General features: G+C 70.5%; 53 protein-coding genes, 5 tRNA genes, 1 other RNA gene and 1 pseudogene (2 of these 60 running past the window's edge). 23 read left to right on the top strand and 37 right to left on the bottom strand.

The window, feature by feature from the left end; translation table 11 throughout:
• The 3 genes in view from ABT025_RS00520 to ABT025_RS00510 are tightly spaced (at most 26 nt apart) and all read left to right on the top strand, a layout consistent with a single transcriptional unit that may run on beyond the window.
• A protein-coding gene (locus ABT025_RS00520; RefSeq protein ID WP_350988487.1) for a HAMP domain-containing sensor histidine kinase crosses the window boundary here: on the top strand, window positions 1–465 show its 3' end. 1,077 nt of this gene lie to the left of the window's left edge; only the last 465 of its 1,542 coding nucleotides appear in the window; its start codon lies beyond the left edge, outside the window; its stop codon occupies window positions 463–465.
• Window positions 466–491: 26 nt separating this feature from the next.
• Complete coding sequence (locus tag ABT025_RS00515; protein WP_350988193.1) at window positions 492–1,835, top strand: bifunctional glycosyltransferase family 2/GtrA family protein; 1,344 nt, start codon at window positions 492–494, stop codon at window positions 1,833–1,835.
• Window positions 1,832–3,976, top strand: coding sequence for an ArnT family glycosyltransferase (locus ABT025_RS00510; protein ID WP_350988191.1), 2,145 nt, complete (start codon window positions 1,832–1,834; stop codon window positions 3,974–3,976). Before ABT025_RS00515 ends, ABT025_RS00510 begins: the two co-directional genes overlap by 4 nt.
• A 46-nt stretch (window positions 3,977–4,022) precedes the next feature.
• On the opposite strand, the gene ABT025_RS00505 is transcribed toward ABT025_RS00510, so the two are convergent.
• Window positions 4,023–4,886, bottom strand: coding sequence for an endonuclease/exonuclease/phosphatase family protein (locus ABT025_RS00505; RefSeq protein WP_350988189.1), 864 nt, complete (start codon window positions 4,884–4,886; stop codon window positions 4,023–4,025).
• Window positions 4,887–5,027: 141 nt separating this feature from the next.
• Between ABT025_RS00505 and ABT025_RS00500 the strand changes: the two genes are divergently transcribed.
• On the top strand, window positions 5,028–6,551 hold the full coding sequence (locus ABT025_RS00500; RefSeq protein ID WP_350988187.1) for an MFS transporter: 1,524 nt from the start codon (window positions 5,028–5,030) through the stop codon (window positions 6,549–6,551).
• Window positions 6,552–6,644: 93 nt separating this feature from the next.
• Complete coding sequence (locus ABT025_RS00495; RefSeq protein ID WP_350988185.1) at window positions 6,645–7,457, top strand: TetR/AcrR family transcriptional regulator; 813 nt, start codon at window positions 6,645–6,647, stop codon at window positions 7,455–7,457.
• A gap of 154 nt (window positions 7,458–7,611) precedes the next feature.
• Here the strand turns inward: ABT025_RS00495 and ABT025_RS00490 are convergent, their stop codons facing one another.
• The 4 genes from ABT025_RS00490 to ABT025_RS00475 all read right to left on the bottom strand — a co-directional run bounded on the left by ABT025_RS00490 (window position 7,612) and on the right by ABT025_RS00475 (window position 12,160).
• Window positions 7,612–8,082 carry a PPOX class F420-dependent oxidoreductase gene (locus ABT025_RS00490; protein ID WP_350988183.1) on the bottom strand — a complete coding sequence of 157 codons (471 nt, stop codon included), beginning with the start codon at window positions 8,080–8,082 and terminating at the stop codon, window positions 7,612–7,614.
• A 24-nt stretch (window positions 8,083–8,106) separates the two neighbouring features.
• Window positions 8,107–8,925: a YceI family protein gene (locus ABT025_RS00485; protein WP_350988181.1), complete on the bottom strand. Its 819-nt coding sequence runs from the start codon at window positions 8,923–8,925 to the stop codon at window positions 8,107–8,109.
• 209 nt (window positions 8,926–9,134) lie between these two features.
• Window positions 9,135–11,537: an MFS transporter gene (locus ABT025_RS00480; RefSeq protein ID WP_502971868.1), complete on the bottom strand. Its 2,403-nt coding sequence runs from the start codon at window positions 11,535–11,537 to the stop codon at window positions 9,135–9,137.
• Window positions 11,538–11,638: 101 nt separating this feature from the next.
• Window positions 11,639–12,160 (bottom strand): MarR family winged helix-turn-helix transcriptional regulator, encoded by a 522-nt coding sequence (locus ABT025_RS00475; RefSeq protein ID WP_350988178.1) that lies wholly within the window; start codon window positions 12,158–12,160, stop codon window positions 11,639–11,641.
• Between the two features lie 778 nt (window positions 12,161–12,938).
• Between ABT025_RS00475 and ABT025_RS00470 the strand changes: the two genes are divergently transcribed.
• On the top strand, window positions 12,939–13,151 hold the full coding sequence (locus ABT025_RS00470; protein ID WP_350988176.1) for a hypothetical protein: 213 nt from the start codon (window positions 12,939–12,941) through the stop codon (window positions 13,149–13,151).
• 52 nt (window positions 13,152–13,203) lie between these two features.
• Here ABT025_RS00470 and ABT025_RS00465 read toward each other — a convergent pair whose 3' ends face one another.
• The 9 genes from ABT025_RS00465 to ABT025_RS00425 all read right to left on the bottom strand — a co-directional run bounded on the left by ABT025_RS00465 (window position 13,204) and on the right by ABT025_RS00425 (window position 19,152).
• Window positions 13,204–14,052, bottom strand: a complete 849-nt coding sequence (locus ABT025_RS00465; protein WP_350988174.1) for a hypothetical protein — start codon at window positions 14,050–14,052, stop codon at window positions 13,204–13,206.
• A 57-nt stretch (window positions 14,053–14,109) separates the two neighbouring features.
• Window positions 14,110–14,976, bottom strand: coding sequence for an RNA polymerase sigma factor SigF (locus tag ABT025_RS00460; protein ID WP_350988172.1), 867 nt, complete (start codon window positions 14,974–14,976; stop codon window positions 14,110–14,112).
• 234 nt (window positions 14,977–15,210) lie between these two features.
• Window positions 15,211–16,017, bottom strand: coding sequence for an RNA polymerase sigma factor SigF (locus ABT025_RS00455; protein WP_350988485.1), 807 nt, complete (start codon window positions 16,015–16,017; stop codon window positions 15,211–15,213).
• 424 nt (window positions 16,018–16,441) lie between these two features.
• Window positions 16,442–16,735 carry a Dabb family protein gene (locus ABT025_RS00450; protein WP_326737522.1) on the bottom strand — a complete coding sequence of 98 codons (294 nt, stop codon included), beginning with the start codon at window positions 16,733–16,735 and terminating at the stop codon, window positions 16,442–16,444.
• A gap of 11 nt (window positions 16,736–16,746) precedes the next feature.
• Window positions 16,747–16,911, bottom strand: a complete 165-nt coding sequence (locus ABT025_RS00445) for a hypothetical protein (protein ID WP_187285206.1) — start codon at window positions 16,909–16,911, stop codon at window positions 16,747–16,749.
• A gap of 532 nt (window positions 16,912–17,443) precedes the next feature.
• Window positions 17,444–17,528, bottom strand: a tRNA-Ser gene (locus ABT025_RS00440).
• Window positions 17,529–17,606: 78 nt separating this feature from the next.
• Complete coding sequence (tadA, locus tag ABT025_RS00435) at window positions 17,607–18,119, bottom strand: tRNA adenosine(34) deaminase TadA (RefSeq protein ID WP_502971866.1); 513 nt, start codon at window positions 18,117–18,119, stop codon at window positions 17,607–17,609.
• Between the two features lie 9 nt (window positions 18,120–18,128).
• Window positions 18,129–18,692 (bottom strand): tRNA adenosine deaminase-associated protein, encoded by a 564-nt coding sequence (locus tag ABT025_RS00430; protein WP_350988169.1) that lies wholly within the window; start codon window positions 18,690–18,692, stop codon window positions 18,129–18,131.
• 250 nt (window positions 18,693–18,942) lie between these two features.
• Window positions 18,943–19,152, bottom strand: coding sequence for a hypothetical protein (locus tag ABT025_RS00425; protein WP_350988167.1), 210 nt, complete (start codon window positions 19,150–19,152; stop codon window positions 18,943–18,945).
• A gap of 102 nt (window positions 19,153–19,254) precedes the next feature.
• Between ABT025_RS00425 and upp the strand changes: the two genes are divergently transcribed.
• The gene (upp, locus tag ABT025_RS00420; protein WP_350988165.1) at window positions 19,255–19,890 is read left to right on the top strand and encodes a uracil phosphoribosyltransferase; all 636 of its coding nucleotides are present in this window, start codon (window positions 19,255–19,257) and stop codon (window positions 19,888–19,890) included.
• 109 nt (window positions 19,891–19,999) lie between these two features.
• On the opposite strand, the gene ABT025_RS00415 is transcribed toward upp, so the two are convergent.
• Both ABT025_RS00415 and ABT025_RS00410 read right to left on the bottom strand, forming a co-directional pair.
• On the bottom strand, window positions 20,000–20,596 hold the full coding sequence (locus ABT025_RS00415) for a LytR C-terminal domain-containing protein (protein WP_350988480.1): 597 nt from the start codon (window positions 20,594–20,596) through the stop codon (window positions 20,000–20,002).
• A gap of 145 nt (window positions 20,597–20,741) precedes the next feature.
• Window positions 20,742–21,038 (bottom strand): type II toxin-antitoxin system VapB family antitoxin, encoded by a 297-nt coding sequence (locus tag ABT025_RS00410; protein WP_073736427.1) that lies wholly within the window; start codon window positions 21,036–21,038, stop codon window positions 20,742–20,744.
• A 103-nt stretch (window positions 21,039–21,141) separates the two neighbouring features.
• On the opposite strand from ABT025_RS00410, the gene ABT025_RS00405 reads away from it, so the two are divergent.
• Window positions 21,142–22,797: a helicase HerA-like domain-containing protein gene (locus tag ABT025_RS00405; RefSeq protein WP_350988162.1), complete on the top strand. Its 1,656-nt coding sequence runs from the start codon at window positions 21,142–21,144 to the stop codon at window positions 22,795–22,797.
• A gap of 26 nt (window positions 22,798–22,823) precedes the next feature.
• Here ABT025_RS00405 and ABT025_RS00400 read toward each other — a convergent pair whose 3' ends face one another.
• The 4 genes and pseudogenes from ABT025_RS00400 to ABT025_RS00385 all read right to left on the bottom strand — a co-directional run bounded on the left by ABT025_RS00400 (window position 22,824) and on the right by ABT025_RS00385 (window position 25,367).
• Window positions 22,824–23,444, bottom strand: a complete 621-nt coding sequence (locus ABT025_RS00400; RefSeq protein WP_350988160.1) for an HhH-GPD-type base excision DNA repair protein — start codon at window positions 23,442–23,444, stop codon at window positions 22,824–22,826.
• A 202-nt stretch (window positions 23,445–23,646) separates the two neighbouring features.
• Window positions 23,647–24,147, bottom strand: a pseudogene (locus tag ABT025_RS00395) (DUF6596 domain-containing protein); the annotation flags it as partial.
• 91 nt (window positions 24,148–24,238) lie between these two features.
• Window positions 24,239–24,652 carry a YciI family protein gene (locus ABT025_RS00390; protein ID WP_350988158.1) on the bottom strand — a complete coding sequence of 138 codons (414 nt, stop codon included), beginning with the start codon at window positions 24,650–24,652 and terminating at the stop codon, window positions 24,239–24,241.
• 427 nt (window positions 24,653–25,079) lie between these two features.
• Window positions 25,080–25,367 carry a DUF3303 family protein gene (locus tag ABT025_RS00385; RefSeq protein WP_502971865.1) on the bottom strand — a complete coding sequence of 96 codons (288 nt, stop codon included), beginning with the start codon at window positions 25,365–25,367 and terminating at the stop codon, window positions 25,080–25,082.
• Between the two features lie 95 nt (window positions 25,368–25,462).
• Here ABT025_RS00385 and ABT025_RS00380 point away from each other — a divergent pair, with 95 nt between their 5' ends.
• Window positions 25,463–25,978, top strand: coding sequence for a hypothetical protein (locus tag ABT025_RS00380; protein WP_502971864.1), 516 nt, complete (start codon window positions 25,463–25,465; stop codon window positions 25,976–25,978).
• A gap of 204 nt (window positions 25,979–26,182) precedes the next feature.
• Here the strand turns inward: ABT025_RS00380 and ABT025_RS00375 are convergent, their stop codons facing one another.
• The 7 genes from ABT025_RS00375 to ABT025_RS00345 form a co-directional block, all read right to left on the bottom strand.
• Window positions 26,183–26,959 carry an SDR family NAD(P)-dependent oxidoreductase gene (locus tag ABT025_RS00375; protein WP_350988154.1) on the bottom strand — a complete coding sequence of 259 codons (777 nt, stop codon included), beginning with the start codon at window positions 26,957–26,959 and terminating at the stop codon, window positions 26,183–26,185.
• 827 nt (window positions 26,960–27,786) lie between these two features.
• Window positions 27,787–28,992: an ABC transporter permease gene (locus ABT025_RS00370; protein WP_350988149.1), complete on the bottom strand. Its 1,206-nt coding sequence runs from the start codon at window positions 28,990–28,992 to the stop codon at window positions 27,787–27,789.
• A gap of 65 nt (window positions 28,993–29,057) precedes the next feature.
• Window positions 29,058–29,759 (bottom strand): ABC transporter ATP-binding protein, encoded by a 702-nt coding sequence (locus tag ABT025_RS00365; protein ID WP_350988147.1) that lies wholly within the window; start codon window positions 29,757–29,759, stop codon window positions 29,058–29,060.
• The gene (locus ABT025_RS00360; RefSeq protein ID WP_350988145.1) at window positions 29,756–31,201 is read right to left on the bottom strand and encodes a peptidoglycan-binding protein; all 1,446 of its coding nucleotides are present in this window, start codon (window positions 31,199–31,201) and stop codon (window positions 29,756–29,758) included. Before ABT025_RS00360 ends, ABT025_RS00365 begins: the two co-directional genes overlap by 4 nt.
• The gene (locus tag ABT025_RS00355) at window positions 31,198–32,151 is read right to left on the bottom strand and encodes a hypothetical protein (RefSeq protein ID WP_350988143.1); all 954 of its coding nucleotides are present in this window, start codon (window positions 32,149–32,151) and stop codon (window positions 31,198–31,200) included. The genes ABT025_RS00360 and ABT025_RS00355 overlap by 4 nt, the downstream gene beginning before the upstream one ends.
• Window positions 32,152–32,204: 53 nt before the next feature.
• On the bottom strand, window positions 32,205–32,996 hold the full coding sequence (locus ABT025_RS00350; RefSeq protein WP_350988141.1) for a hypothetical protein: 792 nt from the start codon (window positions 32,994–32,996) through the stop codon (window positions 32,205–32,207).
• Window positions 32,997–32,998: 2 nt separating this feature from the next.
• Window positions 32,999–33,598 (bottom strand): SigE family RNA polymerase sigma factor, encoded by a 600-nt coding sequence (locus ABT025_RS00345; protein WP_350988476.1) that lies wholly within the window; start codon window positions 33,596–33,598, stop codon window positions 32,999–33,001.
• 885 nt (window positions 33,599–34,483) lie between these two features.
• On the opposite strand from ABT025_RS00345, the gene ABT025_RS00340 reads away from it, so the two are divergent.
• Both ABT025_RS00340 and ABT025_RS00335 read left to right on the top strand, forming a co-directional pair.
• Window positions 34,484–34,765 carry a type II toxin-antitoxin system Phd/YefM family antitoxin gene (locus tag ABT025_RS00340; RefSeq protein ID WP_350988139.1) on the top strand — a complete coding sequence of 94 codons (282 nt, stop codon included), beginning with the start codon at window positions 34,484–34,486 and terminating at the stop codon, window positions 34,763–34,765.
• A gap of 4 nt (window positions 34,766–34,769) precedes the next feature.
• On the top strand, window positions 34,770–35,051 hold the full coding sequence (locus tag ABT025_RS00335) for a type II toxin-antitoxin system RelE family toxin (RefSeq protein ID WP_350988137.1): 282 nt from the start codon (window positions 34,770–34,772) through the stop codon (window positions 35,049–35,051).
• 68 nt (window positions 35,052–35,119) lie between these two features.
• Here ABT025_RS00335 and ABT025_RS00330 read toward each other — a convergent pair.
• Window positions 35,120–35,207, bottom strand: a tRNA-Ser gene (locus ABT025_RS00330).
• A gap of 133 nt (window positions 35,208–35,340) precedes the next feature.
• On the opposite strand from ABT025_RS00330, the gene ffs reads away from it, so the two are divergent.
• From ffs to ABT025_RS00300, 6 genes are all read left to right on the top strand, one after another.
• Window positions 35,341–35,435: signal recognition particle sRNA small type (gene ffs, locus ABT025_RS00325), an RNA gene on the top strand.
• A 123-nt stretch (window positions 35,436–35,558) separates the two neighbouring features.
• A complete protein-coding gene (locus ABT025_RS00320) occupies window positions 35,559–37,742 on the top strand; it encodes a DNA polymerase III subunit gamma and tau (protein WP_350988135.1) in 2,184 nt (727 codons plus the stop codon).
• Window positions 37,743–37,938: 196 nt separating this feature from the next.
• Window positions 37,939–39,189, top strand: coding sequence for a phosphoribosylamine--glycine ligase (purD, locus tag ABT025_RS00315; protein ID WP_350988133.1), 1,251 nt, complete (start codon window positions 37,939–37,941; stop codon window positions 39,187–39,189).
• 303 nt (window positions 39,190–39,492) lie between these two features.
• On the top strand, window positions 39,493–41,226 hold the full coding sequence (locus tag ABT025_RS00310) for a hypothetical protein (RefSeq protein ID WP_350988131.1): 1,734 nt from the start codon (window positions 39,493–39,495) through the stop codon (window positions 41,224–41,226).
• Window positions 41,227–41,407: 181 nt separating this feature from the next.
• Window positions 41,408–42,871 (top strand): N,N-dimethylformamidase beta subunit family domain-containing protein, encoded by a 1,464-nt coding sequence (locus ABT025_RS00305; protein WP_350988129.1) that lies wholly within the window; start codon window positions 41,408–41,410, stop codon window positions 42,869–42,871.
• A gap of 126 nt (window positions 42,872–42,997) precedes the next feature.
• Window positions 42,998–43,912 (top strand): phosphoribosylaminoimidazolesuccinocarboxamide synthase, encoded by a 915-nt coding sequence (locus ABT025_RS00300; protein ID WP_350988127.1) that lies wholly within the window; start codon window positions 42,998–43,000, stop codon window positions 43,910–43,912.
• A 59-nt stretch (window positions 43,913–43,971) separates the two neighbouring features.
• Here ABT025_RS00300 and ABT025_RS00295 read toward each other — a convergent pair.
• The 8 genes from ABT025_RS00295 to ABT025_RS00260 form a co-directional block, all read right to left on the bottom strand.
• Window positions 43,972–44,044: transfer RNA gene (locus ABT025_RS00295), tRNA-Gly, on the bottom strand.
• A gap of 22 nt (window positions 44,045–44,066) precedes the next feature.
• A complete protein-coding gene (locus ABT025_RS00290; RefSeq protein ID WP_350988125.1) occupies window positions 44,067–44,678 on the bottom strand; it encodes a response regulator in 612 nt (203 codons plus the stop codon).
• Window positions 44,675–45,973, bottom strand: coding sequence for a sensor histidine kinase (locus tag ABT025_RS00285; RefSeq protein ID WP_350988123.1), 1,299 nt, complete (start codon window positions 45,971–45,973; stop codon window positions 44,675–44,677). The genes ABT025_RS00290 and ABT025_RS00285 overlap by 4 nt, the downstream gene beginning before the upstream one ends.
• Before the next feature lie 12 nt (window positions 45,974–45,985).
• Complete coding sequence (locus ABT025_RS00280; RefSeq protein WP_502971863.1) at window positions 45,986–46,795, bottom strand: ABC transporter permease; 810 nt, start codon at window positions 46,793–46,795, stop codon at window positions 45,986–45,988.
• Window positions 46,792–47,736, bottom strand: coding sequence for an ABC transporter ATP-binding protein (locus tag ABT025_RS00275; protein ID WP_350988121.1), 945 nt, complete (start codon window positions 47,734–47,736; stop codon window positions 46,792–46,794). The genes ABT025_RS00280 and ABT025_RS00275 overlap by 4 nt, the downstream gene beginning before the upstream one ends.
• Window positions 47,737–47,982: 246 nt before the next feature.
• A tRNA-Gly gene (locus ABT025_RS00270) sits at window positions 47,983–48,055 on the bottom strand.
• A gap of 79 nt (window positions 48,056–48,134) precedes the next feature.
• Window positions 48,135–48,206, bottom strand: a tRNA-Gly gene (locus ABT025_RS00265).
• A gap of 165 nt (window positions 48,207–48,371) precedes the next feature.
• Window positions 48,372–48,707 carry a histone-like nucleoid-structuring protein Lsr2 gene (locus ABT025_RS00260; RefSeq protein WP_350988119.1) on the bottom strand — a complete coding sequence of 112 codons (336 nt, stop codon included), beginning with the start codon at window positions 48,705–48,707 and terminating at the stop codon, window positions 48,372–48,374.
• Between the two features lie 384 nt (window positions 48,708–49,091).
• On the opposite strand from ABT025_RS00260, the gene purS reads away from it, so the two are divergent.
• From purS to ABT025_RS00230, 6 genes are all read left to right on the top strand, one after another.
• A complete protein-coding gene (gene purS / locus ABT025_RS00255) occupies window positions 49,092–49,352 on the top strand; it encodes a phosphoribosylformylglycinamidine synthase subunit PurS (protein WP_030929711.1) in 261 nt (86 codons plus the stop codon).
• Window positions 49,349–50,029 (top strand): phosphoribosylformylglycinamidine synthase subunit PurQ, encoded by a 681-nt coding sequence (purQ, locus tag ABT025_RS00250; RefSeq protein WP_350988116.1) that lies wholly within the window; start codon window positions 49,349–49,351, stop codon window positions 50,027–50,029. Before purS ends, purQ begins: the two co-directional genes overlap by 4 nt.
• A complete protein-coding gene (purL, locus tag ABT025_RS00245; protein ID WP_350988114.1) occupies window positions 50,026–52,275 on the top strand; it encodes a phosphoribosylformylglycinamidine synthase subunit PurL in 2,250 nt (749 codons plus the stop codon). Before purQ ends, purL begins: the two co-directional genes overlap by 4 nt.
• A gap of 455 nt (window positions 52,276–52,730) precedes the next feature.
• Window positions 52,731–53,369: a TetR/AcrR family transcriptional regulator gene (locus tag ABT025_RS00240; RefSeq protein ID WP_350988472.1), complete on the top strand. Its 639-nt coding sequence runs from the start codon at window positions 52,731–52,733 to the stop codon at window positions 53,367–53,369.
• A 244-nt stretch (window positions 53,370–53,613) separates the two neighbouring features.
• Window positions 53,614–54,414: a maleylpyruvate isomerase family mycothiol-dependent enzyme gene (locus ABT025_RS00235; RefSeq protein WP_350988112.1), complete on the top strand. Its 801-nt coding sequence runs from the start codon at window positions 53,614–53,616 to the stop codon at window positions 54,412–54,414.
• 37 nt (window positions 54,415–54,451) lie between these two features.
• Window positions 54,452–55,324, top strand: a complete 873-nt coding sequence (locus ABT025_RS00230; protein WP_350988110.1) for an META domain-containing protein — start codon at window positions 54,452–54,454, stop codon at window positions 55,322–55,324.
• Between the two features lie 5 nt (window positions 55,325–55,329).
• On the opposite strand, the gene ABT025_RS00225 is transcribed toward ABT025_RS00230, so the two are convergent.
• A protein-coding gene (locus tag ABT025_RS00225; RefSeq protein ID WP_350988105.1) for a sulfatase family protein crosses the window boundary here: on the bottom strand, window positions 55,330–55,485 show its final stretch. 1,299 nt of this gene lie beyond the right edge of the window; the window shows 156 of its 1,455 coding nt (coding positions 1,300–1,455); its start codon lies beyond the right edge, outside the window; it ends in the stop codon at window positions 55,330–55,332.

Raw genomic sequence — 55,485 nt, 5'->3', positions numbered from 1 at the left:
CTTCCCGAGATTCCGGCGACCGTACGCGCCGACCCGACCAGGATCCAGCAGGTGCTGGTCAACCTGCTGGCCAACGCCCGTACGCACACCCCGCCCGGGACCACGGTCACGGCCCGGGTGCTCGCGGAGGCCGGGAACCCCTGGGTGACCCTGGAGGTCCAGGACAACGGGCCCGGCATCCCGCCCGAGCTGCTGCCGCACGTCTTCGAGCGGTTCGCTCGCGGGGATGCCTCGCGGTCCCGGCACGCCGGGTCGACGGGGCTCGGGCTCGCCATCGTGCAGGCCGTTGTCACCGCGCACGGTGGGCTTGCCGACGTGCGTTCCGTGCCGGGGAACACCGTGTTCGCCGTCCATCTGCCGGCGGGCTCCGGGTACTCCGGGTACGCAGGGGGTCCGGCCGTGGGCTCCGCGGGCCGTGCACCGGAGCACTCACAGTCCGGCCACAGGCTCAGCACACGGGCGTGACAGCGCGGTTGGCGAGTGTCGTTGTCATGCAAACCGACACTCCTTGGAGCACCTTGCCGGCCCGGGACCACCTCCTGGCCGGCGTGGACGCGGCAGGTGCCCCCGTACTCGATGTGGTGGTACCCGTCTACAACGAGGAGAAGGACCTGGAGCCGTGTGTGCTGCGGCTGCACGACCATCTGGCGCGCACCTTCCCGTACGCCTTCCGGATCACCGTCGCGGACAACGCGAGCACCGACCGGACCCCCGAGGTGGCGCAGCGGCTGGCTCGCTCGCTGCCCGGGGTGCGCTCGTACCGGCTGGAGGAGAAGGGCCGCGGACGGGCGCTGCGCACCGTCTGGTCGCACTCGGACGCCCCGGTCCTCGCCTACATGGACGTGGACCTGTCCACCGACCTCAACGCGCTGCTCCCGCTGGTCGCACCGCTGATCTCCGGGCATTCGGACCTGGCCATCGGCTCGCGTCTCGCGCGCAGTTCGCGGGTGGTGCGGGGGACGAAGCGGGAGTTCATCTCGCGGGCCTACAACATCATTCTGCGCTCGTCGCTGGCCGCCCGGTTCAGCGACGCGCAGTGCGGGTTCAAGGCGATCCGGCGGGAGGTCGCGCAGCGGCTGCTGCCGATGGTCGAGGACACCGGCTGGTTCTTCGACACCGAGATGCTGGTGCTCGCCGAGCGGGCCGGTCTGCGCATCCACGAGGTGCCCGTCGACTGGGTCGACGACCCGGACTCGACGGTCCACATCGTGCGGACCGCCACCGAGGACCTGAAGGGCGTGTGGCGGGTGGGGCGGGCGCTGGCCGTCGGTGCACTGCCGCTGGACCGCCTGGCACGCCCCTTCGGCGACGACCCGCGCGACCGCGGGATCGGTGGGGTGCCGGGCGGACTGGCCCGGCAGCTGGTCGGGTTCTGCGTCGTGGGCGCCCTGTCCACGCTCTTCTATCTGGCCCTGTACTCGCTGTTCCGGCTGGGCGTCGGCCCGCAGATCGCCAACGGCGGCGCCCTGCTGGTGTCGGCCGTCGCGAACACGGCAGCGAACCGGAGGCTCACCTTCGGGGTACGCGGCCGGGGCAGCGCCGTACGCCACCAGGCACAGGGGCTCGTGGTGTTCGCCATCGGCCTCGCGCTGACCGCCGGTTCGCTGGCCGCGTTGGGCGCGGCCTCCGGGTCGCCCTCGCACGGCACCGAACTCGCCGTACTGATCGCGGCCAACCTCGCGGCGACGGTGCTGCGGTTCCTGCTCTTCCGCGCCTGGGTCTTCCCGGACCGCGACCGGGGCGGTGACACGGCCCGCCCCGCGGACGCCCCTGCGCACCGCCAGGACGCCGCGCCGGCCGACGACACCCACCACGAACTGAGGAACGTCCGATGACCACGCTCGACCACCTCCCGGCCCCGCCCCAGGCGGCGGGCTCGCCGAGCCACGGACGGACCGGCGGCTCGCTGCCGCACCGCGTGTGGCGCGGCCGGCCCGAGGACCCCCGCTGGACGCGCCCGGCCTTCCTCGCCATGCTGCTCGTCATCACGCTGGCGTACCTCTGGAACCTCAGCGCGTCCGGCTACGCCAACTCCTTCTACTCCGCGGCCGTTCAGGCCGGCAGCCAGAGCTGGAAGGCCTTCTTCTTCGGTTCGCTGGACTCGGCGAACGCCATCACCGTCGACAAGCCCCCGGCCACCCTGTGGCCGATGGCGTTGTCGGTGCGGATCTTCGGCCTGAGCTCGTGGGCGATCCTGGCGCCGCAGGTGCTGATGGCCGCGGCGACGGCCGGGGTGCTCTACGCCTCCGTGCGCCGCCGGTTCAGCGCCGCGGCCGGGCTGATCACCATGGCGGTGTTCGCGCTCACGCCCGTCGCCGCGCTGATGTTCCGGTTCAACAACCCGGACGCGCTGCTCGCGCTCCTGATGACCGTCACGGTCTACTGCGTGCTGCGCGCGATGGAGAACGGCCGCACCAAGTGGCTGGTGTGGGCGGGCGTCGCGGTCGGTCTGGCGTTCCTGTCCAAGACCTTGCAGGCGTTCCTGATCCTGCCGCCGCTCGCGGTGCTGTACGCGGTGTTCGCGCCGGTCTCCGTGCGCAGGAGGTTCGGCCAGCTGGGCCTCTCGGCGCTGGCGATGGTCGTCGCGGGCGGCTGGTGGGTGGCGATCGTCGAGCTGTGGCCCGCCTCCTCGCGCCCGTACATCGGCGGCTCGCAGAACAACTCGTTCCTGGAGCTGACCTTCGGCTACAACGGGCTCGGCCGGATCAACGGCGAGGAGACCGGCAGTGTCGGCGGTGGCGGGGGCGGCGCCGGTGGGGGCGGCCAGTGGGGCGAGACCGGCATCGGCCGGATGTTCAACTCGGAGATCGGCAGCCAGATCTCGTGGCTGCTGCCGGCCGCGCTGATTCTCCTGGCCGCCGGTGTCTGGCTGACCTGGCGGGCGAAGCGGACGGACACGGCGCGGGCGGCCTTCCTGGCCTGGGGCAGCTCGCTGCTGATGACCGCGGTCGTGTTCAGCTTCATGGCCGGCATCTTCCACCAGTACTACACGGTGGCTCTGGCCCCCTACATCGCGGCGCTGATCGGCATGGGTGCCACGGTTCTGTGGGAGGAGCGCTCCCGCTGGTGGGCGGGTGCCGCGCTCGCGGGCACGGTGGCCGTGACGGCGTACTGGGCGTACGTGCTGCTGGGGCGGACCCCGGACTACCAGCCGTGGCTGCGGCCGACCGTGCTCGTCGTCGGGCTCGTGGCCGCAGTCGGCCTGCTGTTCGCGTCCCGGCTGGGTCGTCAACTGGCCCTCGCCGCCGTGGGGCTGGGCTTCGCCGCGTCGCTGGCCGGGCCGACCGCGTACACCGTGAGCACGCTGAACACCGGCCACCAGGGCTCGATCGTCACCGCGGGCCCGTCCTCCGGCGGGATGGGCGGCCCCGGTGGCGGTGGCGGCGATGGTGGCGGCCGCGGCATGCAGCCGCCCGGGCAGGGCAACCAGCAGGGCAACCAGCAGGGTGGCGGCACGGGCCGGCCCCCGACCGGCACCCCGCCCGGCCAGGGCCAGGGGCAGGGACAGACGCAGGGCGGTCCCGGTACGGCGCAGAACGGGCAACAGCCCGGCGCCATGCCCGGCATGGGCGAGGCCGGTGGCGGAGGGGGCGGCATGGGCGGGCTGCTCAACGGCGCGTCCGTCGGTGCCGAGGCCAAGAAGCTCCTGGAGGAGAACGCCGACGACTACACCTGGGCCGCGGCGGCCATCGGCTCGCAGAACGCCGCCAGTTACCAGCTCGCCACCGGTGACCCGGTGATGGCGATCGGCGGCTTCAACGGAAGCGACCCGTCCCCGACGCTCTCCCAGTTCAAGAAGTACGTCGAGGACGGCCGGATCCACTACTTCATCTCGAGTGGCACGGGCGGTGGTGGCGGCATGGGCGGCAGCAGCGGCACCTCGTCGCAGATCTCCGCCTGGGTGGAGAAGAGCTTCAAGGAGGTAACCGTCGGCAGCGCGACCTTCTACGACCTGACCCAGCCGACGAGCAGCTGAGGCCCGAGGCCCGAGGCCCGAGCCCGGGCGGCCCGGGGCTGACGGCTCAGCGCTTCAGCAACAAGTCCGCGACAACGGGGCGGTGGTCCGAGGCAAGCGTCTCGGCCACCGCCGCGTCGCGTGCCCGCACGGTGTTCTTCGAGACCGCCACGTAGTCGATCCGCTGCACCGGGTTCAGCGCCGGGTAGGTGGGGCCGCCCGGCTCCACGTCGGTGAGCGTCTCCCACAACGGGGCCAGTTCCGGCGCCGCCGGGGCCGCGTTGAAGTCGCCGAGCAGGATCTGGTGCACCGGCCGGCGCTCCGACTCCTGGTCCTCCGCCATGATCCGGCGGGTGTCGGCCACCTGGGCGATCCGGACGGACGGGTCGCCGCGGTAGTCGAGGTGCGTCGCGTACACGTGCACGGGCATCCCCTTCACCCGCAGCACGACCTCGCCGAAGCCTGGCGCGGGCGCCGGGACCGGGTTCGGGTCCTGGGTGGAGAGCCGGGTGATGTCGTGGTTCTCGGCGCTCACGATCCGGTACCGGGACAGCACCGCGACGCCGAACTCGCGTCTCGGGGCACCCGCCGTCACCGGATCGAGGCTGTAGATCGGGGCGAACGACACCTGCATGCCGAGCCGTTCGGCCAGTTCGGCCGCCAGGTCCCGCCCCTGACTGCGGTCGCCCCAGTGGACGTCGACCTCCTGGAGCCCGATCACATCCGCGTCCAGTGAGCGGAGCTCGGCCACCTGCCGGTCGAGATCGAAGACGTTGTCCATGCCGGAACCCGCATGGATGTTGTACGTGGCGACACGAAGGGGCACCAGCCGGCCCGGACCGTGCCCCGCGGCCATCGCGGGAGGCGCGAGCGCCGTCCCCAACAGGCCTGCGGTCAGCAGGACTTCCACCGTACGACGACGCAGTGACATACCACTCCAGCCCTTGTCGGATCAGCGACCGGCACCGTACCGCGGGAAAGTCGGTTGAACGCCGCGCAGGAGTGGCTATACGGTGTACAACCGCTCCCCTGTACACCGTATAGGGATCTGACCGAACGCCCGGGAGTCCGAATGACGGCGACCGCCGCCGAGCAGAACCACCTCTCACCACCGAGCCACCCGCAGCGCTGGCTGATCCTCGGCGTCATCTGCCTCGCCCAGCTCACCGTGCTGCTCGACAACACCGTCCTCAACGTCGCGATCCCCTCCCTCACCCGGGAGCTGGACGCGTCCACCGCCGATGTGCAGTGGATGATCAACGCCTATTCGCTCGTGCAGTCGGGTCTGCTGCTTACCGCCGGCAGCTCGGCCGACCGCTACGGCCGCAAGAAGATGCTGATCGCGGGGCTCGCCCTGTTCGGCATCGGTTCACTGGTGGCGGGGCTCGCCCAGTCCTCCGGGCAACTGATCGCCGCGCGGGCGGGCATGGGCATCGGCGGGGCCCTGCTGATGACCACGACCCTCGCCGTCGTCGTGCAGATCTTCGACGAGTCCGAGCGGGTGAAGGCGATCGGCATCTGGTCGACCGTCAGCTCGCTCGGCTTCGCCGTGGGACCGCTGATCGGCGGGGTGATGCTCGACCACTTCTGGTGGGGCGCGATCTTCCTGATCAACATCCCGGTCGCCGTGATCGGCCTGGTGGCCGTGGCGCGCCTGGTGCCGGAGTCGAAGAACCCGAGCGGGGACCGCCCCGACCTGCTCGGCGCGCTGCTCTCCACCATAGGTATGGCCGCGGTCGTGTACGCGATCATCTCCGGCCCCGGACACGGCTGGACCTCCGGCCAGGTGCTGCTGACCGCCTTCATCGGGGTCGCCGTCCTCACCGGATTCGTGCTGTGGGAACTGCACATCCCGTATCCGATGCTGGACATGCACTTCTTCCGGAACCAGAAGTTCATCGGTGCGGTGGCGGGCGCGATCCTGGTGGCGTTCGGGATGGGCGGCTCGCTGTTCCTGCTCACCCAGCAGCTCCAGTTCGTCCTCGGTTACGGTCCGCTGGAGGCGGGCCTGCGCACGGCTCCGCTCGCGCTGAGCGTCGTCGCGCTCAACCTCACCGGGCTGGGCGCACGGCTGGTGCCCAAGCTCGGTACGCCCGTCACCATCGCCTCCGGGATGGGACTGCTCGCCGCGGGTCTGGGCGCGATCGCGCTGCTGGGCGGGGACGGTTACGGCGGGACGCTGCTCGGTCTGCTCGTGATGGGCGCGGGCATCGCGCTCGCCATGCCGGCCATGGCCAACGCGATCATGAGCGCGATCCCGCCCGAGAAGGCGGGCGTCGGCGCCGGGGTCAACGGAACCCTCGCCGAATGCGGCAACGGCCTCGGGGTCGCCGTGCTCGGCGCGGTGCTGAACTCCCGGTTCGCGGCGCTCGTGCCGTCGGCCGTCGGGGCGGCCTCGCTGCCCGCGGCTCTCGCCGCGGCCGGCGGTGAGGGGGAGCGGCAGCGGATCACCGACGCCTTCTCCTCCGGTCTGGAGACCAGCATGCTGGTCGGAGCGGCAGCGGTACTGGCCGGCGGTCTGCTGGCCGCGGTACTGCTGCGCCGGGCGGAGCGAGGAGAATCGGATCGGGCTGACCCGGCCGCGGCAGCGGCATAGCATCAGGCGGGACGTACCGGACCGTATGGCTCCGTTTTCGGGGCACGGTGTACGCATCCGGTTCGTCCCGCCGGCGAGAAGAGGGAGTGCGCCATGGTGTCCGCGGCCGACCGCGCGAAGGACCCTGCCCGGACCAGTGTGTGGCTGAACCACCGCCCGCCTTCGCGCGGCCGGAAGACGGACCAGCCCGCAGGGCTCGACCGCGACCGGATCACCGCCGCGACGGTCCGGCTGCTGGACGCCGAGGGCCTCGCGAAGTTCTCCATGCGCCGGCTCGCCGCCGAGCTGAACGTCACGGCGATGTCCCTGTACTGGTACGTCGACACCAAGGACGACCTGCTGGAACTGGCCCTCGACGCCGTCTACAGCGAGATCGACCCCCCGCAGGAGGACGCGCCCTGGGAGTCCCGGCTGCGGTCGCTGGCGACGGCCTACCGGGAGCTGCTGGTCCGGCACGTCTGGGTCTCCCCGCTCGTCGGGAAGTACCTCAACATGGGCCCGCACGCGATGCTCATGTCGTATGCCATCCAGGACGTGATCCGCGCGACCGGTCTCCCTCTGGGGCGGCAGACCGGCGCGCTCTCCGCGGTCTTCCAGTTCGTGTACGGATTCGGCACCGTCGAGGGCCAGTTCGCCCAGCGCAGTGCCGAGGCGGGGCTCACCCAGGACGAGTACTTCCAGCAGGCGATGGCGGCCATCCAGGGCCAGCCGCATCTGGGCCCGATCGTGGAGAACTCACAGAACCTCATCGCGGCGCGGGGTGCCGAAACCGTCCACGAGATGCACGAGCGGGACTTCGCGTTCGCTCTCGACCTGCTGATCGCGGGCATCGTCGCGATGCGGGAACGTGCCGAGCGGGAGCGGGAGCGGTCAGGGGACGGGGAAGAGGCCCGTCCCCGTCAGTAGCCCGCGCCCGTCAGTAGCCCCTGCCCGGCCCGCGGCGAGGTCCGGAACCCGCCCGGCCACTGTTAGCGTGAGTCTCACGGAGATCTGCGATCAGCCATCAGCGGTCTGCGATCAACTTGTCTGCGGTCTGCGGTCTGCGGTCTGCGGTCTGCGATCAGCTGTCCGGGGCCAGGTGGGCGGGGAAGCCGCCCGTGGCGATCGGCCCCCACCGCTCAGGGGTGATCCGGATGATCGACTTGCCCTGCTTCACCATCGCCGCCCGGTACTCGTCCCAGTCGGGGTGTTCCCCCGAGATGTTCCGGAAGTACTCGACGAGCGGCTCGACCGAGTCCGGTGAGTCGATCACCTCGGCCGAGCCGTCGATCTGCACCCAGGGCCCGTTCCACTCGTCCGACAGGACGAGGACACTCACCCGCTCGTCCCGCTTCGCATTGCGGGTCTTCGCCCGCTCGGGGTACGTCGAGACGACGATCCGGCCCGCGTCGTCGACGCCGCAGGTGAGCGGGGAGCCCTGGGGGCGGCCGTCGGAGCGGGTGGTCAGCAGGATCGCCCGGTGCCGGGGCCGTACGAAGGCCAGCAACTCGTCGAGTGCCACGGCGGTGTTGGTCGCGATGTTGGATGCCATGAAACCGACCCTACGACCGTGCGGTCAGGCGGTCGGCAGGGAATCGCCCTGAACGGCCTGGATGTCGAGCTCCACCCGCAGCGTCGTCCCGATCGCCGAGATGCCCGCCTGGACCACCTGGTTGTAGTTCATGGCGAAGTCCTCGCGGCGCAGCTCGGCCGAGGCGTTGAACGCCGCGCGGACGCCGCCCCACGGGTCCGGGCCCGTGCCGAGATAGCTCAGGTTCAGGTCGACCGGACGCTCCACGCCGTGCAGCGACAGCTCGCCGTGCACGGTCCAGCGGTCGGGTCCGGCCGGGGTCAGCCCGCTGGAGCGGTAGGTGATCTCCGGGAACCGGTCGGTGTCCAGGAAGTCGGGCGAGCGCAGGTGCTTGTCCCGCATGCCGTTGCCCGTGTCGATGCTGGCCGCGTTGATGACGGCGTCCACGCGGCAGTGCTGGATGTCCTCGGCGATCTCGATGCGTCCGCCGAACTCGGTGAACCGGCCGTGCACGCTGGAGATCCCCAGGTGCTGTGCGACGGCTCCCACCGAGGAGTGGGCCGGATCCAGCGACCAGGCGCCGGGCGGCGGCAGTTCCACGCCGCCCTGGCGGGCCAGCACCACCGTGCCGGCCTCGACCCGGCCGCTCGCCGTGACGAGGGCGGTGGAGGCGGCGGGGGCGTACCCGACCGCCGTCACGATCACGGTGTAGGCGCCGGCGGACAGCAGCGCGTCGGTCCGCACCGTTCCGTCCTCGTCGGCGGCGGCCCGCAGCACCTGCGTACCGGTCATGTCGGTGACCGTCACGACCGCGTGCTGGACGGCCCAGCCGTCCCGCGTGCGTACCTGTGCGCGAAGTCCCATCCCGTTTTCTCTCCTTGCCCGTTGCTCCATGGCCCATCCACTCCCGGAACGGGTCACTCAATGAGTCGGGCCCCGGGGCGGGGACGGCAGGCCGTCCCCTGCCTGCCGTCCCCACCGCCGGGGCCCATTTTCCGCCGGCCTGGACAGACTCTCCGCTCGAAGTGCCGTCCCGCCAGGGGTCTTACGTGTCCGGGACGTGCCCGGACCGGTTACTCGCCGGGGTGGGCGAGCTCGATGTCGTGGCCGTCGACCCCGTGACCGGCCACAGTAAGGGCGCCGGCCACCGGCGGGTAGCCGGTCGCGATGACCGAGTACTCGCCCGCGTCCAGGTCGGCGAAGGCGTATGCCCCGTCCTCCCCGGTCGTCGAGGTGGCGATCACGTTGCCGGCCGCGTCGACCAGCGTGACGCGGGCGTCGGGCAGCGGCAGCCGGCCGGAACCGGCCCGCACCACACCCTGCACCAGCGCACCGGACTGCAGCGCGACGTCGACCCGGGTGACACCCTGGCCGCCGATCTCCACCGGCAGTGCCAGCGGACGGAAGCCGGCCGCGTTGACCGCGACGGTCACCGCACCGGGGACCAGCTCACCGAAGGTGAACTCGCCCGCGTCGCCCGACTTGCCGGTGGCCAGCACGTCGCCGCGCACATCGGTCACGATGACCATGGCGCCCTCGACCGGTGCGCCGCCCTCGGCGGCCCGTACGGCCCCTGCCAGGCCGCTCGTACCGGCGAGCAGGATGTCGTACGCGAGCGGCTCGTCGCCGACGACCACGGTGGACGCCTGCGGCTGGAAGCCGTCGGCCGACGCGATCAGCACGTACGAACCGGCGCCCGGGGCGTCCAGTGCGTAGCCGCCGTCGGCCTGTGCGACCGAGATGCCCAGCTGCCGGCCGCCGAGCGAGATCAGCGTGACGGCGGCCCGGCCGACGGGTGCGCCCTCTGCGCCGCGGACCACACCGCGTACCGCGGTGCCCTGAGCGGTGGCTACCGGAGCGGCCTTGAGGGTGTCGACCGCAGTGGTGCCGGCCGTTCCCTCGAAGACCGGCGCGGCGGTACCGGACGGGACCTCGGCGAGCGCGGCCGCCTGGGCCGGAACCGGGGCGTCGTTGGCCGCGTTCGTCTTCAGCGCGACCTCCTTGATGAAGATCGTGATCAGGAAGGCGATCAGGGCGGCCGGAGCGGCGTACAGGAAGACGTCACCGACGCCGTGCCCGTAGGCGGACTCCACGACCGTACGGAACGGTGCGGGCAGCGCGTCCAGGTCGGGGATGCCCCCGCCGCCGGTGCCGCCGTGGCCCATGGCCGCGCCCTTGGGACCGAGGTCCGCCAGACCGTCCTTGACGTAGTGGGTGACCCGGTTCGCCATGACGGCGCCCAGTGCCGAGACACCGATCGCGCCACCGAGCGAACGGAAGAACGTGACGACGGAGCTGGCCGAACCGAGGTCCGAGGGGTCGACCTGGTTCTGGGTGGCGAGCACCAGGTTCTGCATCATCATGCCGATGCCGAGACCCATCACGAACATGAAGATCGCGATGTGCCAGTACTCGGTGTCGTACCGGATGGTGCCGAGCATGCCGAGCCCGGCCGTGATCAGGAATCCACCGCTGACCAGCCAGGCCTTCCAGCGGCCCGTCTTGGTGATGATCTGGCCCGAGAGTGTCGAGGAGAGGAAGAGACCCGCGATCATCGGGATCGTCATCACACCGGACATCGTCGGCGACTTGCCGCGCGCCAGCTGGAAGTACTGGCTGAAGAAGACGGTGCCCGCGAACATGGAGACACCGACGAAGAGCGAGGCGAGCGAGGCGAGCGTGATGGTCCGGTTGCGGAACAGCCGCAGCGGGATGATCGGCTCACTGGCCCGGGACTCGGTGAAGACGAAGAGCAGGGCGAGGACCACGGAGCCCGCGAGCATCGCACCGGTCTGCCAGGACATCCAGTCGTACTTGTCACCGGCGAAGGTCACCCAGAGGAGCAGCAGGGAGACTGCGGCGCTGATGAAGAAGGCGCCGGTCCAGTCGACCTTGACCTCGCGCTTGACGACGGGGAGCTTCAGGGTCTTCTGGAGCACGACGAGGGCGATGGCCGCGAACGGCACACCGACGTAGAAGCACCAGCGCCAGCCCATCCAGCTGGTGTCGGTGATGACACCGCCGAGCAGGGGGCCGCCGACGGTGGCGACGGCGAAGACCGCGCCGAGGTAGCCGCTGTAGCGACCGCGCTCACGCGGGGCGATCATCGCGGCCATCACGATCTGGGCGAGGGCGGAGAGACCGCCGACGCCGATGCCCTGCACCACACGGCAGACGATCAGCATGCCGCTGCTGGTCGAGAGACCGGCGACGACCGAGCCGGCGACGTAGATGACGAGTGCTATCTGGACCAGCAGCTTCTTGCTGAACAGGTCGGAGAGCTTGCCCCACAGGGGGGTGGTCGCGGTCATGGCCAGCAGCGAGGCCGTGACGACCCAGGTGTAGGCGCTCTGACCGCCGCCGAGGTCGGAGATGATCTCCGGCAGGGCGTTGGTGACGACGGTGGACGACAGAATCGCGACGAACATGCCGAGCATCAGCCCGGTGAGCGCCTCCATGATCTGCCGGTGTGTCATCGGCGTGCCGTCGGAGGAGTCGTTCCCTCCGTGCTTGGCGTGGCCGCCCCGCACACCGGTTGGTGTGGTCGTAGCCATTTAGATCCTTCTCTTTGCTTCTGTTACACGGGTGTACGGGTGTACGAGCCGTCGTGGCTGTCGGTGGGCCGGGTGCGGCAGTCGCCGCTGTGCTTTCCGGGGGCGCACCCGCCGGAGCCGCGGCAGGAGAAGCTGTCGCGCAGCCGGGCCAACAACGTGTTGAGCTGTCCGACCTCTTCGTCGGACCAATCCTGAAGGTGATGGGCGAACATCTCGGTCGTCCGGCAGTTCAGATCGTCGAGCACGCCCTTGCCCGCGGGGGTCAGCCGCAGGATGCGGGAGCGCTTGTCCGCCGGGTCCGGGGACCGCTCGATCCAGCCGCGTTCCGCCACGTGAGCGACGTGCCGGCTGGTCACCGACATGTCGACCGAGAGGAGCTCCGCCAGTCTGCTGATCCGTATTTCGCCGTGCTGACGCAGCAGCGCCAGTACGGCGGCGGAGCCGGCAGGGCACTCGGCGGGGAGGATGCGGGCCAGGCCACGTTTGACGGCACCGATGGCGCTGAGCTGCCGGGCCAGTTCTTCGTACTGACTCCGTGCGGCCACGGGACCCCCAGACATCTCACCGGTCATCTTGTTGCTTAGGGCAACCATAGAAGCCGTTGGTTGCTGCAGGCAAACGAAAAGGGCCTTGCAGAAGTAAAGGAACGCAAAAGGCTGCGTAGGGCGCGAGTCAAACCCGCAGCGTGTGCGGTGCGCGAGTGGCATGTGTGTCGTGCGCCACTGTGGAGGCGGTGGTGAAGACGTCCTGCGCCGGACCCGAGGGCGGGCCCGGGGGTGGACCGGAGGGTGGGCCGTGGGTGGACTGGGGGTGGACCGGAGGGTGAGCCGTGGGCGGTCCGGGGATGGTTCGCCGCCGCTCGCCGGGTCCCCGCGCAGCGCTGCTCGGCCGCCTGCCGAAGCTCGCCTGCGGCGATGTGCGGCCCGACCCCCGGAGCGCGGAGCGGCCGGTCCTCGCGCGCATGGGGGCCGGTCTTCACGCGCGTACGCGTACGGAGGGCGGGCGTTCACGTACGTACGCGTATAGGGGGGTGGCCTTCACGTACATACGCGCATGGGGCCGGCCTCGGCGCACGTGCGCGCACGCCGAACCGGCCGGCGCGCATATATACGGGTGCGTCAGAGGGGGGTGGCGCAGGTGCGACTCCCAACTGGACCTGCGCGCCGGAGGGTTGGAGCGGAGCGAGCCGTCGCGACTTCGGCACCGCCGCGTCGGACCGGGCCGTGTCCCCACTCCTCCTTCACCGGTTCCCCGGTTATGGGCCTCGTGCCTTCACCGCCCGGGGGTTGGGCCCTTCCGCGGAGTTCGCTAGGGTCCTGCGACATGGCACACAATCCCCACGCCCCGCAGGGTCCCGAAGGCAACAGCGACCCGGCAGGCAACACCCAGATGTTCCGCGCCTTCGTCGACGAGGGCGAGCCGCAGCGCCGGCAGCAGCCCGCCGCCGTGTCGTCCGGACCGAGGACCGGGCTGATCGCCGCGATCGTCGCGGTCGTCGTCGTGCTCGGCGCGGTCGCCTGGCTCGCGCTCGGCTGACCGGCCCTCCGGTCACTCCTGGGAGGCCGCCAGGCAGCCTCCCAGTCACCCGTCACTTCCAGACGGCGGTCACGTCCCGGGTCTCGACATGCATGCCCAGGGGCACCCGCCAGGCGTCCACACAGACGGTGTACGTCATCTTCCGCGCCGCTCCCGCGCCGATCGGTACGGGCAGCGGCGCTGTCGATTCCCGGGTCGCCCAGTCGATCCCCAGTCCGCCGATGATGTGCGTGGCGAAGGTGACGGTGCCCGATCGCGCCGGTGAGCCACCGGTGTTGCGGAACTCCACGGTCACCTTCTCGCACCACCGCTCGTCCGCCGCCGCGCGCACGGGAGCGCTCACGGTCAGGGCGGCGGGCGCGGTGGAGCCGGGTGCCGATGGGGTGGCGGGGTCCGGGGAGCCGCTTCCGGCGCCGTCGCCCGAGTCGGTGCCGCTACCGCCGCCGGTGTCCGAGCCACTGCCGCCCGAGCCGGTGCTGCCCGTGGTGCCGGTGGAACCCGTGGTGCCGGTGGTGCCGGTCGAGTCTGCCCCGCCCCCGGACGCGCCGGACGGCTGCGCGCTGCCGCTCGCGGTGCCGCCTGCGGCGCCCGCGGCGCCTCGTGCGTCGCCGCCCCGGCCCTCCGGGCCGCCGCCTGCCGCCGAGGAGCCCGGGCCCGGGTCCGTACCCCCGCTGCCGCCGCGCTTCCCGTCCAGCGGGACCAGGGTCACCTTCCCGGTGGGCGCCACCGCCCCGGTGGGCGTCTTCGCCGGCCCCGCACCGGCTGCGCCGACCGCCACGTAGCCGTCGCCGCCCGCCTGGTCGCCACAGCCCGCCAGTGCCCCGCCCAGGCACAGTACGGCCGCCGAGGCGGCGATCGCCGTGCCCCGGCGGCCGGTCCGGCCGAATGTCTGACGTCGCATCGCGTCAGTGTGTCTGACGGACCGTCAAATCGGAACCCTCGGGATCGGGGTTCCCGGTCAGTCGGCGATGAGCCCCTCCCTGAGCTGGGCGAGCGTGCGGGTCAGCAGACGTGAGACGTGCATCTGCGAGATGCCGACCTCCTCGCCGATCTGCGACTGGGTCATGTTGGCGAAGAACCGCAGCATGATGATCTGGCGTTCACGCGGCGGGAGTTTGGCCAGCAGTGGCTTGAGCGACTCGCGGTACTCGACGCCCTCCAGTGCCGCGTCCTCGTACCCCAGCCGGTCGGCCAGCGAGCCCTCGCCGCCGTCGTCCTCGGGCGAGGGCGAGTCCAGCGAGGAGGCCGTGTAGGCGTTGCCGACGGCCAGGCCGTCGACGACGTCCTCCTCGGAGACTCCGAGCGCCTTGGCCAGTTCCGGGACGGTCGGCGATCGGTCGAGCTTCTGGGCGAGCTCGTCGCTGGTCTTGGTGAGGGCGAGCCGCAGTTCCTGGAGCCGGCGCGGCACCCGCACCGACCACGAGGTGTCGCGGAAGAAGCGCTTGATCTCGCCGACGACGGTGGGCATCGCGAACGTCGGGAACTCCACGCCGCGTTCGCAGTCGAACCGGTCGATCGCCTTGATCAGGCCGATCGTGCCGACCTGGACGATGTCCTCCATGGGTTCGTTGCGGCTGCGGAACCGCGCCGCGGCATAACGCACCAGCGGCAGGTTGAGCTCGATGAGTGTGTCCCGCACATAGGCGCGCTCCGGAGTGTCCGTTCCGTCGGGGCCCGGTGCGGGACCCAGCGCGGCAAGCCGCAGGAACAGGGAGCGGGACAGCGTGCGGGTGTCGATGGCTTCCGGCGAGCTGGTGAGCACAACGGGTGCGGGTGCGCTCTTGGTGAGCGTGAGCACCTTCGAGCTGCCCTGTTCTGCGGACATGCCACCCCCTTGAGGTCGCGGACGGTCGCGGTGGCCACGACCATCGGAGGAACGCAGCCTCCACCTGAATACCGGAGGGGAGGCTGCGGCAAACGCGGTTCCCGCAGAATGTCACATGTCGGCAACACGCTGTAGTGACTTGTCGACAAGTTCCGGGGGAGTCTGCGCAGTTAACAAGGGGTGTGCGGCTTTTGGCCCGCGGGGAACGCCTCGGAGCCGGTCTACCCGATCCGGTTACGCCTCGATCCTGTTTGCGGATCGAAGTCGGGCGAAACTTCGGGCCAGGAGTCTTGACACATGCATCTGGGAGACTCCCAGTTCGGCGCTGATCTGGGACTGCGTCAGGTTGCTGTAGTAGCGGAGCATCAGGATCCGCTGTTCGCGTTCGGGCAGTTGTACGAGCAGGTGCCGGACCAGATCTCGGTGTTCGACGCCGGCCAGGGCGGGGTCCTCGTAACCGAGCCGGTCCAGCAGTCCGGGCAGCCCGTCGCCCTCCTGGGCGGCTTCGAGCGAGGTCGCGTGGTACGAGCGGCCGGCCTCGATGCAGGCCAGCACCTCCTCCTCGGAGATCTTCAGCCGTTCGGCGATCTCCGCGGTGGTGGGGGAGCGGCCGTGAGCGGTCGTCAGGTCCTCGGTGGCGCCGGTGACCTGGACCCAGAGCTCGTGGAGCCGGCGCGGCACGTGGACGGTCCGCACGTTGTCCCGGAAGTACCGCTTGATCTCACCGACGACCGTCGGCATCGCGAAGGTGGGGAACTGGACCCCGCGTTCGGGATCGAACCGGTCGATGGCGTTGATCAGGCCGATGGTGCCGACCTGGACGACGTCCTCCATCGGCTCGTTGCGGCTGCGGAACCGTGCGGCGGCGTACCGGACGAGAGGGAGGTTGGCCTCGATCAGCGCCGCCCGGACCCGGCCGTGCTCCGCGGTGCCCGCCTCCAGGCCCTGGAGGCGGCCGAAGAGCACCTGGGTGAGGGCCCTGGTGTCGGCACCACGTGTCCTGCCGGGCGGGACGGTGTCGTCGGGCGTCTCGGTCTGGATCGTCTGGGCTGCCTGGGTCGTCTGGGTCGCCTGGGTCGTCTGGGTCGCCTGGGCCGTCTGGGCTGTGAGAGGTGCCTGGGGCGTCGCGGATACCTGGGGTGCCTGGACCGACTGGGGCGCCGAGGACGGCTGAGACGGCTGGGACGCAGGGGGCGCCGGGGGTGTCTGTGCCGCCGACGCCGTCCGGGCGGCCTGGACGGCCTGGACGGTCTGGGGAGGCACTTGCGGTGCTGTACTGGCCGGCACGATGATGCCACCCCTTCGCGGTCAACTTCGGTCAACTCATCCGTCAAAAGCGGTCATAGCATCACAAGACATGTCCACTATGTGCAAGCACCCCATAGCGCCGTGTTGACCTCGAAGCGGTTTAAACACAAAGAAAGCCCCTCACCGTCGTGGTGAGGGGCTCGCAGGGCCGAAGGCGTCAGAACGGGTAGTCGGCGATCACCCAGGTGGCGAATTCGCGCCACTGCCCGGCAGCTGCCTGGTGGGCCGGATGCTCGATGTAGCTCTTCAGCGCGGCCTCGTCGGCGACTGCGGAGTTGATGGCGAAGTCGTACGCGATCGGCCGGTCGGTGATGTTCCAGGCGCACTCCCAGAACTCCAGCCCGGGCACCTTGTCCGCCAGTCCCCGGAAGGCCTCGGCGCCTGCGACGACCCGCGGATCGTCCCGCTCGACGCCGTCGTTCAGCTTGAACAGGACCAGATGGCGGATCATGGGGGGTACTCCTACTTCACGAGCTCGGACATGAAGTCGCCGACGCCCTGTGCGGCGTCCGAAACGCCTTCGAACCCTACCTGGACGAGATCCGCGGCCCGGGCAGGGGACGTGATGATCGTGTAGAGCACGAAGACGACTATCAGGTAGAGAGCGATCTTCTTTGCTTGCACCATCGGCCCCGTACTCCCCTTCGATCCCCTGTGCAGTCGGGCGAGTCTATCCGCACACATGGCCGTATCGGCCTGCTGTTTCCGATCACTCATCCGGTCTTTAGGGACCAAGGGCCCGGAGACAGGGGCCCTTTGCCCGCCCACGTGGCTTCTGTGGAGCGGCAGGATGGTGGATGAGCCCAGCGGATGTGGCAGGAATCCGAGGGGCGAGGAACAGGACCTCTCTGTGGGGTTCTCGCCGCGGCCTACCCCCGATCGCGGCGAGGGCTGGTAGGGCCTGTTCTCATCGGGGGGAGCGGCTTGTCCCCCCGATGCCGCTTCCCCCGACCCGAGCGCACAGATGGCCCCGGGCCCGACCGCCGTCGGACCCGGGGCCATCTGTCATGCCCGCTGCGCCATCGGCGCGAGGTGGAACAGGCGCGGGCGGAACAGACACGGGTGGAACAAGCCGCGGGGCGGAACAGACGCCGACGGAACGGGCGCGGGGCGGAAAACTCGAAGGGCCCGACGCTGTGCGTCGGGCCCTTCACAAGAGCGGTAGCGGAGGGATTTGAACCCTCGGTGAGTTTCCCCACACTCGCTTTCGAGGCGAGCTCCTTCGGCCGCTCGGACACGCTACCGAGAGAGAGCTTAGACCATCTCGGCCGTCCGTCGAAATCCGATTCCGCGCAACGCCCCGCGCGTACGGGGACGCCGGGTCAGCGGTCGCGGAAGAAGGCTGTCAGGAGGGCCGCGCAGTCGGTCTCCAGGACGCCGTGGATCACCTCGGGGCGGTGGTTGAGCCGCCGGTCCCGTACGACGTCCCAGAGCGATCCGGCCGCTCCGGCCTTCTCGTCCCGGGCGCCGTAGACGACCCGGCCCACGCGGGACTGCACCAGGGCGCCCGCGCACATGGTGCAGGGCTCCAGGGTGACGACGAGCGTGCATCCGGACAGCCGCCATTCGCCGAGGGCGGCGGCGGCCCGGCGCAGGGCGAGGATCTCGGCGTGCGCCGTGGGGTCGCCGGTCGCCTCGCGTTCGTTGTGGCCCGTGGCGAGCAGGGTCCCGTCCGGGGCGAGGACGACGGCGCCGACCGGCACATCGCCGGCCGCCGCCGCCCGGTCGGCCTCGTCCAGGGCGCGGCGCATGGGCGCCCGCCACGGGTCCCGTACGGGATCGTGCGACAGGTACTGCGCTGGGCAGGGGGCGTGCGGGTGCGGTGCTTCGGTCACCCGCGGACCCTAACGGACGGTCTCCAGGACCTCGGCCGCTCCCAGCGCGTCCGCGATCTCCGCCAGCGCGTCCGTCCGCAGCATCAGCAGCTCCGCCTCGGGGAGCCCGAGGTCGGACAGCACCCCGGTGTCGCCGAGCGGACCCGCAGGTACGACGTCGGCGTCCGGCCCGTCGTCATCGTCGGTGCCGGCGTTGTCGTTGTGGTTGTCGGGGGTTTCCGGCCCGCCGTCCTCCGTACCGTCGAGGCCGACGAGCTCTTCGAGGGCGGCAATCGTGACTTCGGCCCCGGGTTCGCGGCCGAGCAGTTCGTCGGTGAGCAGGATCTCCCCGTACGAGGAGCGGGCGGCGGCGGAGGCGTTCGAGACGTAGATACGCGGGTCCTCCTCACCGTCCACCCGGATGACGCCGAACCAGGCGTCCTCCTGCTCGATGAAGACGAGCACCGTGTCCTCGTCCACCGAGGCCTCACGGGCCAGATCCGTCAGATCGGACAGAGACTCCACATCGTCGAGCTCCGTGTCGCTCGCTTTCCACCCGTCTTCGGTGCGCGCGAGCAGTGCGGCGAAGTACACCGTGACTCTCCCACTGGTCTTAGAGACTCTCGTTCGGAACAGGCCGGATCAGGGAGCAGGCTCCGATCCCAACGAAAGACCCTGAGCGTGTCGGTCCGGCGGGAAGGCAGTCGGTGGTCCGGCTGCCCTGCGTCCCGCCCATCGGAATCGTGGCAGAAACGAGGGCTTCGCGAGAGCAGTTCCGCCGTTGCGTCGGCCATCAGTTCTCTCCGACGCCGCCACCTGGGGGTTCCTCCACCCGGTCGGACGGCTACCAGCGGAACGTCCGCATCCGCATGGCCTGGCGCATTCTGGCGGCCTTGACCCGGCGAGGCTGGACCCGGTCGCGGAGCGCCTTGGCCTCGTGAAGCTCGCGGAGGAACTGGGCGCGGCGCCTGCGACGCTGCGCATCGGTCTCCGGCGCGTCCTGCGCTTCGCGCGCGTCCGGCGCGTCCCGCTCCTGCTTCGCCCCGTCCGGCATCGGCTCGTCACCCCCAGCTGGGTCCGTATGCCCCCACCTTCCCCCCGAACGTGCGGTTGATGCCAGCGCACGGGTACGGGAGGCGCGGCTACTGTTGGTGCCATGCGGATCCACGTCGTCGACCACCCGCTGGTCGCGCACAAACTCACCACCCTGCGCGACAAGCGCACCGACTCCCCGACCTTCCGGCGCCTCGCCGACGAGCTGGTCACCCTGCTCGCGTACGAGGCCACCCGCGATGTGCGCACCGAACAGGTCGACATCGAGACCCCGGTGACACCCACCACCGGCGTGAAGCTGTCGCACCCCCGACCTCTGGTCGTGCCGATCCTGCGGGCCGGTCTCGGCATGCTCGACGGCATGGTGCGGCTGCTGCCGACCGCCGAGGTGGGCTTCCTGGGCATGATCCGCGACGAGGAGACGCTCCAGGCGTCCACGTACGCGACCCGCATGCCGGAGGACCTCTCGGGCCGCCAGGTGTACGTCCTGGACCCGATGCTCGCCACCGGCGGCACGCTGGTCGCGGCCATCCAGGAGCTGATCAAGCGCGGTGCGGACGATGTCACCGCGGTCGTGCTGCTCGCGGCGCCCGAGGGCGTCGAGGTGATGGAGCGCGAGCTGGCGGGGACGCCGGTCACCGTGGTCACCGCCTCGGTCGACGAGCGGCTCAACGAGAACGGCTACATCGTGCCGGGCCTCGGTGACGCCGGGGACCGGATGTACGGCACCGTCGGCTGAGGGCTGTCCCGCTCCTGGCGGGCGCAGGACACGGCACGGCCCACGGCCGGGGTGCTCTTCGAGCGCCCCGGCCGCTGTGTTCGGTCCGGCTGTGTCCGGTCGCCGTCCTTCAGCAGGAGGACGGCGCCGGGGCCGGCTTCGTGAGGGTGGTCAGCGCGGTGGCTGCCGCCTGCGGCGTGCTGAACGACTTGAACTTCGTCCCGATGATCAGATCGACGTCCGCGCCCTTGCGGGCGTCGGTCTTCGTCGTCGCGCCCGGCAGCTGCGTGCCGAGCACCGGGAACGTGCCGTTGAGCGCGGCCGGAGCGCCCAGCAGTATGCCGGTCCCGGGGACCTTCTTGTCGTACGAGGCGGAGGCGTTGCCCACCTTGCCGATGGTGAAGCCGCGCTTCTTCAGCTCATCGGCCGCCGCCTTGGCCAGTCCGCCACGCGGTGTCGCGTTGTAGACGTTGACCGTGATCTTCGCGGGCTTCGGCAGGACCTTCGCGGGCGGGGACGGCTTGGCGGTCGGGCAGTCCGCCTTGCGGTCGGCGGCGCTTGCCTGCTTGTCGCCGCCCGTGAAGACATCGATGAGCTGCAGCGTGCCCCATCCGGCGAGCCCGAGGGCGACCACGGAGGCGATGGCCGTGAGGACCAGTTTGCTGCGGCGGCGGGGGCGTCGCATGCGTGGGTACTTGTCACCCGTGATGCGGTACTTTCCGCCCATGCCGGGGGGAGTGAGCATGCTCATGGGCGCAGCGTAGTGCGACCCGGAGATGATGACTATTTGATGATCGACGGATCGCACCCGTCCGAGTGCGAAAGTGCACTCGAACGAACCCCGGTGGAGTCGAACGGGACGGTGTGGCGCCTCAGCCGAGTTCGAGCACGCGGGCGTGCAGCACCTGGCGCTGCTGGAGCGCGGCGCGGACGGCGCGGTGCAGTCCGTCCTCCAGGTACAGGTCGCCCTGCCACTTCACGACGTGCGCGAAGAGGTCGCCGTAGAACGTGGAGTCCTCGGCGAGGAGCGTTTCGAGGTCCAGCTGGCCCTTGGTGGTCACGAGCTGGTCGAGGCGGACCGGGCGCGGCGCGACATCCGCCCACTGCCGGGTGCTTTCCCGGCCGTGGTCGGGATAGGGCTGCCCATTTCCGATGCGCTTGAAGATCACACGGAAAGCCTACCGGTCAAGGGCCTCCGGGCGCAGCCATGGAAGGGGACTGCGATGCTGACCGGGGAGGCATATAAGCCTCCATTCCGGAATTGAGGCCGTGATGAACGAGAGCGACAGCACGGGCGGGGGCGCGGCCGGGAGCGCAGAGGGTGGTGCGAGCGGTGGCACCGGCGCGGACGGCGTACTGCCGCCGCAGGCGCGGGAGATCGCGGCCGGATATGACATCGCCGGGCCCGCTCTCGACCTCGGCGCACTGCTCTGGGACGGCACGTGTCTGCCCGGCGCGCAGATCCGCGTCCCGCTCGGCATGCTCAACCGGCACGGTCTCGTCGCGGGGGCCACGGGCACCGGCAAGACCAAGACGCTCCAGCTGATCGCGGAACAGCTGTCGGCGAACGGGGTGCCGGTCTTCCTCGCCGACATGAAGGGCGACATCTCCGGGATCGCGTCTCCCGGCGCCCCGGGCGACAAGGTCGCCGCGCGCGCCGGTCAGGTCGGACAGGAGTGGACGCCCGCCGGCTTCCCCACCGAGTTCTACGCGCTGGGCGGCATCGGCCCCGGCATCCCGCTGCGGGCGACCGTCACCGGCTTCGGTCCCGTCCTGCTCGCCAAGGTGCTCGGCCTCAACCGGACGCAGGAGCAGTCGCTCGGCCTGATCTTCCACTACGCCGACGCCAAGGGGCTCGACCTGGTGGACCTCAAGGACCTGCGGTCCGTGGCCGCCTTCCTCGTATCGGACACCGGCCGGGCGGAGCTCAAGGGGATCGGCGGGCTCTCGACGGCCACGGCCGGAGTGATCCTGCGCTCGGTCACCGCGTTCGAGCAGCAGGGTGCGGCCGGCTTCTTCGGCGAACCCGAGTTCGACACAGCCGAGCTGCTGCGGCAGGCGCCGGACGGGCGGGGCCTGGTCTCCGTACTCGAACTGGCCGCCGTGCAGGACAGACCGCAGCTCTTCTCGACCTTCCTGATGTGGCTGCTCGCCGACCTCTTCCACGACCTGCCGGAGGTCGGCGACCTGGACCGGCCCAAGCTCGTCTTCTTCTTCGACGAGGCACATCTGCTGTTCGACGGGGCCTCACCGGCGTTCCTGGAGTCGATCACGCAGACCGTGCGGCTGATCCGGTCCAAGGGCGTGGGCATCTTCTTCGTCACGCAGACACCGCGCGATGTCCCCGCCGACGTCCTGGGACAGCTCGGCAACCGGGTCCAGCACGCGTTGCGGGCCTTCACCCCGGACGACGCGAAGGCGCTGCGGGCGACGGTGAGGACCTTCCCGAACTCGCCGTACGACCTGGAGGAGCTGCTGACCGGTCTCGGCACCGGCGAGGCGGTGATCACCGTGCTGAGCGAGCAGGGCGCGCCGACGCCCGTCGCCGCGATCAGGCTGCGCGCCCCGCAGTCGCTGATGGGGCCGTGCCCGGCGGCGGAACTGGACGCGGCGGTGAAGGGCTCCTCGCTGTACGGACGTTATGCGCAGGCCGTGGACCGGGAGTCGGCGTACGAGAAGCTGGGCGCCGCCCAGGACGCGGAGCAGCGGTCGGCCGCCGAAGCTGCCGACAGGGCCGCGGTGGAGGCCGCGGTCACGTCCGGCGAACAGCCGGCCGGACACTCGGGCGGAAGCTCCGAGGACGACTCTTCGCTGGTGCGACAGGTGGTCGGCAGCGGGATGTTCAAGTCGCTTGCCCGGTCTGTGGGGACGCAGATGGGACGGGAGATCTCACGCTCGCTGTTCGGCACGGCACGCCGCAGGCGGTAGCGCGTACCCGGTGGGCCGGGACGGGCTCATTTGCTCTTGGCCGCCGCCTTGGCGGCCTTCGCGACCTGTTTGGCCTCCTGCTTGAAGGCGCGGACCTCGGCGAGCGAATCGGGGCCGGTGATGTCGGCGACCGAACGGTGCGAGCCTGCCTCCCCGTACGGTCCCGCCGCCTCCCGCCAGCCCGGCGGCCGGACACCGAACTGCTTGCCCAGCAGGGCCAGGAAGATCTGGGCCTTCTGGGTGCCGAACCCGGGCAGGGCGTTGAGCCGTCTCCGCAGCTCCGCCCCGGTGGTGGCCCCGGTCCACACCGCGCTTGCCTCGCCGTCGTACTGCGCCACCAGGTACTGGCACAGCTGCTGCACCCGCTTGGCCATCGAACCCGGGTATCGGTGCAGAGCGGGTTTGTCGGTGAAGAGCTGGGTGAAGGCCTCGGGGTCGTACGCCGCGATCTCATGGGCGTCCAGATCGTTTTCGCCCATGCGCTGCGCCAGTGCGTACGGTCCGGAGAACGCCCACTCCATCGGCACCTGCTGGTCCAGCAGCATGCCCACGAGGGCGGCGAGCGGGCTGCGCGCGAGAAGCTCGTCCGCCTCCGGCTGCTGAGCGATCCGGAGGGTGACGTCCCGGCCCTGGTTGCTGTCGGTCATGGACCCGATGATTGCGAGCCGGGGGCACGACGGCCAGTGAAACCACCGCCGGTACATCCGTTTGCAGCCGTTTGCCGCTGTTTGTATATATTCTGTGTCGTTTTCGTTGCCTTTGTTACCTTCGCTGCTTCCACGTTGAGGGGTGCCGGGGTGCCGGGTGCGGGGCATCGGGCACCGCGTGACTCGGGGGTACGAAGCCGTGTCAGCCTTCGAGGCGGTCCGCGCGGCGGTTCAGGTAGCGGGCCTCCGGGATGCTGAGGGTCCCGGAGGCCGCTGAGCGGTGGGCGGCGCGGACACCCTCCGTGTCGCCGGCCCGTTCCGGCAGGTGGGCGCGGACGGCGTCCTGCCGGTGGTGGCCCGCCAGCCGGTCGACGAGGACATCGGCCTCGGCCGGCCCGGCGTGCGGACCGTGCACCATGGCGACGGCGACGGCGACGGCCCGGCTCAGTTCGGCCATCGGCTCGGGGGCGATCCGTACGAGGACGTCGTACAGCGCCAGGATCTGCGGCCAGTCGTGTCCTCGGCGCGGGCCGCCTCGTCGTGCAGCGCCGCGATGGCCGCCTGAACCTGACAGGGCGGGCCCGGCCGGTCCCTCGCGCAGGGCCTCCTCGACCAGGGCGGTGCCCTCGGCGACAGCCGCCCGGTCCCATCGGCTGCGGTCCTGCTCGTCGAGCGGGATCAGCTCGCCGTGCGGTCCCGTGCGGTCCCGTCGAAGCGCCCGTACCGGCGCACCAGCGCGCCGAGGACCTGCGGGGCGTGCAGCCGTAACAGGTCCTCGACCTCGGTCGTACGTTTCACACATCGCCTCCGCCGCTGTCGATCGCCCGGATGACCACCGGGCGGACAGGCGCTCCGGCGGGCGCAGGACACTGCGTGACGCGCGCGGCGATCTCCGTGACCCGGTCCAGGCTCTCGCATTCGAGCACCCAGTACCCGGCGAGCAGTTCCTTCGTCTCCCCGTAGGGGCCGTCGGTGATCACGGGACGGCCGTCCTCGCCCGCGGAGACGAACCGGGTCTTCGCCGGTTCGACCAGGCCCTGGGCGTCGATGAGCTCACCCGTCTCGGCGAGATCGTTGTTGACCGCGCCCATGAACGAGAACATGGCCTGCACGTCTGCCTCGCTCCAGGCCGGATTGCCGGCGGACGCGGTCCCGCGCATCGCCTCGTAGTCGGCCTGCGAGCCCTGCACCATCACCAGGTACTTCATGATTCCGCTCCCTCGTCCGGGTTGCTGCCGCCTCTCGTGGGCGACTCTCACAGGGGACGTCGGAGAGGGGCGACGGTTCTCGACACCGCGCCGGGGAGTTTCCCGGGAAGCGCCGAGAACTCCCGGAACGGCCCAGGCGCCCTGGCACCCCGGCACCCTGGCGCCACGACGGTGCGCGCGGCGCGTCGGCCCCGTGCTGTGACGGTGCGCGCGGCGCGTCGGCCGGTTCCCTGCGGGCGGCACGGAGCGACGGGCGGGGGCGGGCGGACCGAGGAATGGGCGGGGGCGGGCGGACCCGAGGGATGGGCAGGGGCGGGCGGACCGGCGGGGGAGTCGCCGGCGGCGCCGAGCGGAGGGCGGCCTGCTTCAGCGTTGCTCCGGCCCTGCTTCTGGGCTGCTCCGTCCTTGCTCCGTGCTTGCTCCGTCTTCAGCCTTGCTTCAGCGCGGCAAGGCCCTTCTGCATGTCCTCGGTGTTCATGACCGGCTGGATCTCGATCGTCGCGCCGAGCCCCTCGAAGAGCGGCTCCGCGATGGAGGGCAGCAGCGAACTGTCCTGCATGTCGAAGACGAAGGTGCAGCAGCGCTTGCCCTCGCTGGGGCCGAAGTAGGCCGCCTCCGGCTTGAGGCGCTCCGCGAGCGACTTCATGATCTGCGGCAGGGTGCCGTTCCTGACCGCTTCGTTCGCGAGCTGTGTGTCCAGCTGTGCTCGCAGCATGACCCTCATGGTGTGACTCCTTCCGCCGTGCCGCGGGCGGCGCGGATCCGCCCGCGCTCGCTGAACCCCGGTGACGTACCGCTCAGCGTCACCGCGTGCGGTCGGGGCAGCCAACATCTCGTCGACCGTTCGGGCTGTGCTGTGCCGCCCTGTTGTTCGCCACCGACGGCCCGCTTGGCGCGCTCACGGCCGTGCTGCTGGTGATCTACCCGCTGTTCGACGTGGCGTGCGCGGCCGTCGACATCAGGTCCGCCCACAGGAACGGCCCGCCGATGCGCGCCCTCTACGTGAACATCGCGCTCAACGCCCTCACCGGCATCGGCCTGGCCGTGGCCGCCACCTCCGGTATCCCGGCCGTCCTGCGGATCTGGGGCACGTGGGCCGTCGCCGCGGGGATCGTCCAGCTCATCGTCGGCGCCGCCCGACGCCGACTCGGCGGCCAATGGGCGATGATCGCCAGCGGCGCCATCTCCGCCCTCGCGGGCGCCTCGTTCCTCGCCCAGGCGGCCAAGGACGGCGCCTCCCTGGACAGCCTGGCCGGCTACGCACTCCTCGGCGGTGTCTTCTTCCTCGTCTCGGCCCTCCGCCTGGGACGCGCTCGCAAGGTGTGATCCCGGCTTCCGGGCGCCACGGGCCCATTCGGCTCGCCGCCGACCGGGCCTGTGGCCTCCGGCAGTGGGCGACACGCGGCGCATTCCCGTCGTTTCACCGGGGCGGCCCGCGCCGGTCGCAACAACCGACGCCGAAGGCCCCCGCGAGCCGGAAGCGTCGGCGATCCGGGGCGGGAAGAGGCCCGGGCCGCCTTCGTGCCCGGTCTATTCGGGGAATGGGCCGCGGACCGAGACCCCACCGTCCAGCACGATCTGCTGACCGGTGATGTAGCGCGCCTCGTCCGAGGCCAGGTACACGACCGCGGCAGCCATCTCCTCCGACGTGCCGTAGCGGCCTGCCGGGATTTCCGGGACCCACTCGTCGGAGGGGGCGGCGTTGACAGCGGTGTTGATCGCCCCACCTGCGACGACGTTCATCCGGATGCCGTCGGCCGCGTACTCGGCGGCGACTGTCCGCGCCAGGCTGTACAGGCCGGCCTTGGCCGCACCGTAACCGGCCTGCTTCGGAGCGGCCATGAATCCGGTGACCGAGCCGATGCTGACGATGTTCCCGCCGGTGCCCTGTTCCAGGAACAGCCGCAGCACGCGCCGCACCGCGCGAGCCACGTAGCGCAGATTTACGTCGTAGACGGTGTCCCAGTCCTCGTCGGTCATCTCGTGCAGTCTGACCGCGGGTACGAACGCGACCTGCCCGCCGACCACCGTGACCAGGATGTCCAGCCCGCCGAGCCGTTCGGCCGCGCCGACGATCAGGTCCTCGAGCTGCTCGCTGGATCGGACGTCGCCGCTCAGCGCATGGGAGACGTGCCCGGCCGCACGCAACTCGTCCGCCGCCTCGACCGCCCGCGCGGCGTCCACGTCGGCCACTGCGACTGTCGCCCCGGCGGCTGCGAGGGAACGGACGATGGTCCGGCCGATACCGCCCCCGCCACCGCCGATCACCAGAGTCCGTTTGCCATCGAGCCTGCTCAATCCAGCCATGTGCCCTCCACCCTCGTCGAGTTGCCCAAAGTTAGTCGCGCCGAGGCCGACGAGGAAACAAGAACGAGCTGAAGGAGTCGCGGAAGTGGTGTCAGAAAGCCCTCGTGCCTGTCGGAAGCCCTCGTGCCTGTCGGCTGCGCTGCCGAGGAGCACACCGCCGTCATCCTGATCCGGCCCGGTGGGCAGAGACGCTGTTGAAGTTGAAGTTGAAGTTGAAGGGGGACCGGAGCAGGTCGCTGAGGGCCCCGAGCCGGTGCGGCCTTACTGCGATCTGTGGAACCTGCCCGCCGTTGCCGGTCGAGGCCGGAAGCCGGGGAGGTCGGCTGATCGATTGGATCAGGAGCGCCCTCGGCAATCGCCGCCGCACCGCCTACCGCTCGGGCTTCGTATTCGTTCCTACGAAGAAGGCCCTGACCGGTCGAAACCGGTCAGGGCCTTCTTCGTATGCCCGTCCGGCGCGGAGCGTATTCGTCCTGACCTGGGGCGGAGGGGACTGGACGCATCGTGGTGGACGGTCCCGGACGGAGGCGAATGAGGCCAAAACCGAGACCAGGGCGTGCGTGCCCGTCCCGATTCTGTCGTGATCAAGGAGCTTGTCGGGCAAGCGACGGAAACGCCCCTGCTTCCTTCGCACGCGTGGTCAGATGAGGGCCTTCAGAGGGACCTGTCTCCAGCGCACCTGTGATGTCCGACCACGATTCTGCACGAGAGGCCCATACCGGCCCCCGAAATGCCCGTCCGTTTTCCTCAGTCAACAACGTGACCGTGCACGTCCCCAGGGCGCAGGCATCAGCACGTCGCGGGCGTCCCGGGAGCCCGGCAGGGCGCTACGACGGTGCGCGCAGCGCGTCGACCGGTTCCATGCGGGCGGCGCGCAGCGACGGGTAGAGGCCGGCGAGCAGGCCGACGAGGGCTCCGGCGAGCGGGGCGCCGAAGGCCAAGGTCAGGTCGAGTACCGGGGTCCACTGTTTGACGACGGCGACGCACACCACGACTGCGATGCCCAGGGTCGCGCCGACGATGCCGCCGAGCAGGCCGATGGTTGTCGACTCCAGCAGGAACTGGCCGGCCACCTGTCGCCTCGACGCGCCCAGAGCGCGCCGCAGTCCGATCTCCCCGACCCGTTCCATCACCGTCACCAAGGTGACGTTGGCGATGCCGATGGCACCCACCACCAGCGAGACCAGGCCGAGGACGAGGAAGAGGCCGTTGACGTCGTTCTGGACGCCGTCACGTGCCTTGGACAGGTCGGGCGGCGCCACGACGGTGAGCGAGTCCTGGTGCCCGGGCGCCAGGGCGATCGGTGCCTGGCGCGCCACCTGCTCGGCCGCCCCGAGCGCGGTGTTGACCAGTACGAGGCTGACGTCTCCCAGGCCGAGGCGGTCCGCGCCGGTGGTGGGCGGGATGATGACGGCGGTGGACAGGCGCTGCTCCCGCTCGATGCCGCCGAGGATGCCGATGACCGTGTACGACTGGCCCTTGAAGAAGACCGCGGGAGCATCCTCCACCCGGCTGATGCCGAGCAGTTGCGCGGCCTGGTCGCCGAGCACCACCACCTGGTCGTGCCGGGCGAGGTTGCCGGCGTCGTAGAACCGTCCCGCGGTCATCGTGCCGCGTACGGCGGCGGGCAGCCCGGCCGAGGCGGCGACGACGGCCAGGGTCTGTCCGGAGGCGTCGCCGGGTGCGTTCACGTCGTTGGCCCGGACCTGGACGCTGTTGGTCGTGGCGGAGTCCCCGAGGGCGGCGACCGATTCCACCCCGGCCAGCCGCCGGACCGCTTCGGTCCCCGACCAGTCCACCAGTGGCCCGGTGTCGACCGAGCCGGGCTGCGCCCGCGGTACCTTCACGGTCACCGAGGTCGCGGCAAGCGCGTCGAACCGGCCGACGATCTGGTTCCCCGCGGTGGAGGCCACACCGATGGTGGTGACGAGCGTGGTGATGCCGAGCACCGTGCCCAGTGTGGTCAACGCGGATCGCATCGGGCGGGCGAGGACGCCGGCGAGTGCTTCCGTCCACAGGTCCCGTGGGTCCATCCGGGGGCGTTCGGCGCGTGCCCCGGCCGTTGCCGGGGGCGCGGGCGTCGTGTGTTTCCCGCGTGTCATACGGCCTCCGGGGTGAGGCGGCCGTCGGTGATGCGGACGCGCTGGCTCGCCCGGCGGCTGACCGCCTCGTCGTGGGTGATCAGGACGAGTGTCATGCCCTGGGCGCACAGGTCGTCGAAGAGTTCCAGTACGGAGTGGGTGTTCTCGCTGTCCAGGTTGCCGGTGGGTTCGTCGCACAGCAGCAGTGCGGGGTCGCCTATCAAGGCCCGTGCGATGGCGACGCGTTGGCGTTCACCGCCGGACAGCCGGTCGGGCCGGAAGCCCGACCGGTGCCCCACCCCGACCCGCTCCAGCGCCTGGCGGGCACGGTCCAGCCGGGTGCCGCGTTCGTGTCCGGGGCGCGGTTTGCGGTACGCCTCGGCCACCATGACGTTCTCGTCCACCGTCCGGTAGGGCAGGAGGTGGAAGGACTGGAAGACGAACCCGATCCGGCTGCCGCGCAGCGCGGTGCGTTCGAGGTCGCCGAGCCCGGTGGTCTCCACCCCGTCGAGCCGGAACGAGCCGGCGGTGGGCCGGTCGAGCAGGCCAAGTGTGTTGAGCAGGGTCGACTTGCCGGATCCGGAGGGCCCGACGATGGAGAGGTGCTCACCGCGCCGTACGGTCAGATTCACGCCGCGCAGAGCGTGTACGGGCGGTTCGGTGTCGAAGGTCCTCTCCACATCGCTGAGTTCGATGACGACGTCCGGGCCGGGAGTCACCTGCCCACCACCACGTGGTCGCCCTGCTTCAGTGCGCCGCCGACCGGCTTCACCTCGACGAGGCCGGCCGCGGACAGCCCGACGGTGACCTGTACATCGCTGACGCCGGAGTCGCGCTGCACCTGCACCCGGGCCTTTCCGTCGGCCGAGGTCCGTATCGCGGCGAGCGGCACGGTCAGCACCTTGCCGTCCGAGGCGCCGATCTCGATGGTCACCTTCAGCGAGGCCCCGGCCTGACCGGCCAGCGGGCCGGGGTCGGGTACGGAGATCCGCAGCGGGACCGGGGCCGAGGGGTCGCCGGCCGCCGGGGCCTCCTCGGCGGATTCGGCGCCCCCTGACGTCTCCCCCGTGGGCTGCTCGCCGTCGCCCTCCGCCGTCGAGGGCGCGGCGTCGGCGCCGAGCGCGGAGACGGTTCCCCGGGTCTTCTCGCCCCCCGCCGTCGTCAGTTCGACGGTCATGCCCTTCTTGAGCAGTTTGCCGTCCGAACCGGGCACGACTGTCTGGACCACCAGCTCGGACCCGGTGACGGTGCCGATCTGGCCGGACGCGGAATCCCCGGTCTTCACCGTCACCTTGTCCAGCCGTACGGGCAGCTCCGGGAAGAAGACGGCCTCACCGGCGGGGACCTTGGTTCCGTAAGTGGTCTGATAGGTGCTGAGGGCGGCGTTCGCCAAGGCCAGCGACTTCTGGGCGGACTCCAGCTGGATCTTCCGGATCGCCCCGTCGTTGCTGTTGCTGTTGCCGTCCGTGTCCGTGTCCTTCTTGGGGGCGGCTTGCGTCCCGCCGGTGCTTTCGCTGCCGGTGATCGTGAGGAGCGTCTCCTGGGCGGAGGACACCGACTGCTGCAGCTGGCCGAGCTGCTGCTGTTCGTCCGGGCTCGGCTGCTGCGCCTGGTATCCCTTGTCCGCGTACCACTGGGTGACCGCTGCCGCGGTGCCCTGGCCGTAGTTGCCGCTGATCGCGCCGGGCTCGAAACCGAGCCGTCGCAGGGCTCGTTGGAGCTGCTTCACATCGTCGCCGGAGGTGCCGGGGCCCAGCGTGCGGTACATCGGGACCCGGCCGCTCAGCGCGAGCACGGGGCGGCCGTTGACCGCCATCAGAACATCGCCCTCCTTGATCTTGGCACCGGCGACCGGTGCCTTGGTGACCCGCTGCTCAGCACCTTCACCGGCCGTGCCGCCGGATGATCCGGTGCCCACGGAGCCGGCCAGTGAGAGCGGCTGGGGCGAGGCGAACTCGATGGAGCCGTTCGCCACCACGGTGGCGATGAGGGACTGCCGCTGGACACCGACGGTCACCGGGCCGGCTTTCGGCGCGTTGTGCGCGGCGGCGGCATCGGCGGGGGAATGGACCTGGGTACCGGCGATCCAGCCGCCCGCGCCCACCAGGACCACCACGCCGACCAGTGCGCCCAGCTGTCTGCGTCCGCTGAGGTGTTTCATGCGCCGGAACCCCAGTACGGGTTGGCCTTGTCCTTGGGGAAGTACGCGGCCCGGAATTCCTTGCCGCACTCCAGGTCCTTCATGGCGATGGCGATGTCCTTGGTGAGCAGAGGCAGCGCCTCCGCCTGGGTCAGCTCCTGCTCGTGCATCGGCATTTGTTCGGCGAGGTCGAGCCGCACCATGTTGAACATGCCGGTCGGCTGGGTGGTGGAGACCGGAATGCCCTGCGCCTTGAGGCAGTTCGCGAACTTCTGTGCAAGCTGCACCAGCTCGGGGTCGCCGTTGAGCTCCAGCCCGTTCGCACGGTTCTTCTCCTCCCTTTCGGCCTGCTCCTTCATCTGATCCTCGATGCTCAGTTCCGGTCCGTACGCCTTGGCCCTGCCCTCGGCAGAGCACCCGCCGAGCTGCTCCCTCTCCACCTTCGTCCCGGTCGTGGGCGGGATTCCGTCCAGTGCTTCGGCGTAGCTCTTCTGCTGGGCGGGGGTGAATCCCTTCTCGTCCCCGTCGTCGGGGGTGATGACCCTCCCGTGCACCTTTCCCTTGGTGTTGGCGCCGGGGGCGTTCGGGTCGTCGGGGTAGGCGGCGGCCGCGTAGGTGCCGAAGCCGTACTTCTGCCGCAGCTTCTTCTCCAGGGCGTAGTCCTGCCCGTCGAGCAAGCCGTCGTCGGCCGGCGGACTCTCCATGTGCGGGGTGTAGGTGAAGCCCTTCTTCTTCATGCAGGCCGCGATGGCGTTCTCCTCGATGTACATCTTCTTGGTCGCGGCGTCCGTGCCGTCCGGGATGGTGAGTTGGGCGGCGCCGTCGACGGTTTTCGTACCGCCGTCGACGGTGGAACCCGAACCGGCGTCGGGGGCGGCCGTGTCGCTGGAACCTCCGCACGCGCTGAGCATCGGCAGCATGGCGACGGCCAGGGCTGCGACCAGGGAGTTACGTAGGGCAAGCGTGGGCATGTGCATGCCATATATCCATTCGTGGTGCAGTGCGGTTTGTCGTCAGTGGGTCGTCAACTGCCGGTCGCCTCGACGGCGTCGTAGATCCGAGGGTCGGTGGCCAGGTCGGTCAGCACGGACCAGTCCGAGCTCGTGACCACGTGGCCTTTGCCGCTTTCGTCATGGGGGCCCATGAGCGCCTGCACCTCCCAGCCGCCCGTTGTCACATGGGTGACGCCGAACGTGTACGAACCGCCCTGGTCGTCCTTGCGGGCGGGCAGGAAACGCGGATCCGCGAAGTAGGCCAGCACACGGTCCCCCGAACTCGTCGACCTGACGGAGCATTTGAACGAGCTACCACCCCACGGGGAGGTGAACTCGGGACCACGACCCTCCCGGCATCTCGCCGGAAGCAGGGAAGCCCCGGTGGCGGACCGCGCCACCGACACGTACAGGTCGCTCACCAGCCCGGTCCTGGGGTCGGTCAGCCGGAAGTACGTTGCCGGGCGCCGCGAGTGGTGCGGCTGCGCGGCCTCGATCGTGCCGACCGAAGCCGGGACGATCGACCGCAGCAGCTTCAGCGAGGGATGCCAGACCGTCGGCGCCACGGCCGGCAGCGGGCGCCTGGTCTCCGGCGTCGGGGCGAGCACCCCGTACGCGCCGACCGACACCACCGCTGCCATGGCCGCGCTGCCCAGTGCCGCACCGATCCGGCGCCGCCGCCGGATCCGCGTACCCTGCACGATCGCGCCCGACACCAGATCCGGCATCGGCGGCTCCGGAACGGCATCCAGCCCGCCCAGCGCCTCGCCCAGCGCCTCGGCCAGGGCGAACCCGTCCTCGCCACCGCCATGTTTGCCCGCCATGCTCACCACCCCGCCTTCAGATAGCCGGTCCCGGATTTCATGCCCGCACCGGCGCGGTCCCCGCTCCCGGGCAGTGCCGCCGACGCCCGGTCGCCCAGGATGCGGCGCAGGGCCGCCAGCCCTCGGGAGGTCTGGCTCTTCACGGTGCCGGTGCTGCATCCCAGCGCCGCCGCGGTCTCCTCCACGCTCTGGTCCTCCCAGAACCGCAGGACCAGCACCGCCCGGCTGCGCGCGGGCACCTGCCGCAGGGCGGCCAGAAGCACCATCCGCAGATCGGGATCGTCCGCCGGGGCCGCCACGTCGTACTGGTGGGCACTGGGCCGCTCCCACCAGCGCCGCCGCCGGGTCTCGTCCACGAACGTACGGAACAGCACCTTGCGGGCGTAACTGTCGGGAGAGTCCATCCGTACCTTGCGCCACACCGCGTACAGCTTCGCCAGCGCCGTCTGCGTGAGGTCCTCGGCCAAGTGCCAGTCACCGCACAGCAGATACGCGGCACGGCGCAACTGTGCCTGGCGGCTGCGCGCGAACTCGTCGAATTCGATGGCGATGTCGCCGCCGACGCCGACCGCGTAGACGCCCTGGTCGTCCGGTGTCCGGATCACAGACCGCCTCCGCCCGGCACCGCAACGGTGCGCGGTGAGAAGTACTTCATGCCGTACTGACGTGCTGGGCCGTACGGGAGGTTGTCACTGGTTCGAGAAGTTTTGTGGACGTCGCGGCGGGTTCTGTGTCCAAGGAGCCACAAGGCGCGCCCTCGAAGCCGGGGATCTCCAGCCTGAGCCGGGCCAAAAGCCGGAGTCGGGTACCGGGCGGGCATGAGGCGGCCCGAAGTTTCCGAACGCCGGGCCAACAGGTCCGAATCCGGCGAGTTGTGCGGGAGCGGGTGAAGCCCACCGTGGAGGGCTCCGCAGAACCCGAATGAGACGGACAACGTCGAAGGCCCCCGCAGCGAGCTGCGGGGGCCTTCGACGTATTGCCCGGTGAGAGCAATGGCGGAGGATACGAGATTGGAACTCGTGAGGGGTTGCCCCCAACACGCTTTCCAAATGTTCGTCCGGAGGTTCGATGAAGTGCGGGGACGTCCTGACCTGCGGTTCAGGAGAGTCAGGCAGGGCTTCTGAACGATGCCGTACGCCGGTGAAGGCAACCAGAACTGCAACCACAGGAGCCCAGCCCGTGCTCACGCCAGACGTCGGATGCTGAGCGGTTGTTCGGGATCCGTAGGCCGCTCGGATCCCGGAACAGCTGGTCTCGATGCGTGAGACTGCCCCGAGCGGTACGGCTCGTGGGCGATCGCTGGCCGGTGCTTCTGCGGGGCTGCAAGCTGTGCGGCATCAGCAGAAGGCCGGCCGGTACACCCGTGCCGGCCCGGTGTGAGCGGCCTGGGTTGTCCCGCGCCTCCGATGTGCTCCCTACGGACAGATCATGTTGCTGCGGCCTCCCATACCATCCCGACTTTCATGTACATCTGCTACATTCATGACATGAGTGAGCCAGTGATTGAATCCATGGCAGATGTCCGCAGTCATCTCGCTGACGTCATCGATCGTGCCCGTCGGCAGGAAACCCCGACGATCATCACTCGGCGAGGCAAGCAGGAAGCCGTCGTGATCGACATCCAGGAGTACCAGCGCCTGCGTGAGATCGCGGAGGGTGTCGAGGAGGCGTGGCTCAACCAACTGGCCGACGACGCCGAGTCCGAGGGTGCGGAGGGGTCGGTCTCGCTCGAAGAAATGGCCGCCCTGCTCCGTGCTCAGCAGGGCTGACGTGATGGGGTACGTCACACGCTTCACGCCGCACGCTCAGCGGAACATGCTCAAGGTCCCGCGTCCGGATGCCCTCCGCGTCCTGTACCGCCTCACCGAACTCCAGAAGGCCCTGGACGCCGGCGACACCGCATCGTTCGATATCAAAGCCCTCCAGGGGCACAACGCCCGCTGGCGACTCCGGGTCGGCGACTACCGCGTCGTCTACACCGTTGAGGACGGTCAGCTGATCGTGTGGGTCCTTGCCGTTGGCAACCGCCGCGACATCTACCGTCAGGTTCCGTAGGCCGACGCACGAAGAAGGCCCCCGCAGCAAGCTGCGGGGGCCTTCGACGTATTGCCCGGTGAGAGCAATGGCGGAGGATACGAGATTCGAACTCGTGAGGGGTTGCCCCCAACACGCTTTCCAAGCGTGCGCCCTAGGCCACTAGGCGAATCCTCCGCGGCAAACAATACAAGACGTTGAGGAGTGCTCGCGAACCCGTTCCGTCTCGGACCTCTCCGGGGGGCCTCGGCGGGGTTCCCGGGTGCGGGGGAGGTGGACTCGCGGGGGTGGGGATCGGCTAAGGTGGGCGTCAGCCCCTCACGTGGCGCTATCTGACTGAACTCCCCCAGGGCCGGAAGGCAGCAAGGGTAAGTTGGCTCTGGCGGGTGCGTGGGGGGCCCTTGTGTTTCCCGGGCTCGGTGGGGCCGGGGTTTCCGGCGTCCGGATTTCCTGTGGTGAGGTTTCCCGCAGCCGGTGGTGTGGCCGGTCCGGGGCCGGTTGTCAGTCGACCCCGATAACCTCGTAGGTGTGTCGTCCCTTGCGCTGTACCGCCGCTATCGCCCCGAGTCGTTCGCCGAGGTCATCGGTCAGGAGCATGTCACTGACCCGTTGCAGCAGGCGCTGCGGAACAACCGGGTCAATCACGCGTACCTGTTCAGTGGTCCGCGCGGCTGCGGCAAGACGACCAGTGCGCGCATCCTCGCCCGCTGTCTGAACTGTGAGCAGGGGCCCACGCCCACGCCCTGCGGGGAGTGCCAGTCGTGCCAGGACCTCGCGCGCAACGGACCGGGATCGATCGATGTGATCGAGATCGACGCCGCCTCGCACGGTGGCGTGGACGATGCGCGTGACCTGCGGGAGAAGGCGTTCTTCGGGCCCGCGTCGAGTCGTTACAAGATCTACATCATCGACGAGGCGCACATGGTCACATCGGCGGGGTTCAACGCCCTGCTGAAGGTGGTCGAGGAGCCGCCGGAGCACCTCAAGTTCATCTTCGCGACCACGGAGCCCGAGAAGGTCATCGGCACCATCCGGTCGCGTACCCATCACTACCCGTTCCGGCTCGTACCGCCCGGGACGCTGCGCGAGTACCTCGCCGAGGTGTGCGGCAGGGAGAACAGCTACGTCGAGGACGGGGTGCTCCCGCTCGTCGTGCGGGCCGGTGCCGGATCCGTGCGTGACTCGATGTCGGTCATGGACCAGCTGCTGGCCGGCGCGGGCGACGAGGGTGTGACGTACGCCATGGCGACGTCGCTGCTCGGATATACGGACGGCTCCCTGCTCGACTCGATCGTGGACGCCTTCGCCGCGGGCGACGGGGCCGCCGCCTTCGAGGTCGTGGACCGGGTGATCGAGGGCGGCAACGACCCCCGCCGCTTCGTCGCCGACCTCCTGGAGCGGCTGCGCGACCTGGTGATCCTGGCCGCCGTGCCGGACGCGGGGGAGAAGGGGCTGATCGACGCACCGGCCGATGTGGTCGAGCGGATGTCGGCCCAGGCGTCCGTCTTCGGCGCCGCCGAGCTGAGCCGCGCCGCCGACCTGGTCAACGAGGGGCTCACGGAAATGCGCGGGGCGACCTCGCCGCGTCTCCAGGTCGAGCTGATCTGCGCCCGGGTGCTGCTGCCTGCCGCCTTCGACGACGAGCGTTCCCTCCAGGCCAGACTGGACCGCCTGGAGCGGGGCGCGTCCTTCGCCACCACCGGGCCGGGGCCCTCGATGGGGTACGTCCCCGGGCCGGAGGCGCTGGCCCACGCCCCCGCCGCACCTCAGGCGCACGCCCCCGCCGCACCTCAGGCCCCCGCGCCGCCCGCCTTCGCGCAGCCGGACGCCGGATCGGGGCCCGCCGCCGCGCGTGCGGCGGCACGCGGGGACGCACCCCCGCCCGCACCCGTTCAGCCGGCTCCCGCGCCCGACCCCGTGCAGGCGCCGCCCGCCGAGGCGCCCGCGGCCGGTCAGCGGCCCGGCGCCTGGCCGGCCGCGGCAGCGCCCGAGCAGGGCCGGAGGCCCGGAGGCTGGCCGACCGCCTCCACTCCGGGCCAGGCCCCCGCGCCACAGGCCGCCGCCCCCGCGCCGGCTCCTGCGGCCCCCGCCGCCGCACCGGCACCCGTCGCCGCCGCGCCCGCCCCGGGCGCGACGCAGGGCGCCGCGCAGGTGCGCAACATGTGGCCCGACATCCTGGAGGCGGTCAAGGGCCGCCGCCGGTTCACCTGGATCCTCCTCAGCCAGAACGCCCAGGTCACCGGCTTCGACGGAGCCACACTGCAGATCGGCTTCCTCAACGCCGGTGCCCGCGACAACTTCGCGAGCAGCGGCAGCGAAGAAGTGCTGAAGCAGGCCCTGGCCGAGCGGTTCAACGCGCAGTGGAAGATCGAGGCGATCGTCGACCCGTCGGGCGGAGCCGGTCAGCCCCCGCAGGTCGGTGGCGGCCGCCCCTCCGCAGCCGCACCGCCCGCGCCGCAGCACCCTGCGGCCCCCGCACCGCAGTCGTACGAGCCCAGGCCCGCGCCGGAGCACCGACAGCCGGGCGGCGGCTCCGCCCCGGAGCCGGCACCCTCGTCGTACGCCGCTCCCGAACCGCCCCGGTCGGTCGCCCCCGAGGACGACACCCCCGAGGCCGACGATCCCGACCTCGTCGACTCCGCCCTGTCCGGCCACGACCTGATCGTCCGCGAACTGGGCGCCACGGTCGTCGAGGAGTTCACCAACGAGTAACGGGCAGGGGAGGCAGATGTGGGCGGGGCCATCGTCGAGGTGGCCGGGGCCATTCCGGTCAGGTCTCCCTTGATCGTGATCAATACACCTGGGCCGTGCGGGCCCGTCTCTCCGGGCCTTCCCGGACCGGCGCCCGCGGTGTCCACGGAGCGGCGTCCGTCAAGGGCGCCGCGCCCCGGCGGCTAGGCTGCACCCCGTGAAGGTCCTCGTCATCGGCGGCGGCGCCCGCGAACACGCCCTGTGCCGCTCTCTTTCCCTCGACTCCGACGTCACCGCTCTGTACTGCGCTCCCGGCAACGCCGGCATCGCAGAGGTGGCCGAACTGCACCCCGTCGACGCCCTCGACGGCGCTGCCGTCGCGCGCCTCGCCACCGAACTGGGCGCCGAGCTGGTGGTCGTCGGCCCGGAGGCACCGCTTGTCGCCGGGGTCGCCGACGCCGTGCGCGCCGCCGGCATCCCCTGCTTCGGCCCGTCCGGAAAGGCCGCCCAGCTGGAGGGCTCGAAGGCCTTCGCCAAGGACGTGATGGCCGGCGCGGGCGTTCCGACCGCCCGCAGCTACGTCTGCACCACGCCCGCGGAGATCGACACCGCCCTCGACGCGTTCGGCGCCCCGTACGTCGTCAAGGACGACGGCCTCGCCGCAGGCAAGGGCGTCGTCGTCACCGACGACATCGAGGCGGCCCGCGCCCACGCGCTGGCCTGCGACCGCGTGGTCATCGAGGAGTTCCTCGACGGCCCCGAGGTGAGCCTCTTCGCGATCACCGACGGCACCACCGTGCTGCCGCTCCAGCCCGCGCAGGACTTCAAGCGGGCCCTCGACAACGACGAGGGCCCGAACACCGGCGGCATGGGCGCGTACTCCCCGCTTCCCTGGGCGGACCCGAAGCTGGTCGACGAGGTCATGCAGTCGGTCCTCCAGCCGACCGTCGACGAGCTCCGCCGCCGCGGTACACCGTTCTCCGGGCTGCTGTACGCGGGTCTCGCGATCACCTCGCGAGGCGTACGGGTCATCGAGTTCAACGCCCGCTTCGGCGACCCGGAGACCCAGGTGGTCCTGGCCCGTCTGAAGACCCCGCTGGCCGGTGTCCTGCTGGGCTCCGCCAACGGGACCCTGGACGAGCTGCCCCCGCTGAAGTGGCGGGACGAGGCCGCCGTCACCGTGGTCATCGCCTCCCACAACTACCCGGAGACCCCGCGGACGGGCGATCCGATCGAGGGGCTCGACGAGGTCGCGGCCAAGGATGCGCCGCACGCGTACGTTCTGCACGCCGGGACCCGGCGGGACGGCGACACGGTCGTCAGCGCGGGTGGTCGCGTGCTCTCGGTGACCGCGACCGCCGAGGACCTCGCGGGCGCCCGTGAGCGTGCCTACGCGGCCGCGGCCAGGATCCGGCTCGACGGCTCGCAGCTCCGTACGGACATCGCCAAGAAGGCCGCGGAGGCCTGATCCCCACCCGTTTCCACGAGATCCCCACCCGTTTCCGCGAGGGCCACGGACACCTGAGCCGTACCGCTCCGACCACCACTGACGCGCCGCTGCCCTATGGACAGCGGCGCGTCAGCACCTTTGCCCAAAGCCATTCCATCGAGTGACGGCTGAGCCATCCGGATGACGCCCGCCGAAGCCCCAACTAGGGTGCGGCGCAAGCATTCCGGCACTTGGCCCACCGGCATTGCGATGTCAGTGACGGGTGCCACAGTGGGGGAGTGAGCAACACCGCCGTGGGGGCAGAGGGGGTGACGTCCGGCCGTGTCCGGTACCGGTACAGGTGAGGAGCTGGGTGCGCAGGCAGCGCGCGCCCGGGCTCTCGTCCTGCTGCGCATCCGCAGCAGGGCAACGGCAGTGGCACTGCTGCCGGCCGCGTCGGCCGTCGTGCTGTTCGCCGCAGAGGCGCAGGGCTTCGCCGAGGGCAGCGGCTGGGACGCGGTGCGCTGGGCCATGACGGCCTGCGCCGTCGTCGTCCTTCTCATCGCCGCGGCCGTCGCGATCGCGGTCGTCCGGGCGAAGCCGGCGGTCAGCCCGACCGTCCCGCTCAGCGAGGAGGCGGCCCCGGACCTCTACCGGCTGGTCCGTGACCTGGCGGAGCGGCTCGGTGTGCCCGCACCCTCGGCCATAGCTCTCACACCGGACTGCGACAGCTGGCTGGAGGACCGCACCCACCCGGCTGCGGACCGGGCGGCCAAGGAGGCCGCGCGCCGGGACCCGACCGGTCCGGCGGACGGCCCGGGCCGTCGTCCGGGACGCCGTCGCCGGGTGCAGGCGGCGCCTGTGCTGGTGATCGGCTCCCCCTTCCTCTGGTGGATGCGGGTCGCCGAGCTGCGGGCGGTGCTCGCCCCGGTCGTGGCCGGCACCGGTCCCTCCGCCCAACCCGACATAGCCGCCGCCCGGCGTTTCGTACGCGGGCTGGACGGCGTGGTCGCCGATGCCGCCGCACCCGTCCACGGAACGCTGCGCAGGGTCCTGCGGTTGCCTGGCCGCTTCGTCGGCCGGATCGCCAGGCTGCTGCTGCGCAGCTGTCGCGGCCATGCGGCGGAGATGGAGCGCGGTGTCGCCGCCGCCGCGTCGACGCGCGCCCAGGCGGTGGACTACGGGCTGCGGGTCGTCGCCCAGGAACAGGTCGGTCTCGCCTACGCGGGCTGGGACCGGCTGCTCACCCGCGTCGCGCTTCCCGCCTGGCGGATGGGGCGCTGGCCCTCCCGGCTGAACGCGGGCGTCGTCTCCGCCCTCACCGAGCTCTCCCGGCGCGACCGGCTGGCCGAAGGGTTCACCACCCGGCTCGGCGAGCGCCCCGCCTGCGACCTTCTGGAGGCGCCGGGAGCGGCCGACGAGGCGGCGTCCCTGCTGGCCGCACGGCTCTTCCACGGCGGCCCCGCGGAGACCGGGCCCGACTGGGCTCCGGTGGACTGGCAGCAGTATCCGGAAGAGGTCGTCGACCGGAAATGGCGCACGGAGGCGGCCCGGCTGCACCGCGTCCTGGACTCCATGGGCGTGCCCCCCGCCGTCGGCGCCGCAGGCGAAAGCGCCTGCGCCGGGGTGCCCACACTGGCGCGCGTCGTCGAGCACCTCGCCGCGGGCCGGGACGGGGGCGAGGAGCTCGCGGCCGGGATCAGCGCCGCCGTGGCCCGGGAGGAGGCGCAGGCGCCACAGCCGGGCACCGGGGGCGCAGGGGACGTGGGCGGCGACGTGCTGGACCTCTGGGGTCCCGATCCGCTGCCGCTCTTCCCGCTCCAGCCGCCCCGTACGGGGAGCGAGCTGCTCGCGGACCACGTCGCGGCGATGGTCTGCTGCGCCGCCGTGGACACGGCGGGCGCGGCGCCCGGACTGGACTGGCTCGACGGCCCCGCGCTGCTGGTCGACGGCGAACGCCGGGCCGACCTCGGCACCGCCGTCCTCAGCCTTGTCGAGGACGGCGACGCGGAGCCGCTGCGGTCCTGGCTCGTCTCGGTCGGCGTGCGTACCGACAAGCCCGTCCGTCTCGTCTGAAACACGTCTGGACAGGCGGCTGTTCGCTCGGACCGACACCCAATATCCGGAACATTAGGTTCCGTTCACGTCAATTCGCGACGAACGGTGACGGAGTGCATGCGTTATGTGATGTGCTGGGGATCGGCGCTGACAGTCGGCGCACCACTGTTGTTCCGGGGGCCTGAGGGAGGGATGCGTCATGGGGGCGGAGCAGATTCGCCGTTGGGAGTCAGGTGCCCTCGCGCATGCGGTCACCGACCCTTTCGGCCAGGGACCTCTTCCCTGGTTGCGCGGCAGTGAGAACTACTTCGACGACACAGGCCAGGTCGTACCCTGGTACGCCGACCCCACCCTGCCCCGCGGTTCCACCGGCGGGGGCACCCGCACCGCCGACGACGTCCGCCGTCAGATCAAGGGCTTCATCTCCACCGGCGCCGCGGCCCCGGGCGAGGCGATCGACTTCCACATCACCGTGGACCCGCCCCAGCAGTTCTCCGTGGACATCTACCGGATCGGTCACTACGGGGGTGACGGCGCCGCCAAGATCACCACGAGCCCGCGGCTCTCCGGCATCGTCCAGCCGGCCCCCCTCACCGCCGACCGCACGGTCTCCTGCCACCACTGGTGGCAGTCCTGGCGGCTGCAGATCCCCACGTACTGGTCGATCGGCGCGTACGTCGCCGTCCTCACCACGGTCGACGGCTACCGCTCCCACATTCCGTTCACGGTCCGCGACGACCACCCGGCCGACCTGCTGCTGGTGCTCCCGGACATCACCTGGCAGGCGTACAACCTCTACCCGGAGGACGGCCGGACCGGCGCCAGCCTCTACCACGCCTGGGACGAACAGGGCCGGCTGCTGGGGGAGGAGGACGCGGCGGTCACCGTCTCCTTCGACCGCCCCTACGCGGGCGCCGGCCTTCCGCTCCACGTCGGCCACGCCTACGACTTCATCCGCTGGGCCGAGCGCTACGGGTACGACATCGCCTACGCCGACACCCGCGACCTGCACGCGGGCCGGATCGACCCCACCCGCTACCGGGGCCTGGTCTTCCCCGGCCACGACGAGTACTGGTCGGTGCCCATGCGCCGTACCGCCGAACGCGCCCGCGACAACGGCACGTCCCTCGTCTTCCTCTCCGCCAACACCATGTACTGGCAGGTCAGCCTCGCGCCGTCGCCTTCCGGCGTCCCCGACCGGCTGCTCAGCTGCCGCAAGCGCCGGGGCCCGGGCAAACCCGCGCTCTGGCGCGAGCTCGACCGCCCCGAGCAGCAGCTGCTCGGCATCCAGTACGCGGGCCGGGTCCCCGACCCCCACCCCCTCGTCGTGCGGAACGCGGAGCACTGGCTCTGGGACGCGACCGGTGCCGGCGAGGGCGACGAGATCAACGGCCTGGTCGCGGGTGAGGCCGACCGCTACTTCCCGCGCACCACGCTCCCCGAGCACGACAACCGCATCCTGCTCGCGCACTCTCCGTACCAGGACAGCGAAGGCGTGACCCGCCACCAGGAGACGTCCCTGTACCGGGCCCCGTCGGGTGCGCTCGTCTTCGCCTCCGGCACCTTCGCCTGGTCCCCGGCCCTGGACCGCCCCGGCCACGTGGACCCGCGCATCCAGCGGGCCACCGCCAACCTCCTCGACCGCATCTGCAAGCGAGCCTGAAGCCCGGCCGCCCTCCGGGGCCCGCTCCGGCAGTACATCCGCGCCCCTCCGCACCCCTCCGAAGCCGTCCGCGCCCGGATACGGGACAATCGGAACAGCTCCTGGATCAACCTACGCGGAGGCAGCGTGTCCGGATTTGTAGAAAAGCCCGAGCCCGTGCAGGTTCCGGGGCTCACCCACCTGCACACGGGCAAGGTGCGCGACCTGTACCGGAACGAGGCGGGTGACCTCGTCATGGTCGCCAGCGACCGGATGTCCGCGTACGACTGGGTCCTGCCCACCGAGATCCCGGACAAGGGCCGCGTCCTGACCCAGCTCTCGCTGTGGTGGTTCGACCAGCTCGCCGATCTCGTACCGAACCATGTCCTGTCCACGGAGCTGCCCGCCGGCGCACCCGCGGACTGGGCCGGCCGCACGACGATCTGCAAGTCGCTGCGGATGGTCCCGGTCGAGTGCGTCGCCCGCGGCTATCTGACCGGCTCGGGCCTGGTCGAGTACAACGCGTCCCGCACCGTCTGCGGTCTCGCCCTTCCCGAAGGCCTCGTCGACGGCTCCGAGCTGCCGGCGCCGATCTTCACCCCCGCCACCAAGGCGGCCGTCGGCGACCACGACGAGAACGTGAGCTACGAGGAAGTGGCCCGTCAGGCCGGCGCCGAGACCGCCGCACAGCTGCGTCGCGCGACGCTGGACGTATACAGCCGGGCCCGTGACATCGCACGCGAGCGCGGGATCATCCTCGCGGACACGAAGTTCGAGTTCGGCTTCGCGCCCACCGCCGACGGCGGCGAGGAACTGATCATCGCCGACGAGGTGCTCACCCCGGACTCGTCCCGCTTCTGGCCTGCCGCGGACTGGGAGCCGGGCCACGCCCAGCCGTCGTACGACAAGCAGTTCGTGCGCGACTGGCTGACCTCCCCGGCATCCGGCTGGGACCGCAAGAGCGAGCAGCCGCCGCCGGCGCTGCCCCAGGAGATCGTGGACGCGACCCGCGCCAAGTACCTGGAGGCTTACGAGCTCCTCACCGGAACGCCCTGGAAGTAGGGCCTCTCGGCACACGAAGAAGCCCCCGGCCGAAAGGCCGGGGGCTTCTTGCTGAATCGAGCGGACGACCAGGTTCGAACTGGCGACCTCAACCTTGGCAAGGTTGCGCTCTACCAACTGAGCTACGTCCGCAAGCGCCGAAGCGCGAGAACTACTATACCCATCCCCGCTCGCGTGCGAGACGCACTGCGGCATGACGGTTCTCCGCCCCGAGCTTCGCAGCTGCCGCCGAGAGGTAGTTGCGCACCGTCCCCTGCGACAGGGACGCCCGCTCCGCGATCTCGGAGACCGGCGCCCCGTCGGCCGCCAATTCCAGTACCTCGGCCTCGCGCACGGTCAGCGGCGAGTCCCCGGCGGCAATGGCATCGGCCGCCAACTCCGGGTCCACATAGCGGTTTCCGGCGTGCACGGTGCGGATGATCCCGGCCAGCTGGCGTGCACTGACGGTCTTCGGTACGAACGCCCGCACGCCCGCCGCGAGGGCGCGCTTGAGGTGTCCCGGGAGGCCGTGACTCGTCACGATCATGGTTCGGCAGTCCGGGAGTTCGGACCGTATCGATGTGGCGACGCTCACACCGTCTGCCCCTGGCATCTCCAGATCCAGCACCGCCACATCGGGGCGGTGCGCTCGTGCCATGGCGAGCGCCTCGGGGCCGGTCGCAGCCTCCGCGACCACCACCAGGTCGTCCTCCAGCGCGAGCAGGGCAGCGAGTGCGCCCCGGATCAGGTGCTCGTCGTCAGCGAGCAGCACCCGTACCGCGGTCATCGTCGTTCCTCCAGAAGAGCCATGCGCGATACGTCACGGGCCGCCGCATGCGGGGTGCCGGCGGATTCTGCTGTGCGGGCCAATGGGATCCGCGCGCTCAGCCGGAACAGGCCGCCCTCTGCCGGGCCGGCGTCCAGCGCCCCGTCGAGCGCGCCGAGCCGTTCGCGCAGCCCCGCCAGACCGGAGCCGCTTTCCCCGGGCGCGGCGGCGGGTGCTCCGTCGTTCTCCACGTTCAGCACCACCGCATCCGCCGATACGTGGAGCCGCACCGTGCAGCTGCGCGGATCGCCGTGCCGCAGCACATTGGTCGCGGCCTCGCGGACCACCCAGCCGAGCGCCGACTGGACGGGCGCCGGCAACCCCGCGCCGTCGTCGCCGGTGACCGCGCATTCGATGCCTGCTGCCTGCAACACCCCTTTGGCCCCGGCCAGTTCCGTGGTCAGATCGGCCTTCCGGTAGCCCCGTACGACATCACGTACCTCCTGCTGCGAAGCGCGGGCTATCCGCTGCACCTCGACCATCTGGTCCACCGCCTCGGGCCTGCCTCGCTGTGCGAGCTCCACAGCCAGTTCGCTCTTCAGCGCGATCACCGCGAGATTGCGGCCCATCACGTCATGCATGTCCCGCCCGAACCGCAGCCGCTCCTCGGCGACGGCGAGCCGGGCCTGTATGTCCCGGGCCTCCTCGGCCTGCCACATCACGCTCAGGCTCCAGGCGCTGGGACGCACCGAGATCAGGACCAGTACGCAGCCGAAGAGGGTCGTCGGCACGACGCCGGCGAGGGGGCCGCCCCGCACTCCTGCCGCGGCGAGTGCGCCGGTGGTCAGCGCGGTGAGGAGCAGCGATTCGATCACGAACGTGCGGACCGGGATCAGGAGCACCCGTGTGATCACGAACGGCATCGGTGCGTTCAGGCTCATGAGGAGCAGGCCGGGGCTGCCGATCCCGTCCACCCCGGCCAGCGTCGCAAGCAGCACCACTCCGAGCAGCAACAGGGCCAGAGGAGCGAGCATCCGACGCGTGGGGAACACGGAGACGCCGAGGTAGTGCTCGTACGAGGGGCGGACGTTGCGGTTGCTCAGCAGACACTGGGTGAGGCTCACCAGGAGCAGCGCTGCGCCCAGCGCCAGTGGGAGTGGCTCGTGGCGGATGTCGTCCTTGAAGGGCGCCAGCTGCCACGAGAGGGCGAATAGCCAGGGGATCGAGGAGATCGTGAATCGCGAATACAGGTCGATCCGCTCCAGCTTTCCGCGCTCCTGCCAGTCGCGGCGCCATCCCCGTGCACGCTTCAACACGCCAAATCTCCCTCAGCGTCGCGGATCCCAGCGGAACCACCGCTGCACAGCAAACACCGCGAGCGCCGTCCAGACCAGTCCGGTCAGTGCCGCTCCGAGCAGGTCAGCGCCTTCGGGGACGCCCAGCCAGCCCGACCGCACGAGCGTCATCACTCCAGTCAGCGGCAGGAACTCGCAGGCCGACGCGAGCGGGTCGGGGAAGACCTCCAGCGGGACGAAGAGCCCCGATCCCATCATCGAGACGAGGAACAGCGGAAGCGTGGTGAGCTGGGCCGTCTGCACGGTGCGGGTCAGTATGGAGGTGGCCGCGGCCAGCACCGTCAACAGCGCCACGGCCAGCAGCAGTCCCGCGAGGAGGAGTTCGGGCCGCTGCGGTGCGGTGAGGCCGAAGAAGGCCGCACCGGTCGCGATGATCAGCGCGGACTGTGTCAGGGCCAGGGCGGCCGACGGCAGTGCGGTCCCGGCCAGGATCTCGCCGTCGCCGACCTCGCCGGTGCGGAGCCGCTTCAGGACCAGGTCCTCGCGCCGCGCCACATAGGCGGCGACCATGTTCATGTAGACGGCCTGGATGAGTACGGTCCCGATGCCGCCGGTGAGCGCGGCTCCGGCGACCGTCAGCCCGGTCCCGCCGAGATCCACCTGCTCGAACGTCGACTTCATTGCCATGATCATGGCCGAGGGCACCAGCAGCGCGACGACGACGGCCGTCCTGTTGCGTGCCAGCAGGGTCATTTCGGCCCGGCCGAGAGCCATCAGGCGTCCTCGGGCCGTTGTCATGGTCCGGGCCGCCGGGGCCGGCGCAGTGGTGGTGGAGATCGTCATGACGTGATCATCTCTTCGGCCTGGGCGGCGGACTTCGCGATATCGAGGAATGCCTCTTCGAGGGAGGCGGACCGGGCATCGAGACCGGTCAGGGAGACGTCCGACTCCGCTGCCCAGCGCAGCAGTACGGTCAACGACTCCTGGAGCCGATGGGTACGGATCTCGATCCGCGGGCCCTCGGCCGCGGCGCGCAGGCTCAGCGGCAGCTGTCCCGCAGCGACTCCCCCGGGCAGCTCGAACCGGATCCGGGCCGGGCGGGCGGCCGTCACCTCCGTGGTGGTCCCCGTCGTCACGATGCGGCCCCGGTGCATGATCGCCAGCCTGTCGGCGAGGGCCTCGGCCTCTTCCAGGTAGTGCGTGGTCAGCAGGACGGTGATGCCGTCCTGCTTGAGCCCTCGCACCAGCTCCCAGGTGTCGCGTCGCCCCTCGGCGTCGAGGCCGGTGGTCGGTTCGTCGAGGAAGAGCACCTCGGGACGGCCGAGCAGGGCCAGCGCGAGGTCCAGCCGCCGCCGCTCGCCGCCGGAGAGCTGCTTCACCCGGACGGCCGCCCGGTGGCCGAGCCCCACCAGATCCAGTGCCTCGGCGGTCGGCCGGGCACCGCTGGTGCAGCCCGCCCACATCCGCACGGTCTCGGCCGCGGTCAGGTCGGACGGAAAGCCGCCCTCCTGAAGCATCACGCCGATGCGCGGCCGGACCGCGGCGCGATCGGCGTACGGGTCGTGGCCGAGAACCCGTATCGCGCCGCCGTCGGGGCGTGCCAGGCCCTCGAGGAGTTCCACGGTGGATGTCTTTCCGGCGCCGTTCGTCCCGAGCAGGGCGAACACCTCGCCGCGCGCCACGGAGAAGGAGATGCCGGTCACAGCCTCGAAGCCGCCCGCGTAGCTGCGCCGGACGTCGTCCACCTCGATCACACGGTCACGGGGAATTGCGTCGCTGGTCATGGACTCAAGGCTCCCGGCCGGCCGGGACCAGGAGCAGTGCGACCTGTCATCGCTCCCCATGACAAACGTCATGCGTCACGGCTCATGACAAGCGGCATGGATGAAGAGAGCCGGAGGGGAGGGAGATACGCGAGGGGATATCTCGAGGACATGCGCGGGATGTGCGAGGAGATGCGCGAGGGGAAATGGCCAGCAATCGAATACGACGAAGGCCCCGGTCGAAATCGACCAGGGCCTTCGATCAAGAGCGGACGACCAGGTTCGAACTGGCGACCTCAACCTTGGCAAGGTTGCGCTCTACCAACTGAGCTACGTCCGCATTGCGCCACTCGGCTCTCACCGGTGGAACGAGCACTACTCTACCTGATCCACCGGAGTGGTTGAGGAGAGCGATGCAGAGCGGGTGACAGGAATTGCACACTGCGCCTTCCCCCTGGAAGGGGGATGTTCTACTACTGAACTACACCCGCACGCTGCGCGAGGTTTGGCTTTGCGGCCTTGCCCCTCGGCGTGCTCCAGACTCTAGCCGACCTGCAGGGGTGTCGCGCAAGTCGGCTCCCGCGCGGTGTCGCCCGAGTGGCCGGTGACGGGCAGTCCGATGCCCGTCGGCCGGCCGGCCGTCACCGTGCCTCCGGTCAACTCGCTTCCTGGAACGCCTCGTAGACCTTCTTGGGGATCCGGCCCCGGGCCGGCACATCCATCCGGTGCGAGCGGGCCCAGGCCCGGACGGCCGCCGGATCGGGCGCGAGCGAGGTGTGCCGGTACGAGGTGGGGACCTTGCCGTGCTTGCTTGCGTTCGTCTGCTTGCGGCCGGCCGCCACGTACGGCGCCAGGGACTTGCGCAGTTTCTTTGCATTGGACGGATTGAGGTCGATCTCGTACGACTTCCCGTCCAGGGCGAAGGTGACCGTTTCCGTCGCTGCTCCCCCGTCGATGTCGTCGGAGAGCGTGACCACTACGCGCTGAGCCACGGATATCGGTCCTTTCCTACGGCATCCGCGCCTGACATGCGTGGATGCCGGCCTTCCGGCTGTGAGCGCGGATGCGGGCCGACCGGTGTCGGCCGTCTAGGGGAAATGCTGCTTTCCCCGGTAATCATTTGTACAGCGATGAGCACCGCATTGTGAAGCCCGCCCAATTACCTGCGCGTGTCAACCGGCTTTGTGTGCTGCTGGTGAGGATTTTTTTTGCAGGATTTTCCGTGCCTGTTGTCGCGACCGAAATCTCGGCGTGATCTGGGCCGCTCGATATCTACCCGCGTAGAATTTCTGGCCAGGTACGCTGAGTGGACCCGCGGGGGTCTGGGGAACCCCCCGGAGAAACAGCCGCACCACACCACCACACCGGGAGTGCCAGTGGCACGCGTCGTAGTCGACGTCATGCTCAAGCCCGAGATCCTCGACCCGCAGGGACAGGCTGTGCAGCGTGCGCTGCCCCGTCTCGGCTTCGAGGGAATCGCGGACGTACGTCAGGGAAAGCGTTTCGAGCTGGAGGTCGAGGGTCCGGTCGATGACGCCGCCCTCACCCGTATTCACGAGATGGCCGAGACGTTCCTCGCCAACACCGTGATCGAGGACTTCACCGTGAAGGTGGAGAAGGCCGAGGAGTCGAAGTGACTGCTCGTATCGGAGTCGTCACCTTTCCGGGCACGCTCGACGACCAGGACAGCCTCCGGGCCGTACGGGTCGCCGGCGCCGAACCCGTATCGCTCTGGCACCGCGACAGGGACCTGCACCAGGTCGACGCGGTCATCCTGGCGGGCGGCTTCTCCTACGGCGACTATCTGCGGGCCGGAGCCATCTCCCGCTTCTCGCCGGTCATGGAGACGGTGATCGAGCAGGCGAAGGCGGGCATGCCGGTTCTCGGCATCTGCAACGGCTTCCAGATCCTGACCGAGGCACACCTGCTGCCCGGCGCGATGCTGCGCAACAACCACCTGCACTTCATCTGCCGCGATCAGAAGCTCCGCGTCGAGAACGCGGAGACGTCCTGGACCTCGGACTACTCCGCGGGCCAGGAAATCTCCGTACCGCTCAAGAACATGGACGGCTGCTACACCGCCGACGAGCGCACGCTCGACGAGCTGGAGGCAGAGGGCCGTGTCGCGTTCCGCTACGTGGATGTGAACCCCAACGGCTCGCTGCGCGACATCGCCGGCATCACCAATGCCGCGGGCAACGTCGTCGGCCTGATGCCGCACCCGGAGCACGCTGTGGAGCCGCTGATCGGCACCGGTCGTACCGACGGTCTCGGTTTCTTCACCTCGATCATCAAGAAGCTGGTCAACGCATGAGCCTGGACACGGTCAAGCACGCGGCCGAAACCCCGGACGTGGAGCAGCCCTGGAGGGAGCTCGGCCTCAAGGAGGACGAGTACGCCAAGGTCCGCGAGATCCTGGGCCGCCGTCCCACCGGCGCCGAGCTCGCCATGTACTCCGTGATGTGGTCCGAGCACTGCTCCTACAAGAGCAGCAAGGTCCACCTCAAGCAGTTCGGCGAGAAGGTTCCCGAGAACGACGCGATGCTCGTCGGCATCGGCGAGAACGCCGGTGTGGTCGACGTCGGTCAGGGCTACGCGGTCACCTTCAAGGTCGAGTCGCACAACCACCCGTCGTACATCGAGCCCTACCAGGGCGCGGCCACCGGTGTCGGCGGCATCGTCCGCGACATCCTCGCGATGGGTGCCCGCCCGGTCGCGGTCGTGGACCCGCTGCGCTTCGGTGCGGCCGACCACCCCGACACCAAGCGCGTCCTGCCGGGTGTCGTCGCGGGTATCGGCGGCTACGGCAACTGCCTGGGCCTGCCGAACATCGGTGGCGAGGTCGTCTTCGACGCCTGCTACCAGGGCAACCCGCTCGTCAACGCCGGCTGCATCGGTGTGATGAAGCACGAGGACATCCACCTCGCCCAGGCCTCCGGGCCCGGCAACAAGGTCATCCTGTACGGCGCCCGCACCGGCGGCGACGGCATCGGCGGCGTCTCGGTGCTGGCCTCGGAGACCTTCGACTCGACCGGTCCGGCCAAGCGCCCGGCCGTCCAGGTCGGCGACCCGTTCCAGGAGAAGCTCCTCATCGAGTGCACCCTGGAGATCTTCAAGGAGAAGCTCGTCGCGGGCATCCAGGACCTCGGCGGCGCCGGGCTCTCCTGCGCCACGTCCGAGCTGGCCTCCGCGGGCTCCGGCGGCATGCGCGTCGAGCTGGACACCGTGCCGCTGCGCGACTCCTCCCTCTCGCCCGAGGAAATCCTCATGAGCGAGTCGCAGGAGCGCATGTGCGCGATCGTCGAGCCGCAGCACGTGGACCGCTTCCTGGAGATCTGCGAGAAGTGGGACGTCATCGCCACCGTCATCGGTGAGGTGACCGAGGGCTCCCAGCTGGAGATCTTCTGGCACGGCGAACAGATCGTGGACGTGCCGCCGCGGTCCGTCGCCCACGAGGGCCCGACCTACCACCGCCCGTTCGCCCGCCCGTCCTGGCAGGACGCCCTGCAGGCCGACGACGCCGGCAAGCTGGCCCGTCCGGCCAACGGCGCCGAGCTGCGCGAGCAGGTTCTGCAGCTCGTCTCCTCGCCGAACCAGGCGTCGAAGTCCTGGATCACGGACCAGTACGACCGGTTCGTCCAGGGCAACACCGTGCTCGCGATGCCCGAGGACGCCGGCATGGTCCGCATCGACGAGGAGTCCAACCTCGGCGTGGCCATGGCGACCGACGGCAACGGCCGGTACGCGAAGCTCGACCCGTACACCGGCGCGCAGCTCGCGCTGGCGGAGTCGTACCGCAACGTCGCCGCGTCCGGCGCCAAGCCGCTCGCCATCTCGGACTGCCTGAACTTCGGTTCGCCCGAGGACCCGGACGTCATGTGGCAGTTCGCCGAGGCCACCCGTGGCCTGGCGGACGGCTGCCTGGAGCTGGGCACCCCGGTCACCGGCGGCAACGTGTCGCTGTACAACCAGACCGGTGACACGGCGATCCACCCGACGCCGGTCGTGGCCGTGCTCGGTGTGATCGACGACGTCACGCGGCGTACGCCGGTCGCCTTCAAGGAAGAGGGCCAGCTCCTCTACCTGCTGGGCGACACGCACGAGGAGTTCGGCGGCTCGGCCTGGTCCGAGGTCGTCCACAGCCACCTCGGCGGCATGCCGCCCAAGGTCGACCTGGGCCGCGAGAAGCTGCTCGGCGAGATCCTGATCTCGGCGTCCCGCGACGGCATGATCGACGCGGCGCACGACCTGTCCGACGGCGGCCTGATCCAGGCGGTCACCGAGTCCTGCCTCCGTGGTGGGAAGGGTGCCCGGCTGGTCGTGCCGGACGGTCTGGACGCGTTCACCTTCCTGTTCTCCGAGTCGGCGGGACGCGCGATCGTCTCGATCCCGCGCAGCGAGGAGCTCCGCTTCAACGACATGTGCGGGGCGCGGGGTCTGCCCGTGACCCGGATCGGTGTCGTGGACGGCGAGGAGATCGAGATCCAGGGCGAGTTCAGCATTCCGCTGGACGAGCTGCGTACGGCGCACGAGGGAACGATCCCCGCGCTGCTCGCGTAGCCGCCCGGCGGGTACGCCCGTCACTCTTCGCGGAAGCCCCCGCACGGTCCGACCGTGCGGGGGCTTCCGTGTGCCCGTGTGCCCGTGTGCCCGTCTGCCCGTCTGCGGGTCCGGGCGGGACGGATACTTGCCGAGTGCGGCAACTCGCGGAACGCCACCGAACCGCGTGCGCGTTTCCAGCTGATGGAAGATCCGGGCGTGGACGGCTCGTCGGTCGGAACCGCCTTCACCTGGCACGGGAACGGCGTGCCCGCCGAAGATCGTCGGGTTGGCGGTGCCGGGGGCGGGTGCCGGGCACCGGGTACGAGGCCGGCTTCTGTCGTCTCTTCCTGTGCGGCAGGGCCTCATCGGGAACGGTGTGGTGCCGTCGTGGCAGCCGTCACCTTCGCGAGTGACATGTACTAGGTTAAATTTTCATCCAGGGCTAACTTTCATCCTGGTACAGTGATGGCATGCTGACCGAGGGACTGGGCCTGCGCGAGCGCAAGAAGATCCAGACGCGACGCCGTCTGCTGGACGAGGCCATGAGGCTCTTCGGGGAGCGCGGGTTTGACCAGGTGTCGGTCGCGGAGATCGCCGAAGCTGCCGACGTGTCGAAGATGACCGTCTTCAACTACTTCGACAGCAAGGAAGATCTGGTTCTCGCCCCCATGGAGCAGCACATCGGGGATGTCGCGAGGGTGGTGCGGGACCGGGCCTCCGGTGAGTCGGTGGTGGCAGGCGTGCGGCGACAGTTCCTGGCCGCCGTCGAGAGCCGCGATCCCGCCGTCGGGGTCAGCGATTCGCCGGTGGTACTCGGGCTCCTCCGGCTCATCCAGCAGACGCCGGCGCTGCTCACCCGGGCCTACGCCTTCCTCGTCCGCACCGACGAGTTGCTCATCGACGTCCTGGTCGAAGAGGGCGAGGAGCCGGCCGTCGCACGGATTGTGGCCGCTCAGCTGATCGGCACCCGTAACGCCCTGATCACCGAGAACCAGCGACGGCTGCTGGCCGGTGAATCGGCCGACGTGGTCGCAGCGGACGCCGCAGTGCTCGCCGAGCGAGGTTTCGACCTGCTGGAGAAGGGCCTGAGCGGTTTCGCGACCCGCGCCTGACCTGGGCCTTTGAGGATCGCGCTCGACTCGCCTCTTCGGGAGGGCGCCTGACCAATGTCTGTCGGGATGGAGCTTGACCTGCGATCGGGTCCGATCCGCGCCTGTCGGGATGGAGTCTGACCCGTGTTCGGGTCCGATCCGTGCCCGTCGGGGGCTGGGCCCGTTTCTGTCTCCGACGGGGCTCGGGGCTGCCTCGGGCATCTGCTTGTGCCGGGGTGGCGGATGACGCCTTAGGCTCCCCTCCATGCCTCCGTCCCAGAAGCGCGCCCGCCGCTACGACCCGGTCAGGACCCGCGCCGCTATCATGGCGCAGTTCGCCCATGTCCGGGCTGCTGTACGCACTCTGACACCCCGGCAACTGGGGGAGCCGAGCGGACTCGGCGCGTGGACGGTGCGTGCGCTCACCGTCCACCTGACCATGGCGCTCTCACACGTCAGCAGGAACCTGGAACTCCCCGAACCGGCCCTCGCCAAGCCCGAGGTGACCCTGCTGGAGTGGCCGTTCTCCACAGCCGGGCGGGCCGGCCGGATCGCCGACGACACCGTGGCGCTTGCAGCCGCACACCCCGATGTGGACGCCCTGTACGGAGAGGTGGCCGACCGCTTCGAGGCGCTGGTGCCGACTGCTCCCGATGACCGCTTGGTGGCCACTCGGGTCGGTGCCATGCGGCTCGGGGACTTCCTGGTCACCCGCACCGTGGAGCTCGTCGTCCACACCTACGACCTCAACGAGGCGACCGGGCTCGGCATCCCGTACGACCGTCAGGCGCTCGCCGCCTGCACCCGGCTGCTTGCTGACGCCCTGGCGGAGAAGGCACCGGGGGGCTCGGTCGAGGTGCGGGTCCCGCCCTTCGCGGTCGTCCAATGCGTTCAGGGCCCCCGGCACACGCGCGGCACGCCGCCCAACGTGGTCGAGACCGACCCGCTCACCTGGATCAGGCTCGCCACCGGGCGTACCTCATGGGCGCGGGAGCTCGACGCGGCCCACGTCAGCGCCAGTGGCGAGCGGGCGGACCTGGCCGCACTGCTGCCGCTGATGGGGTGACGGGAACCGGAACACCGGCTCGGACCGTCCCATCGCCATGCACCGTCAACGCCTGGCTGTCAGCGTCCTCGCCCTCGCTGCTCTACTCGCCCTTCCCGCCTGCGGAACGGTGACGGGCTCCGGTTCCGCAGGCAGCGACGGGCTGGGTCCCAGTACCGGCTCCGGCTCCGGCTCCGGAGCGAGTGGCCCGCCCCTCACCGGCACCCGCTGGGGAGTCGAATCGGTGACCGTCGGCGGGCAGCGGTCCGCCGCCCCGGCCGGCGCCCATGTCGAGATCGGCGCCGACGGGCGGGCAAGCGGGAACTACGGCTGCAACCGGTTCACAGCCGAGGTCCGGCTCGACGGCGACACTCTCACCGTCGGGCCGGGCACGACCACCGAGATGGGCTGCGAGCAGGACATCCGCCGGTTCGAGACCCTGCTGTCACGCGCGTTCAGCGGCAAGCTCACCGCTGCTGCCACGGACAGCGATCTCACTCTGACCACAGTGAACGGCGACACCGTCTCCCTCACCGCCCGGCCCCCGGCCCCGCTCACCGGAACCCGCTGGCGGATCACCACCCTGGTCTCCGGCTCGACCGCCTCCTCCCTGCCCGCAGGTACCGAGGACCAGGCCCACTTCACGTTCGGAGAGGACGGCACGGTCCACGGCACCCTCGGCTGCAACAGCTTCCGCGGCACCGCGGAGGTCTCCGGCTCCACCGTCGTCTTCGGGCCGCTCGTCACGACCCGCAAGATGTGCCCGGACCCCGGGATGCGGCTGGAGCGCGCGCTGCTCGCCGTGCTCGACGGGAAACGGACGGCTTACCGACTGGCCCACCGCACGCTGACCCTCACCGCGCAGGACGGCAAGGGAATCGCGGCCTCTGCCCCGGCGGAGGAGGAAGAGGAAGCGCAGCGGGTTCGGTAGGGGGATCAGGAGGTCTTCGGGTACGGCAGCAGGCCGGCGTCCGTCCGTTCCCAGGCCGCACGCAGTTCGGCCAGAAGCTCCGGTTCGGCGGCGGCCCGGTTGGCCTGCTCCCGTTGGTCGTGTGCCAGGTCGAAGAGCTGATCCGCGCCGCCCTTGCCCCG

The organism is Streptomyces sp. NPDC002809, from assembly GCF_040295435.1.
GTDB lineage: Bacteria > Actinomycetota > Actinomycetes > Streptomycetales > Streptomycetaceae > Streptomyces.
Note: the sequence above shows the minus strand (reverse complement) of the source record. Positions and strands in the feature narration are given on the sequence as shown.

What these genes read in the sequence shown, in the direction of transcription:
- ABT025_RS00275 (WP_350988121.1), bottom strand. Translation starts at nt 47,736, where the DNA reads ATGACCAGCGACGCAATTCCCCGTGACCGTGTGATCGAGGTGGACGAC.
- ABT025_RS00495 (WP_350988185.1), top strand. Translation starts at nt 6,645, where the DNA reads ATGGTGTCCGCGGCCGACCGCGCGAAGGACCCTGCCCGGACCAGTGTG.
- ABT025_RS00385 (WP_502971865.1), bottom strand. Translation starts at nt 25,367, where the DNA reads ATGCTGCGAGCACAGCTGGACACACAGCTCGCGAACGAAGCGGTCAGG.
- ABT025_RS00375 (WP_350988154.1), bottom strand. Translation starts at nt 26,959, where the DNA reads ATGGCTGGATTGAGCAGGCTCGATGGCAAACGGACTCTGGTGATCGGC.
- ABT025_RS00485 (WP_350988181.1), bottom strand. Translation starts at nt 8,925, where the DNA reads ATGGGACTTCGCGCACAGGTACGCACGCGGGACGGCTGGGCCGTCCAG.
- ABT025_RS00500 (WP_350988187.1), top strand. Translation starts at nt 5,028, where the DNA reads ATGACGGCGACCGCCGCCGAGCAGAACCACCTCTCACCACCGAGCCAC.
- ABT025_RS00350 (WP_350988141.1), bottom strand. Translation starts at nt 32,996, where the DNA reads ATGGCGGGCAAACATGGCGGTGGCGAGGACGGGTTCGCCCTGGCCGAG.
- ABT025_RS00305 (WP_350988129.1), top strand. Translation starts at nt 41,408, where the DNA reads ATGGGGGCGGAGCAGATTCGCCGTTGGGAGTCAGGTGCCCTCGCGCAT.
- ABT025_RS00415 (WP_350988480.1), bottom strand. Translation starts at nt 20,596, where the DNA reads ATGGGCGGAAAGTACCGCATCACGGGTGACAAGTACCCACGCATGCGA.
- ABT025_RS00505 (WP_350988189.1), bottom strand. Translation starts at nt 4,886, where the DNA reads ATGTCACTGCGTCGTCGTACGGTGGAAGTCCTGCTGACCGCAGGCCTG.
- ABT025_RS00340 (WP_350988139.1), top strand. Translation starts at nt 34,484, where the DNA reads ATGAGTGAGCCAGTGATTGAATCCATGGCAGATGTCCGCAGTCATCTC.
- ABT025_RS00230 (WP_350988110.1), top strand. Translation starts at nt 54,452, where the DNA reads ATGCACCGTCAACGCCTGGCTGTCAGCGTCCTCGCCCTCGCTGCTCTA.
- upp (WP_350988165.1), top strand. Translation starts at nt 19,255, where the DNA reads ATGCGGATCCACGTCGTCGACCACCCGCTGGTCGCGCACAAACTCACC.
- ABT025_RS00480 (WP_502971868.1), bottom strand. Translation starts at nt 11,537, where the DNA reads ATGACACACCGGCAGATCATGGAGGCGCTCACCGGGCTGATGCTCGGC.
- purL (WP_350988114.1), top strand. Translation starts at nt 50,026, where the DNA reads ATGAGCCTGGACACGGTCAAGCACGCGGCCGAAACCCCGGACGTGGAG.
- ABT025_RS00450 (WP_326737522.1), bottom strand. Translation starts at nt 16,735, where the DNA reads ATGATCCGCCATCTGGTCCTGTTCAAGCTGAACGACGGCGTCGAGCGG.
- ABT025_RS00465 (WP_350988174.1), bottom strand. Translation starts at nt 14,052, where the DNA reads ATGCGACGTCAGACATTCGGCCGGACCGGCCGCCGGGGCACGGCGATC.
- ABT025_RS00445 (WP_187285206.1), bottom strand. Translation starts at nt 16,911, where the DNA reads ATGGTGCAAGCAAAGAAGATCGCTCTCTACCTGATAGTCGTCTTCGTG.
- ABT025_RS00510 (WP_350988191.1), top strand. Translation starts at nt 1,832, where the DNA reads ATGACCACGCTCGACCACCTCCCGGCCCCGCCCCAGGCGGCGGGCTCG.
- ABT025_RS00425 (WP_350988167.1), bottom strand. Translation starts at nt 19,152, where the DNA reads ATGCCGGACGGGGCGAAGCAGGAGCGGGACGCGCCGGACGCGCGCGAA.
- ABT025_RS00290 (WP_350988125.1), bottom strand. Translation starts at nt 44,678, where the DNA reads ATGACCGCGGTACGGGTGCTGCTCGCTGACGACGAGCACCTGATCCGG.
- ABT025_RS00280 (WP_502971863.1), bottom strand. Translation starts at nt 46,795, where the DNA reads ATGACGATCTCCACCACCACTGCGCCGGCCCCGGCGGCCCGGACCATG.
- ABT025_RS00390 (WP_350988158.1), bottom strand. Translation starts at nt 24,652, where the DNA reads ATGAAGTACCTGGTGATGGTGCAGGGCTCGCAGGCCGACTACGAGGCG.
- ABT025_RS00370 (WP_350988149.1), bottom strand. Translation starts at nt 28,992, where the DNA reads ATGGACCCACGGGACCTGTGGACGGAAGCACTCGCCGGCGTCCTCGCC.
- ABT025_RS00335 (WP_350988137.1), top strand. Translation starts at nt 34,770, where the DNA reads ATGGGGTACGTCACACGCTTCACGCCGCACGCTCAGCGGAACATGCTC.
- ABT025_RS00490 (WP_350988183.1), bottom strand. Translation starts at nt 8,082, where the DNA reads ATGGCATCCAACATCGCGACCAACACCGCCGTGGCACTCGACGAGTTG.
- ABT025_RS00235 (WP_350988112.1), top strand. Translation starts at nt 53,614, where the DNA reads ATGCCTCCGTCCCAGAAGCGCGCCCGCCGCTACGACCCGGTCAGGACC.
- ABT025_RS00515 (WP_350988193.1), top strand. Translation starts at nt 492, where the DNA reads ATGCAAACCGACACTCCTTGGAGCACCTTGCCGGCCCGGGACCACCTC.
- ABT025_RS00360 (WP_350988145.1), bottom strand. Translation starts at nt 31,201, where the DNA reads ATGAAACACCTCAGCGGACGCAGACAGCTGGGCGCACTGGTCGGCGTG.
- ABT025_RS00460 (WP_350988172.1), bottom strand. Translation starts at nt 14,976, where the DNA reads ATGTCCGCAGAACAGGGCAGCTCGAAGGTGCTCACGCTCACCAAGAGC.
- ABT025_RS00470 (WP_350988176.1), top strand. Translation starts at nt 12,939, where the DNA reads ATGGCACACAATCCCCACGCCCCGCAGGGTCCCGAAGGCAACAGCGAC.
- ABT025_RS00355 (WP_350988143.1), bottom strand. Translation starts at nt 32,151, where the DNA reads ATGCCCACGCTTGCCCTACGTAACTCCCTGGTCGCAGCCCTGGCCGTC.
- ABT025_RS00405 (WP_350988162.1), top strand. Translation starts at nt 21,142, where the DNA reads ATGAACGAGAGCGACAGCACGGGCGGGGGCGCGGCCGGGAGCGCAGAG.
- ABT025_RS00400 (WP_350988160.1), bottom strand. Translation starts at nt 23,444, where the DNA reads ATGACCGACAGCAACCAGGGCCGGGACGTCACCCTCCGGATCGCTCAG.